Raw genomic sequence first — 57,671 nt, forward strand, 5'->3', positions numbered from 1 at the left:
GCACCCCACCGAGTGGTGGCTGCGCACGTCCGCGCCCGGCGCCGCCGCGGCAGCCGTGCGGGCCCTGCCCGATGTCGATCCCGCGCAGGTGATGGTGCGCGACGAGCTGGCGGCGCAGCTCAGGGACGACCCGTTCGGAGCGGCCCCCGAGGCCGCGCTGATCGCGGCGGCCGGGGTGACGGTGCTCTTTGCCTCGCTCGGCTTCGCGGTGAGCGCGGCAGGGGCGATACGGGCACGGGACAGCGAGTTCGCCGCGCTGCGCGCCCTGGGCGCACCGCGCCGCCGGCTGGCCCGGCTGATCGCCGTCGAGCACGGCGTGCTGCTGGCCCTGGCGCTGCAGGTCGGCACTGCCCTGGGCGCTGTGCTGACCCACGCGCTGGTCCCCCTCGTCGTCCTGACCGGGCAGGCCACCCGCCCGCTCCCGCCGGTGCTGGTCGAACTCCCGCTTCCCCGTCTGGCCGCCCTGCTGGCGGCCCTCGCCGCGGGCCCCTTCCTGGTGACCGCGGCCCTGGCACTGCGGCGGGCGAAGCCGGTCGTGACGCTCAGGGACGAGGTGGACGAGTGACTGCGCAGCCGGTGTCCGCGGTGCCGCCGCACGGACGGGCCGAGTCGTTCCCGGCCGGGTTGCGGACCCGGCTGCGGGCCTTTCCCGGTACGGCCGTCGCCCTCGCGCTGTTGGTGGCCGTGACGGCCCCTCTGGCCGCCGCATTCCCGCGTGCCGTCGACCGGTACGGGGACGCGGGACTGCGCCGGGCGGTCGAGCAGGCCGCTCCCGACCGGACGACCGTGCAGTTGCAGGCCCCGCCGCCCTGGACCGACACGGTGAGGGAGGCGGAGGCTGCCCTGCGCACCGGTCCGCTGGCCGCGGCGCAGGCCAAGGTTCTCGCCACTGCGAAGGCGCCGCTGGTTCCCGACCCCGCGCAGTCGTCGTACGGCGTGCGGACGGCCGTCGGCCTGGAGGCGGCCGACACCTGGCTTCCCCGGCCCAGCGGGATGCCCGCCCAACTGGTGCTCGCCGCCCAGCAGGACCTGGCCTCCCACGCCCGGCTCACCGCGGGCCGGCTGCCGCGCACCACGGGCGAGCCGGTTACCGCGGCGACCGCGGAGGTCGAGGCCGCCGTCACCACGGACACCGCCCGCACGCTGCGCATCCGAGTGGGCTCGGTGATCCACGTGCCCGGCTCGGCCCGCGCCCCGCTCAGCATCCGGGTCACCGGGATCGTCACCCCGCGCTCCCCCTCGGGCGCCTACTGGTCGACGCTGCCGGTGCTGCGCACCCCCGCGCTGAGCCGCCTGCCCGGCAGCGCGCCGACGGACGTCTACTGGCTCGGGGGCCTGCTCCTCGCCCCCGATGCCGGCCCCGTCCTCCTGGGCACCCCCGGCCGCCCCTACCGGTACTGGCAGGTGGCTCCCGACGTCGCCGCCCTGCGCGGGCACGGTCTCGACCGTCTGGCGTCCGCCGTCGCCGCCCTGGAGTCGGGCCCGGGACTGCAGCACCTGCGCACGGTCGTCGATCCGCGCCTGGAGTCCCAGACGGATCTCGACGACGTGCTCAGAGGACATGCCGGGCTACGGTCGGGGATCGAGCCGCTGCTGCTCATCGCCGCCGTCGGGACCGGCACCCTCGCCGTGATCGTCCTGGCCATGGCCGGCGGCCTGGCAGCCGACCGCCGACGCGCGGAGCTGACCCTGCTGCGTGCCCGGGGCGCCTCACTGCCCGGCCTCGCCGCCAGGCTGCTGGCGGAAACGGCGGTGGTGGCCGTGCCGGCCGGCGCCCTCGGGCTGACCGCCGCGCTGCTCGCCCTGCCCGGTGCCCGCGCCGCGCCCGCCGTCGTCGCCGCCCTCGCCGTCACCCTGCTCGCCTGCGTCGCGCTCCCGCTGCGCGCCCTGGTGGCGCACCGCACGGTACGGATGCACGACGGCCGGGAGGATCTCACCTCCGCCCGGCCTTCACGGCGCCGTACGGTGGCGGAACTCACCGTGCTGGTGATCGCGCTGGTGGCGGTCGCCGCACTGCGCCGGCAGGGCTCCCACAGCACCGGGCTGGTGGCCGCCGCTCCGGTTCTGACGGGCGTGGTCGCGGCTCTGCTGCTGGTGCGCCTCCACCCCCTGCCGCTGCGTGCGCTGGGCCATACGGTCGCCCGGATGCGCGGCGTGGTGATTCCGCTGTCGCTGGCCCGTGCGGCCCGCGCCTCCGGCTTCGCCGTGCTGCCGCTGCTCGCCCTGCTGAGCGCCCTGACCACGGCCGCGTTCGGCGGCTCGGTCCTGGCGGGCGTCACGGCGGCCCGCGACCAGGCCGCGCTCCTCGCCGTCGGCGCCGACGGCCGCATCGAGACCGCCACCGGCGCGCTCCCCCAGGACCTGCCCGACCGCATCCGCCGACTGCCCGGCGTACGCGACACGACGGAGGCGAGCGTCACACGCGAGGCGAAGCCGCAACAGGGCAGTCAGTCGGTACCGCTGGCCGGTGTGGACCCCGGCGCCTATGCGCATCTGTCGCACCGCACGGGATTGGGTCCGTTCGACGCGGCGCTCCTTCGGCACGGGGACGCGGGCGGCCCCGCTGAGCCGCTGCCCGCGCTGGCCTCACCGCGCGTCGCCGAGGAGTACGGCACCGGCCCCTATTCCGTCCTGCTCGCGGACGGCACCGCCGTCACCGTCCGGATCGTCCTGGTCAGGGAGCGCACCCCGGCCGTGATCGGCGACGACTTCCTGGTCGTGGACCGTTCCGCACTCCCCCGCAGCGCGGCTCGTACGACGACCCTGCTGCTGACCGGTGACGCCCTGAACGGCCGGGCGCTGCGCACGGCGTCGGAAGGGACAGCGGCAACCGTCCGACTGCGCACCGAGGAACGCGCGCGGTACGTCGACTCACCGCTGCAGTCCGGTGCGGAACGCCTGTACGGTGCCGCGGTCGCCGCGGGCGCCGGATACGCCGTACTCGCCCTCCTGCTGACCGTGCTGCGCGCCGCGCCCGAACGCAGCGCCCTGCTCGCCCGGCTGCGCACGATGGGCATGAGCCGGGCGCAGGGTCGCCGGCTGCTGATCCTCGAAGCCCTTCCGCAAGCGTTCCTGGCCGCGGCGGGCGGCATGCTGACCGGCTGGGCCGCCATCCATCTGCTGTCGCCCGGCATCGACCTCACGACCATTGCCCTGGCCTCCCCGTCCGCCCTCGAAGGGGCCGAGCTGCGCAGCGACCCGCTCTCCCTGGCGATCCCGGCGCTCACCGTGCTGATGCTGGCCATCGGTGTGCCCGCCGGTCAGGCGTGGTGGACCAGTAGGCGTGGCTCGGTCCGCGAACTGAGGCTGGGTGACCACTAGCCGATGAGCAGCACCGCGAGACGCGTCCCCCTCCGGCACCGGCCCGTGTCCCTCCTTCCGCCCAGGAGCAGCCGATGACCAGCAATCCGACCTTCCACGAACTCGCCGACCGTGCCCTCGCCGCGCGCAACGCCGCCGCATACGGTCACGATGCCCTGATCACCTGCGACCGGCTGGTGCGGATCTTCTCCGCCGACGGCGTGGAGGTCCAGGCACTCCAAGGCCTCGATCTCCTGGTCCACGAGGGAGAACTCATGGCCCTGGTCGGCGCCTCCGGCAGCGGCAAATCCACCCTCATGAACATCCTGGCCGGACTCGACAAACCCACCGCCGGCGCGGCCCGCGTCGCCGGCCACGACCTGCTCACCATGTCCGCCAGGGAACGCCTCGCCTACCGTCGCGAAACCGTCGGCTTCGTCTGGCAGCAGACCTCCCGCAACCTCCTGCCCTACCTCACCGCCGCGCAGAACGTCGCCCTCCCCATGCAGCTCGCTCGCGGCCGAGGCCGGCGCCGCGCCCAGGCCGACCGCACCCTGGAACTCCTCGACCTGCTGAGCGTCGCAGAATGCCGCGACCGCCGTCCGCACCAGATGTCCGGCGGCCAGCAGCAGCGCGTCGCCCTCGCGGTCGCCCTCGCCAACAATCCCGCGGTCCTGCTCGCCGACGAGCCCACCGGCGAACTCGACTCCCACACCGCCGAACAGGTCTTCGCGGCCTTCCGCACCGCCAACGAAGCTCTGGGAACCACCATCGTGATCGTCACCCACGATCAGTCCGTCGCCGGTGAGGTCCGCCGCACGGTCGCCATCCGGGACGGCCGCACGTCCACGGAAGTCCTGCGCCACAGCGAAGTCGACTCCGCCACCGGCCGGGAAACCCTGGTCGCCCGCGAATACGCCATGCTCGACCGGGCCGGCCGCCTCCAACTCCCCGCCGAGTACACCCGAGCCCTGGACATGCGCGACCGCGTCGCCCTGGAACTGGAACCCGACCACATCGCCGTCCGCCCGGACAACACACAGACCGACCGTCACCGTCAGGACCTTGAAACGGACCAGTAGCTCTAGGGCTGGGTGATCTCGCCGTCCTTCAACTCCAGTACCCGATCAGCGAGGTCCAGAAGTGTCGGGTCGTGGGTGGCCACGAGAGCCGTGATCTGTTCGCTGCGGACGACCGCGCGCAGCAGTTCCATCACGGAGTGCCCGGTCTCCGCGTCCAACTGGCCGGTCGGCTCGTCGGCGATGAGTATCGAGGGGCTGTTGGCCAACGCGCGGGCAATGGCGACGCGCTGGCGCTGGCCGCCCGACAACTCGCCCGGGCGCTGCGCGGCATGGTCGGCGAGCCCCACCAGAGACAGCAGCAGTTCGACGCGCTCCCGCCGCTCGCGCGGGTCGGCCCTGCGCAACCGCAGCGGCACGCCCACGTTTTCGGCGGCCGTGAGGATGGGGATGAGCCCGAAGGACTGGAAGACGAAGCCGATACGCTCCCGGCGCAGCGCGAGGAGGGCGTCCTCGCCCTGATCCCGCAGGTCCAGTCCGTCGACGGTGACGCGTCCGCTGTCCGGCTCGTCCAGGCCGCCGACAATGTTGAGCAGGGTGGTCTTGCCCGAGCCCGAGCGTCCCTTCAGGGCGACGAGTTCGCCCCGAGGGACTTCAAAAGAAACGCCCCGCAGAGCGTGAACGGCGCCGGCGCCCCGGCCGTACGACTTGTGCACGTCCGCCACTTGCAGCATGGCTGCGGTCACCGCCTGGCCCATGGCACCCCTCGTATGCTCCCGTGATTCCCCGGCGGGCCAGTATCTCCCCCGGCTGCGCAGAAGGGATACCGCCGCCGCAAAGGAGGGGTGTGCGCGGGGACCGCCGCACCCCCGTTGCCGGGGGGCGGGACGACGGCGGTCCCCGCGAGGGACGCGGGCCGGGTCAGGCCGGGCTTGCGCGTCCGTGGCGTCCATGGAGGTCCGGGAGCCGCTCCGGAGGTCCTTGGCGCCGTACGGGCCGGCCCGGGCGGGGAGCCGCTCCCGCCCTGCCGACACCCACTAATGTGCCGGACCCGTGTTAAGCGGGTGCTGCGCGGACGTGACGCGCTCGTACCACTTCCGAGAAGACCAACAAACGCGCACGTCACCGCAAGTTCCCCGCCGGCATGGGCCGTTCACCGCCGGTTCGCTGCCCGCGTGGGCAGTTCACCGCCGGTTCGTCTACTTCGCGTTCTTGGCCAGGAAGGCCAGCAGGTCCTGCCGGCTGACCACACCGGTCGGCTTGCCCTCCACGAGAACGATCGCCGCGTCCGCCGTACCGAGCACGGACATCAGGTCGCCGACCGGCTCGCCGGAGCCGACCTGCGGCAGCGGCGCCGACATGTGCTTCTCCAACGGGTCGTCGAGCGAGGCGCTCTTGGTGAACAGCGCGTCCAGCAGCTCCCGTTCGACGACCGAGCCCACGACCTCGGCGGCCATCACGTCCGGGTGCCCGGCGCCCGGTTTGACGATCGGCATCTGCGAGACGCCGTACTCGCGCAGCACCTCGATGGCCTGGCCGACCGTCTCGTCCGGGTGCATGTGGACCAGGGACGGCATGGCGCCGCCCTCCTTGTCGTTGAGCACATCACTGACGCGCGCGCTCGGACCGGCGTCCTCCAGGAAGCCGTAGTCGGCCATCCACTCGTCGTTGAAGATCTTGCTCAGGTATCCGCGCCCGCTGTCCGGCAGCAGTACGACCACGACGTCGTCCTCGCCGAGCCGCTCGGCGACCCGCAGCGCGGCGACCACGGCCATGCCGCAGGAGCCGCCCACCAGCAGGCCCTCCTCCTTGGCGAGGCGCCGGGTCATCTGGAAGGAGTCCTTGTCGGACACGGCGACGATCTCGTCGGCGACGGTACGGTCGTACGCCGTCGGCCAGAAGTCCTCACCGACGCCCTCGACGAGGTACGGCCGCCCGGACCCGCCCGAGTACACGGAACCCTCGGGGTCGGCGCCGATGACCTTGACCCGGCCGTCGCTGACCTCCTTCAGGTACCGCCCGGTCCCGGAGATGGTGCCGCCGGTGCCGACGCCGGCGACGAAGTGGGTGATCTGCCCCTCCGTCTGCTCCCACAGCTCGGGGCCGGTCGAGTGGTAGTGGGAGAGCGGGTTGTTGGGGTTGGAGTACTGGTCCGGCTTCCAGGCGCCCGGCGTCTCGCGGACCAGCCGGTCGGAGACGTTGTAGTACGAGTCCGGGTGCTCCGGCGCGACGGCGGTCGGGCACACGACCACCTCGGCCCCGTAGGCCCGCAGCACATTGATCTTGTCCGTGGACACCTTGTCCGGGCACACGAAGATGCACTTGTACCCCTTCTGCTGCGCCACGATCGCCAGCCCCACCCCGGTGTTGCCGCTGGTCGGCTCCACGATCGTGCCGCCGGGCTTGAGCGCGCCGCTCTCCTCCGCCGCCTCGATCATCCGCAGCGCGATGCGGTCCTTCACGGAACCGCCGGGGTTGAAGTACTCGACCTTGGCCAGGACGGTCGCCCGGATGCCCTTGGTCACGTTGTTGAGCCTCACCAGCGGGGTGTTGCCGACGAGACTGATCATCGAGTCGTGGAACTGCACCGTTGTCTCCGGATGCTGCAGAAGAGGTGGTCGTTGGTAGTAGCGCCAGCCTATGGCCTGTCACCGGCGTTCACTCGCCGTTGAGATTGGCGGGGGCTCGGTTCGGGGCAAGGAGTGGATGTACGGGTGCGAGGAGGTGTCGGCGACGCATGACCAGGATGTCGAGGGCGAGGGTGGCCCGGCGCATCGCAGCCGGTGCGGCGTACGGCGGTGGTGGCATCGGCCTGGCCGGTGCGGCGGTCGTCGGCCTGGTGCTGGCCGAGGTGCAGCTGGCCCGCCGCCAGGTGGGCAACGGCGCGACACCGTACGTGCCGAACGCGAGCGGGCGGTACGGACGGACGTACGACACCCCGGGCGTCCCGCCGCTCCTGTTCACCATGCTCGGCGACTCCACCGCCGCCGGCCAGGGCGTCCACCGGGCCGGCCAGACCCCGGGCGCGCTGCTCGCCTCGGGCCTCGCGGCGGTCGCGGAACGCCCCGTCGACCTGCGCAACGTCGCCCTCCCCGGCGCCATGTCCGACGACCTGGACCGCCAGGTGTCACTGGTCCTCGGCGACCCGGACCGCACCCCCGACATCTGCGTGATCATGATCGGCGCGAACGACGTCACCAACCGCATCCCACCGACCCGCTCGGTACGCCACCTGTCGGCGGCGGTACGACGACTGCGCACCGCAGGCGCCGAGGTGGTCGTCGGCACCTGTCCCGACCTGGGCACGATCGAGCCGGTGCAGCAGCCGTTGCGCTGGCTGGCCAGACGCGCCTCCCGCCAGCTGGCGGCCGCCCAGACGATCGGAGTCGTCGAGCAGGGCGGCCGCACGGTGTCGCTGGGCGACATGCTGGGCCCCGAGTTCGCCGCGAACCCGCGCGAGCTGTTCGGCCCGGACAACTACCACCCCTCCGCCGAGGGCTACGCCACCGCCGCGATGGCCGTCCTGCCCACGGTCTGCGCCGCCCTGGGCCTGTGGCCGGCGGAGGAGGAACGCCCCGACGTCACCCGCCGCGAGGGCTTCCTGCCGGTCGCCCGGGCCGCGGCCGAGGCGGCCTCGGAGGCCGGTACGGAGGTCACGGCCGCCATGCCGACGGGGCCGCGCGGGCCGTGGGCCCTGCTGAAGCGCAGGCGCAGGCGGCGGGTGACGGAGGCGGAGCCGTCGCCGCAGCCGTCGTAGCGCAAGCGGCACGGCAGAAAAAGCAAGCGCTTAGAAAATTGCGGCCTGAGTCACACCACGACACCCGTGACCTCGCCCATACGTACGGGTAACTTCCCAACAAGCCCTGCCTCATCCCCGTACGCCAATGGAGCCGTGATGCCCGAAGCCGTGATCGTCTCTGCCGCCCGCTCCCCCATCGGCCGCGCCTTCAAGGGCTCCCTCAAGGACCTGCGCCCCGACGACCTCACCGCCACGATCATCCAGGCCGCCCTCGCCAAGGTCCCCGAGCTGGACCCGAAGGACATCGACGACCTGATGCTCGGCTGCGGTCTGCCCGGCGGCGAGCAGGGCCACAACCTCGGCCGGATCGTCGCCGTACAGATGGGCATGGACCACCTGCCGGGCTGCACGATCACCCGCTACTGCTCCTCGTCCCTGCAGACCTCCCGGATGGCCCTGCACGCCATCAAGGCCGGTGAGGGCGACGTCTTCATCTCCGCGGGCGTGGAGATGGTCTCCCGCTCGCAGTACGGCACCTCCGACCAGCCCGACACCCACAACCCGCTCTTCGCCGACGCCGAGGCCCGTACGGCCGCCGTCGCCGCGTCCGAGGGCGCCTCCTGGCACGACCCGCGCGAGGACGGCCTGCTGCCCGACCCGTACATCGCCATGGGCCAGACCGCCGAGAACCTCGCCCGGCAATGGGGCGTGACCCGCCAGGAGATGGACGAGTTCGGCGTCCGCTCGCAAAACCTCGCCGAGGAGGCCATCAAGAAGGGCTTCTGGGAGCGCGAGATCACCCCGGTGACCCTCCCCGACGGCACGGTCATCAGCAAGGACGACGGCCCCCGCGCCGGCGTCACCATGGAGGGCGTCGCGGGCCTGAAGCCGGTCTTCCGCCCCGACGGCCTGGTCACCGCCGGCAACTGCTGCCCCCTCAACGACGGCGCCGCGGCCCTGATCATCATGTCGGACACCAAGGCCCGCGAGCTGGGCCTCACCCCGCTGGCCCGGATCGTCTCCACCGGCGTCTCCGGCCTGTCCCCCGAGATCATGGGCTACGGCCCCGTCGAGGCCTCGAAGCAGGCCCTGGCCCGCGCCGGCCTGGCCATCGACGACATCGACCTGGTCGAGATCAACGAGGCGTTCGCCGCCCAGGTGATCCCCTCCTACCGCGACCTGAACATCCCGCTGGAGAAGCTGAACGTCAACGGCGGCGCCATCGCCGTCGGCCACCCCTTCGGCATGACCGGCGCCCGGATCACCGGCACGCTCATCAACTCCCTGCAGTGGCACGACAAGCAGTTCGGCCTGGAGACGATGTGCGTCGGCGGCGGCCAGGGCATGGCGATGGTCATCGAGCGCCTCAGCTGAACCTCTGGGTGTCCGGACCGGCACCCACCGTCACCCATCGGCCCAGAAACCCGTAACCACCGGGGTTCTGGGCCGGTTTGTGACCCAATCTCCCCCAGGATGTGACCTATCTCCCTCGGAACAGGGATCACCGCAGGTCAGCGCAACCCCACCTGAAACATCAGACGCAATTTCCTGTCCGTTTCGTGACGTTACGCACTGACAGCTGGTTAGTTCACCCATCAAGCTGATGTAGGAAGTCGGGGGTCGACTTTGAACCGGGAGTACGTCAGTGAGCGCCATGCCGATCGCCTTGCTGGTCACCACGGCCGCCACGGGCGCCGTGGGCGTAGCCGTCCTGCGCACCCTCCTGCAGCTGCGCCGCCAGGTCGCGGCCCTGCACAGTGAGCTGGCCGAGGGCCGCGCCACCGCCCGCGCCCTGCTGCCCGCCGCGCGCACCGCGGCCGACGCGGAGGAAATACGCGCGGCCGTGGCGGAGGCGCTGGCCGAGGAGCGGGAGCGTGAGCTGGCCGAGGCGCGGGCCTTCTGGGCCGCCCAGGAGGCGCGTGACGTCTCCGACGCCCCCTCGCTGCTGGGGGGCCTGGCCGACAACGACCTCTTTCTCCCCCGGCAGGCCGATTTCGCGGGGCTGGAGCCGCTGGAGCCGGTGACCGAGCCCGGCGCCGAGCCGGAGGAGTTCGCCGGAGACTCGCCCGAACTGGCCGCGGCCCGCCGCCGCCACCCCTCCCACCCCGACTTCACGCCGACCTCGTCACCGGTCGCCAACGACCACGAACGCACGGTGTCCATCCTGGAGGAGCTGGCCGCGTCCGGCGTCGAGCTCACCGACGTCCGCCCCGGCCCCCTGGGCACTCTCGACGTCTATGTCTTCGCCGACGGTACGACCCTCTGCATGACCCCGGGCCACCGCGAAACCGCCGAACGCCTCGCCGCGGCCCTCCGCTCCGGCGAGACCCCGGTCCTCCTGGGCGGCTCGGGCATCTCGGGCGCGTACACGCTGACGTTCACGTGCGGCGAGGAGACGGTGTACATCCTGGCGGACAGGGTCATAGCGTCGCTCTGAGCCGACGTCGGCCTATAAGCGCCGGGCAGGGGCACGTCCCCAGGGGCGCGGGGCTGTATCGATGTGCGGCTCCGCCGCGTGGGCGCGAGCAACCCCCACAACCCGCACCCGCAACGAAACCGTCACACCCCCGCCCGCTTCTGCGCCTCCCCCACCACCCGCACGGCCTCCTCCACCTCAGCCTCACTCGTCAACACAACGGCCAGATCCCGCCCCGCAACACTGATCTGATCCGCCGCCGCGAACATCCCCGCATCCGGCATCTCCCGAGGCTCACTCCCCGGCTCCTCCACCGCCTGCGCCCACCGAGCCAGCTCCCTGGCCAGCGCCAATGCCTCAGCGGCAGCGCCCCGCTGCAACCGGCTCTGCGGCGCCGCCCTCAACCGATCCGCAAATTGATCAACCGCACTGATCAGACGCGTCGTATCAACCACGCCGGCAGGCTACCCGCACTGTTGCCAACAGACGAACGCTCAGGCACCGTGACCTGAAGGACCGGCTTACACCCGATTGCACCCGGAGGCGCCGATGTCCCAAGTCTTCTCCGAGGAGACCCATCGCAATCTGCTCGCCCGAATCCCCCACTGCACCGGTCGTGAAGTCTCCGACTGGCTGCGCACCGTCGAAGAAGGCCCCGCTCTCCGCTTCGAGGAGAAGGTCAGCTGGCTGCGTCACGAGTACGACCTCGCGTACGGCCACGCCAAGGCGATCATCCACGAGTACGACCTGAGGAGGGCCGCGCGCAAACTGCTCTGAGCGCCCACCACCGCAAAGGGGCCCCGGGCGAACCCGGGGCCCCTTGAGGCATCCTCACGCGTCGGCGTTCAGCCGCGCAGCGCCTTAATCGTCACCGCTAGCGCCTTAGTCGTCACCGCTGAAGATGGCGACCAGCCGCAGCATCTCGATGTAGATCCACACCAGCGTCATGGTCAGACCGAACGCGGCCAGCCAGGACTCCGAGCGCGGCGCACCGTAGGCGATGCCGTCCTCGATCTGCTTGAAGTCGAGGGTCAGGAAGAACGCGCCGAGCACGATCGCGATGATGCCGACGATCGCACCGAGCGGGCCCATGCTGCGCAGTCCGCCGTCCTCGGCGACGCCGAAGGCGACCAGCAGCAGGTTGACGGCCATGACCAGGAGGAAGGCGATGGCGATCGCCATACCGATCCGGGCGTAGCGCGCGGTGACGCGGATCCAGCCGGCCTTGTAGATCAGCAGCGTGGCGCCCGAGACCGCCATGGTGCCGAGCACCGCCTGGAATGGCGCGCCGGACCAGCGGCTGTTGAACATCTCGCTGAACACGCCGAGGAAGACACCCTCGAACGCGGCGTAGGACAGGATCAGCGCGGGCGAGGCCTTGCGCTTGAACGACTGGACCATCGCCAGGACGAAGGCGATGAGCGCGGCGCCGATCGCCAGGCCGAAGCTGCTGGACGACACCGGCAGCACGGCCCAGGCGAGGACGGCACCGACGACGACCGTGCCGAGCGTCATCGCCGAGCGCATGACGACGTCGTCCATCGTCATCCGGCCAGTGCCGGCCGGGGCCTGCGGCGGGGCGCCGTACTGCAGGTCCTGCTGTGCGTACGGGTTCTGGGCGTAGGGGTTGCCGGCGCCGGGCTGGGCGTAGGGGTTGCCCTGGGTGCCTACAGCGGCGCCCCCGGCCTGCGGCGCGGTGTTGAAGCCCGCGTAGCCGTTGTCGCGGCTGAACCCCCGTCGCGAGAAGACCGGGTTGCTGCTCCTCATTTCACTCCTCCATGGCCACCCTGCGTGGCTCTGGCCCAAGAGTAATGGACAGGCAAAGGAATCACCCTAGTGCTTGGGGAGGATCTTTCCCCCCTGCTGCTCCGCAACACGCTAGCCGGGTGCGTGATTCCCGCCAGCGGAGGGCGTCATTCCTGACGAACTCGGTACATGGCCGGAACCGGCCGGTGATCAAGCCGCACGGCCGGGGCGGCGGTCGGTGCAGCGATCAGTGCGGCGCTCAGTGCAGTGGGAAGCCGGTGTACGCCTCGGCGAGGTCGGTCTCCACGGCGCGCGAGGTCGCGATCCGTTCCAGCCGGGCGAGCTGGAGCCGGTCCTCGAAGGGAGTGGCGTCCGGGGCCCGGTGCAGCAGTGTCGTCATGTCGTACGAGAACCGCTCGGCCTGCCAGACGCGGCGCAGGCAGGTCTCCGAATAGATGTCGAGCAGTTCGGCCGATCCGGTCTGCTTGTGGTGTGTCAGTGCCCGCGCGAAGGTGACGACGTCGCCGACGGCCAGGTTGAGGCCCTTGGCGCCGGTCGGCGGCACGATGTGCGCGGCGTCGCCGGCGAGGAAGAGCCGCCCGTGCCGCATCGGCTCGTGCACGAAGGACCGCATGGGTGTGACCGACTTCTGGGTGATCGGCCCACGCCGCAGCCGCCATCCGTCGGCGGTCTCGAACCGCCGCTCCAGCTCCGCCCAGATCCTGTCGTCGGCCCACTCCTCGGCGTCCGTGCCGTCCGGCACCTGGAGGTAGAGACGGGACACGGACGTCGACCGCATGGACAGCAGGGCGAAGCCGCGGTCGTGGCGGGCGTAGACCAGCTCGTCGTGGGAGGGCGGTACGTCGGCGAGGATGCCGAGCCACCCGAACGGGTACGTCCGTTCGTACACCCGGGACAGCGCGGCGGGCACCGCCTTGCGGGCGACGCCCCAGAAACCGTCGCATCCGACGACGTAATCGCACTCCAGTACGTCCTCGCTCCCCGCGTGCCGGAAACGCACGCGCGGCCGCTCGCTCTGCGCGTCCTCGACGGCGAGCGCCTCCGCCTCGAACAACAGCGGGCCGCCGTCCTTCAGTTGCAGGGCGATGAGGTCCTTGCACACCTCCGTCTGGGCGTACACCATCACGGAGCGGCCGCCGGTCAGGGCGGGGAAGTCGACGCGGTGGCGGCGTCGGTCGAAGCGCAGTTCGATGCCGTCGTGCCGCAGTCCGTCCCGGTCCATCCGCTCCCCGGCCCCGGCCGCGCGCAACACGTCCACCGTCCCCTGCTCCAGGATCCCCGCCCGCTGCCGCCGTTCGACGTAGGCCCGGTCGTGGCTCTCCAGTACGACCGAGTCGATCCCGGCGTTGTGCAACAGCCGAGCGAGCAGCAGCCCGGCCGGACCGGCTCCGATGATGCCGACGGTGGTACGCATCGGGCGTTCCCTTCGCCTGTTCACGAGGTGGGTTCGCATAGTGAAATTAACTTCACCTGCTTCCGGGATGCGAGTCTCCGCTCCCATCCACCGAGTGTCAACGGGTCTGCGGGGGTGAAGTCCGCGATGGCCGATGCAGACAAACGGCGGAGACCGTGGCCGCTGCCGCCAGTGGGAGTCCGCCTCTCCTCCGGCCTGGGAGCACGGGCGGGTGGTCGAGTTGCCGTGGACCCGACCAACCCGCGGCCTGAGCATCCCCGTACTCAGGGAGCCCCGGTCGGTGCGCTCATGTCTCTGGACCGGCGTCGTCTGCGACTTCAGCGGAGATGTCGGTGATGGCGCCGTTGCCCGCGACACTGACCACGATCTCGACGGGCCGGACCGGGTTGGGAGGGAGGACCGGGCCGGGCGGCCAGAACTTGAGGAAGACCGGGGTGATCTCCAGCGGTGTGATCGGGTCCGGCGGATAGGCGCGGGTCGCGACATCGGCACCGGCGAAGCGGTAGGTGTCGCCGGTCTCCTCCCCGACGCCGGTGGTGCGGCGCAGGTTGCTGACGATGCGTGCGGTGCCACCGCCGCCGGGGTTGGTCTGGGTGATGACCGTGACGCGGATGCTGCCGGTAATGTTGATCGGCTCCGCGTCCGGCTCGTCGAAGGTGCCGCTCAGCGGCAGCACGACGGTGCGGGTCTGGATGGTCTGTGCGGGCTGGGCTGCGGCGGTGACGGTGGGAGTGACCAGACCCAGCAGAGCCAGAGCGAGACTGATCTTGGTGGCGGCGCGTATGCGGTTACCGCGCATGGGATCTCCAATCGGTAAGCGGGACATGCCGACCCCCCATCCGGCACGGGAAGTCCAGCCTTTCCGGGTGACGGACGGCTGTCGCGTCAGGCTGTCCGGACGGGTGACGAAGACTCGGGCGCTCCAGCAGCCATGTCGACTCCGCCGCTTGGAGGAGGACCACGGCGCCGACGGCGAGGGAGGCGACGGCATGATGGGCGGTGAGGTTCTCCGCGGCACCGACACCCGAGGGGGCCCAGGTCGGTGTCGGCAGTCACTGTGTCCTCCGTCTCGCGCAGCGGACAGAGTGCCACAAACGGGACAGGTCGCCTCGCACATGACCGGAGCAGTTCGATGACTCGGACTGCGGTGCAGCGGTTGGTGCCCGGAACCGGACTCGAACCGGTACGCCCGCGAGGGGCAGCGAGGTTTAAGCTCGCCGTGTCTGCATTCCACCATCCGGGCAGGCCATGGGCTCCGCGTCGAGGTTCCGAGCCTATCGGGATACATCCCCCGAACAGCGGAAGGGCGGACCGATGTTGTCTTATTTTATTGACGTCTGAGGGTGCATCAGCACTCGGTACGAGCCATCCGCACTTGCCAATAGCCTTACCGGCGAGAGTCCGCCGCGCATGCGGAATGACGGAATTTCACCGTCCGAACACCGCCCGAATGAGGGGGCTCCACCTGTTCTCGACAGGTGCCCCCGTCCAGGGATCCCGTAGGGCCCGCTCGTCATCCGCAGGTATGACACGGGCGCGCGCAGTCCGACCGCAGTCTGCCCCCAGAACCGGAACAGCGACTGACTACACGGCGCCGTACGGCCGAGACGATGGAGCACGTCCCAAGCAGCACCGTCGTCCCGACAGGAGAGCCTCCCCGTGACCACCACACCCGTCGCCGGCCGGACCACCACCGTGGCCGCGCGCGCCACGGATCTGTCGAAGATCTACGGACAGGGCGAGACCCAGGTGGTCGCCCTGGACCGGGTCTCCGTCGAGTTCCGGCAGGCCGAGTTCACCGCGATCATGGGTCCATCCGGTTCCGGCAAGTCCACCCTGATGCACTGCGTCGCAGGCCTCGACACCTTCTCCTCCGGCTCGGTGCGCATCGGCGACACCGAGCTTGGCTCCCTGAAGGACAAGCAGCTCACCAAGTTGCGCCGCGACAAGATCGGCTTCATCTTCCAGGCGTTCAACCTGCTGCCGACGCTGACCGCCCTGGAGAACATCACCCTTCCGATGGACATCGCCGGCCGCAAGCCGGACAAGCAGTGGCTGGACACCGTGATCCAGATGGTGGGTCTGAGGGACCGGCTCAGCCACCGCCCGTCCCAGCTCTCCGGCGGCCAGCAGCAGCGCGTCGCCGTCGCCCGTGCCCTGGCCTCCCGCCCCGACATCATCTTCGGCGACGAGCCGACCGGAAACCTCGACTCCCGCTCCGGTGCCGAGGTGCTGGGCTTCCTGCGCAACTCCGTGCGCGAGCTGGGCCAGACGGTGGTCATGGTCACCCACGACCCGGTGGCGGCGGCCTACGCCGACCGGGTGGTGTTCCTCGCCGACGGCCGGATCGTGGACGAGGTGTACGGGCCGACCGCGGACTCGGTCCTCGACCGCATGAAGCGCTTCGACGCCAAGGGCCGCACGAGCTGACGCTGGGCCGCACGAGCTGACGCTCCCTCACCCACAGATCCAGGACTGAGACTTCCATGTTCCGCACCGCCCTGCGCAACGTACTCGCGCACAAGGCCCGGCTCCTGATGACCGTGCTCGCCGTGATGCTCGGCGTGGCGTTCGTGTCGGGGACGCTGGTCTTCGCCGACACCCTCTCCAACGCCTTCCGCAACCAGTCGGCGAAGAGCTACGACAACGTCGCCGTCGCCATCACCTCGTACGCCAACCCGGACGACCCCAAGGAGGAGCCCGGCCTCTCCCGGAAGACCCTCGATGAGATCTCCGCGGTGGACGGCGTCGCCGCCGCGCACGGCCGCGTGGACGGCTTCGCCGGGGTCGCCGACCCCGACGGGAAGCTGATCGGCGTCGGCTGGTCCAACAAGGGCTCCAACTTCGCCCCCGGCAAGGACGGCAAGGACCCCGCCTACACGTTCACCGACGGCTCCGGCCCGGTGAAGGACGATCAGATCGCCCTGGACAAGGAGTCCGCGGCCAAGGGCGAGTACCAGGTCGGCGACCGGGTCCGGGTCGCGACCAACGGGCCGGTGAAGGAGTACACCCTCAGCGGCGTGTTCACCACCGAGGACGGCGCCGTGAACGCCGGCGGCAGCCTCGTCCTCTTCGACACCGCGGTCGCTCAGAAGCAGTACCTCAAGCCCGGCTACTTCGCGAGCGTCACCGTCACCGCCGCCCCCGGCGCGGACGACGCGAAGATCCTTGACGCGGTCGAGCCGCTGCTGCCCACATCCGCCGAGGCCCAGACCGGCCAGGCGCTCGCGGACGAGCAGGCCCGGCAGATCGAGCAGGGTCTTGGCTCGCTGAAGCAGGTCCTGCTCGGCTTCGCGGGTATCGCGCTCTTCGTCGGGATCTTCCTGATCTCCAACACCTTCACGATGCTGGTCGCCCAGCGCACCAAGGAGATCGCGCTGATGCGCGCCGTCGGTGCGTCGCGCAAGCAGATCACCCGGTCGGTGCTCGCCGAGGCCGCGGTGGTGGGCCTGGTCGCCTCGGTGATCGGGTTCGTCCTCGGCATCGGGCTGGCGGTCGGACTGCGGTCCGGCATGGCCGCGTTCGAGATGAAGATTCCGGACGGCCCGCTGGTCCTGTCCGCCACGCCGGTGATCGCCGCGATCGGCGTCGGTGTGCTGATCACGATGTTCGCCGCCTGGCTGCCCGGCCGCCGGGCGGCGAAGATCCCGCCGGTGGCGGCCATGAGCAGCGTCCACGCGGTGGCCACCACCAAGTCGCTGGTGGTGCGCAACTCCATCGGCGCGGCCATCACCGCCCTCGGCGCGGTCGGGATCGTGGCGGGTGCCTCGGGCGGCGGCGACAACGGACGAATCCTCATCGCGGCGGGCGCGTTCTTCGCGCTGGTCGGCGTGATCATCTTGATCCCGCTGCTGTCCCGGCCCGTGATCGCGCTCGTCCGTCCGCTGCTCGTCGGCCCCTTCGGGGTCTCCGGAAAGCTGGCCGGCCAGAACGCGGTCCGCAATCCCCGCCGTACCGGCGCCACCGCCTCGGCGCTGGCGATCGGACTGACGCTGGTGACCGGCCTGTCGGTGCTCGGTGCCACGGTCGGCACGGCCATCGACAAGATGACCACGGACAACATCAAGGCCGACTACATGGTCTCGATGGCGAACGGCGGGGACCTCGACCAGTCCGCACTGACGGCGCTTCAGAAGGCCGGGGGCGTCTCGGCGGTCTCGCCGCAGCAGAGCGTCTACTTCGAGCTCGGGAACGACGACTTCGTGTCCGGGTCGGCGGTCACACCGGGCGACATCGAACAGGTCCTGAATGTCGACGTCATCAGCGGCAACCTCGGCTCGCTCGCCGAGGGGCAGATCGCGGTCGCCGAGAAGACGGCCAAGAGCAAGGGCTGGAAGACCGGCGACAGCGTCCCCGTCACCTTCAACGACAAGAAGAAGGGCACGCTGACGGTCGGCGCGGTCTTCAAGGACAGCGAATTCCTGTCCCCCGTCCTCGTGGACACGAAGGTCGTGAACCCGCACGAGGTCAAGCCGTTCATCCCGCAGATCTTCGTGAAGATGGACGGCGGCCAGACCTCGGCGAACGAGAAGGTCCTCATCGACGCGCTGGGCGACAACCCCGCGATCACGATCATGGACCAGCAGGACATCCGCAACGAGTTCGGCGGCGCCATCAACACCCTGCTGAACATCATGTACGGCCTGCTGGCGATGGCCCTGATCATCGCGGTGCTGGGCGTCGTCAACACCCTCGCGATGTCGGTCTTCGAACGGCAGCAGGAGATCGGCATGCTGCGGGCGATCGGTCTCGACCGGCGCCGGGTGAAGCGGATGGTCCGGCTGGAGGCCGTGGTCATCTCGGTGTTCGGCGCGGTGATCGGCATCGGTCTCGGCTCGTTCCTCGGCTGGGCGATCGGCGAGACCATCGCGGACCAGATCCCGGGCTACGCGCTGGTCCTGCCCTGGGACCGGATCGGGATCTTCCTGGTGCTGGCCGGGCTGGTGGGCGTCCTGGCCGCGCTGTGGCCGGCCCGCAACGCGGCGCGGCTGAACATGCTGAACGCGATCAAGGCCGAGTGACCTCGCCTGGACACACCGAAGGGCCGGGCTTCCCCGCGACGGGGGAGCCCGGCCCTTCCGCTTACGTCCTCTTGCGACCTCTTGCGTCCGGCTCAACGGCGCTCGGGCTCACCCCACTCACGGGCCCGCAACGGCATCCCGGAGTCACCGGATTCGGGTGTCCTCACCGCCAGGACCTGATTGACGCCGATGCGGTTGTGCTCGAAGGACAGCGCCGAGGCGGCCATGTACAGCCGCCAGACGCGGGCGCGGCCGGGGCTGGTCAGCCTGACCGCGCGGGCCCAGTCGGCCTCCAGGTTGGCGACCCAGCGGCGCAGGGTGAGGGCGTAGTGCTCGCGGATCGACTCCACGTCGCGCACCTCGAACCCGGCGCGTTCCAGCTGGGTGACGGTCATGCCGATGGGCTGCAGCTCGCCGTCGGGAAAGACGTAGGAGTCGATGAACTCGTCGACGTTGTAGGCCGACTCATCCCTCTGCGGCCGCCGCGCGATCTGGTGATTGAGCAGCCGCCCGCCCGGCGCGAGCAGGGCGTACAGATCCTGCGCGTACCGCAGATACCGCTCGGCGCCGACGTGTTCGGCCATACCGATGGAGGAGATGGCGTCGTAGGGCCCGTCGCGGACGTCTCGGTAGTCCTGCACCCGGATCTCGACCCGGTCGGTCAGGCCCTCGTCGGCGACGCGCTTGCGGGCGTACGCCGCCTGCTCGTGGGACAGCGTGATGCCGACGACGCTCACGCCGTGCTCGCGGGCGGCGTGGATGGCCATGGAACCCCAGCCGCAGCCGACGTCGAGGAGCCGCTGACCGGGGGTCAGGGCGAGCTTGTTGCAGACGAGTTCGAGCTTGTCGCGCTGGGCGGTCTCCAGAGTGCTGTCCGGGGTGGGCCAGTAGGCACAGGAGTACACCATGGACGGCCCGAGGACGATCTCGTAGAAGTCGTTGCCCACGTCGTAGTGGTGGCTGATGGCGCGTTTGTCGCTGCGCTTGGTGTGCAGGTGACGGCGGGGCCTGCGCACCTCCTCGCGAGGCGGGGCGGGCGGCAGCGCGGGTCCGGCGAGGCGTACCAGGCCCCGGACGGCGGCGCGTACCTCGGGGTCGCGCAGGGCCTCGCGAAGGCCGCGGGCGTCCTCATCGCGCTCCCAGATCAGGCCGGCCAGCAGATCGAGGGCGGTGTACAGATCGCCCTCGACATCGAGCTCCCCGGCGACCCAGGCGCGGGCCAGGCCCAGTTCACCGGGCTTCCACAGCAGTCGGCGCAGCGCGCGCCGGTTGTGTACGACGAGGACAGGCGCGTCCGGCGGACCCGCCTGCGAACCGTCCCAGGCGCGGATACGCACCGGGAGCGGAGTTCCCAGCACCTGCTCGAGTAGCCCCTTCAGCCGCGACGCGGCGTCAGCCATGGCGCACACCTCCGTGACAGCGATCCCGGAATGTCGGTCACCACGTAAACACCAGAATGCCCGCGACGCCGTCCCGCCACGGCATCACGTTCGGGCAAATTGTCAGAGCACCCGTGCGCTGTCCAGGACGGTCGTGGCATCGCGGTCCGTGTCAGGTCGAGGGCATGGTGCGGGACGCGCCGACATGGGTCAAGTCCCGAGTTTCCCTGTCACGGAAGGCCGTGGCATGACGGGCTTCGGGCGGCGGGCCGTAATGGACATATCCGCTTTCCCTACTTCATTCGGATGTGAACGGCCATGACTCGTCTTTCCCGCTTCCAGCGCCTCGCCCTGCTCACCGCTTCGACCACGGTGATCACCGGAGGGGCCCTCCTGCCGAGCACCGCGTTCGCGGCCCCGGCACCGGACATCACGAGCGTCGCCGTGGCTGAGGCGCGATGGGTGGAGACGAAGGACGCTCCGAGCGGCATCACCGCCCAGCTTCCCGAGAAGACCAAGGCCCAGAAGGTGCCTGGTGGTCGTACGTATGTAGCAACGGCCGACTCAGAGGTCGTCCAGTTCTCGGTCGTCGACGCGCCCGGTTTCGGTCAGACAGATCTCAAGGTCGCCCTCAAGGGCTACCTGATGGGCTACAACGAGACCGCGAAGTCCTCCGATGAGAAAGTCACCAGTGCCAACGTCCGCGAGGGCACCACGGCCGACGGCCATCACTCCCTCCATGCGGACGTCAGGTCCCCTGACGGCACCGTCGGCCACATCGGCTTGATCGACGTGGGCGATCACGTGATCCAGATCGCGACGATCGGCACCGACGTACAGCCGGACATCGTGAAATCGGACCACAAGAAGCTCGTCGACAGCATCCAGGTGCCCGCCGACAAGCGCGCCCAGGCCACCTGATCGCCGAAGGCCTCGGAGCGCACACACGCCGAAGGGGCCGCCCGCACCACGGATGGCAGGCGGCCCCTTCTGGGGTGCTCAGGAGTGACCGGCGGTCAGGAGGCCTTCGCCTTCTCCCCGGTCTTGCTCGCGGCGGCGACCGGGGCCGGCTTCGCCGCCTCGTAGAACTCCTCGCGCGGAGACTCCAGGGCGCCGAGCGCGACGACCTCGCGCTTGAGGAACATGCCGAGCGTCCAGTCGGCGAAGACGCGGATCTTGCGGTTCCAGGTCGGCATCGCCATGCCGTGGTAGCCACGGTGCATGTACCAGGCCAGGCGCCCGCGCAGCTTGATCTTCATCTTGCCCATGACGATCATCGCCACGCCCTTGTGCAGGCCGAGACCCGCCACCGCGCCCTTGTTGGCGTGGCTGTACTCCTTCTGCGGGAAGCCCCGCATCCCGGAGACCACGTTGTCGCCGAGCACCTTGGCCTGGCGCAGCGCGTGCTGGGCGTTCGGCGGGCACCAGGCGTTCTCCACGCCGGCCTTGCGGGCGGCGAGGTCGGGCACCTGGGCGTTGTCGCCCGCGGCCCAGATGTAGTCCGTGCCCTTGACCTGGAGCGTCGGCTCGCAGTCGATGTGACCGCGCGGGCCGAGCGGGAGGCCGTAGCGGGCCAGCGCCGGGTTCGGCTTGACGCCCGCCGTCCAGACGACGGTGTTGGCGTCGACCTCGAGGCCGTTCTTCAGCACCACGTGACCGTCGACGCAGGAGTCCATGGAGGTGGAGAGGTAGACCTCCACGCCCCGGCTCTCCAGGTGCTCCTTGCCGTACGTGCCCAGCTTGGGCCCGACCTCGGGAAGGATCTTGTCGGCGGCGTCGACGAGGATGAAGCGCATGTCCTCACGGGACACGTTGTTGTAGTACTTGGCCGCGTCCCGGGCCATGTCCTCGACCTCACCGATGGTCTCCGCACCGGCGAAGCCACCGCCGACGAAGACGAAGGTGAGCGCCTTGCGGCGGATCTCCTCGTCGTTCGTGGAGTCGGCCTTGTCGAGCTGTTCGAGGACGTGGTTGCGCAGGCCGATGGCCTCCTCGATGCCCTTCATACCGATGCCCTGCTCGGCGAGGCCGGGGATCGGGAAGGTGCGGGAGACCGCGCCGAGCGCGACGACGAGGTAGTCGAAGGGAAGCTCGTACGCCTCGCCGACCAGCGGGGCGATGGTGGCGACCTTGCGGTCCTGGTCGATGGTGGTGACCCGACCGGTGAGCACCTCCGCCTTCGGCAGCACGCGTCGCAGCGGGACGACGACGTGGCGCGGGGAGATGTTGCCGGCGGCGGTTTCGGGGAGGAAGGGCTGGTAGGTCATGTACGACCGGGGGTCGACGACCGTGACGGTCGCCTCGCCGTAGCGCATCTTCTTCAGGATGCGCCGAGCCGCGTACAGGCCTACGTACCCACCGCCTACTACGAGGATCCTGGGACGCTCCGTGGTGCTCATGCCATCGAGTATCCACCCGCCCCGGAGGGGTAGCTCGTGCGCCCCTTCACAAGCTTCCCCACGCCCTCTGCTACACTGCGCGGCCCGCGTGACCGAGATCATGGCGGCCGAGGGGAACCATCGTGTAGGGCCGACCGTCGTCAAGGCCGCGTGAGCTGCCTCTCTGGGGTTCTGAGCCCTCTGTGAGCGGGCCGAAACCCGCTCCGGCGAGGAGACCCCGGGGCACCCTTACACCAGCCATCTGAACATGTTCAAGTGCGTGTTCACCCCTCGGAAGGGTCAACCGGCACCCCTCCGTGATCCGACGGGGCCGAAATCCTTGTGAAGAACTTCACGAACTTTCTTCGGCGGGCGTCTCCGAGGGGCCGCCGAGAGGGCCGGAAGGGCCCCCTCGGACGCGCTCATACGCCGGCCGACCTGCTCAGCCGATGGCTACTGACCAGTAGAAACGGCGTCCTCCGCCGCTTTGAAGGCGATGCCGTCGAGGATGTCGTGCTCGCTCACCACGACCTCCCCGGCGCCGATCCGTTCCATGATCGAGAGCAGCACCAGCGCTCCCGCCGCGATGACGTCAACTCGCCCCGGATGCATGGAGGGTACGGCCGCACGCTCGGCGTGCGTGGAGTGCAGCAGCCAGTCGGTGATCTCGCGGACCCGGCCCAGGGTGACCCGGGAGTGATGGATGCGGGTCGAGTCGTACTCGGGTAGGTCCTGGGCGATCGCCGACACCGTGGTGACCGAACCGGCGAGCCCCACCAGCGTCTTCGCCTCCCGCAGCGGCACCGTCCGCTCGGCGAGGTCGAGGGCCGCCTCGATGTCGGCCCGCATCGCCGCGATCTGCTCCTCTGAGGGCGGGTCGGAGACCACGCCGTCGCGGACCAGGTGACGCTCGGTCATCCGCACGCAGCCGACGTCAACGGAGCGCGCCGCGCGGACGTGCTCCTCACCGACGACGAACTCGGTCGACCCGCCGCCGATGTCCACCACCAGGTAGGGCTTGGGCAGGTGATCGTGCTCCGCCAGTTCCTTCGTCGCGCCCGTGAAGGAGAACTCGGCCTCCTGGTCCCCGGTGATGACCTCGGGCTCGACCCCCAGGATGTCCATGACCCCGCGCACGAACTCGTCCCGGTTCTCGGCGTCCCGGGAGGCGGACGTGGCGACGAAGCGGAGCCGCTCGGCGCCGTGCTCCTTGATGATCGCCGCATAGTCGCGGCAGGCGGCGAAGGTGCGCTCCAGCGCCTCGGGGGCGAGCCGGCCCGTGCGGTCGACGCCCTGGCCGAGGCGCACGATGGTCATGCGGCGGTCCAGATCGACGAGTTCCCCGGTGGCCGGGTCGACATCGGCGACGAGGAGCCGGATGGAGTTCGTACCGCAGTCGATGGCGGCCACATGGGTCACTGGTCGTCCTCCTCGTTCGCCCCGGAGTTCGCCACGGAGTCCCCCGCGGAGTTCACCCCGGACACACACGGCCCCTTGCGCCACCACTCCGGCAGCATGGCCAGGGCCTCGTCGCCGAGCGGGTTCACGCCCGGCCCGGCCGCCAGGGAGTGGGCGACCAGCACGTGCAGGCACTTCACCCGGTCCGGCATGCCGCCCGCGCTCGGAAAGCCCTTCAGCTCCTCGATCTCGTCCCGGCGCCGGATGTAGTCCTCGTGCGCGGCGCGGTACGCCGCGGCGAGCTCCGGGTCGCTCTCCAGCCGGGCCGTCATCTCCTTCATCACGCCCTCGGCCTCCAGTGTGCCGATGGCGGACGAGGCCCGCGGGCACGTCAGGTAGTACAGCGTCGGGAAGGGCGTACCGTCGGGCAGCCGCGGGGCCGTCTCCACGACGTCCGGCTGCCCGCACGGGCACCGGTGCGCGATCGCGCGCAGTCCGCGCGGCGGCCGCCCGAGCTGCTGCTTGAAGGCCTCGACGTCCGCGTCGGTGGGCTCGGTGCGCGGGGTGGGCGGCGGGGGCGTTTGCATGACGTTCTTTCTCTTGTGGTCACTGGTCGGAGGCGTCCGACTTGTCGACGCCGTCCCAGACGTTCGTGTACCAGGGGCGGTCGGCCACACCCAGGTCGGTGCGCGACTGCTTGACCGCGTCCGGGTCGATCACGATGTAGCCGGTCTCGTCGGGCATGACGTAGTGCAGCCGCTCGCGGATCTGCTGCTCCGCGTACGCGTCGTCCTGCCAGCGTGCCTTGAGGTCGCGCAGTTCCTCGACCCGCTGCTGGGCCTGTTCCTTCTCCCGCCGCAGGTCGGCGATCTCGGCGCGCTGGGCGACGTACTGCCTTATCGGGTAGGCGAGGGCGACGACCAGGGAGCAGACGACGAGGGCGAGCAGGGCGGCGCGGCCGGTGAGCCGGGAGCGGCGGGCCTGGCGGCGGGTCTGCGAGCGGTAGACGCGGGCCGCCGTCTGCTCGCCGAGCAGCCGGATCCTGGTCGCGGTGGAGAAACGGTCCCGGTCCTTCACGGCCATCTGGCTTCCGCCTCCCGTCCACGCGCGTACGTCCCCGCACACGGTACGGGACCGGGTGCGGGGACGTACGTACGACGCTTCCTACTGTCTGTTGTCAGCCCTTGAAGCGGGGGAAGGCCGAGCGGCCCGCGTACACCGCGGCGTCGTCGAGGATCTCCTCGATGCGCAGCAGCTGGTTGTACTTGGCGACGCGCTCGGAGCGGGCCGGGGCGCCGGTCTTGATCTGGCCGCAGTTGGTGGCGACGGCCAGGTCGGCGATGGTGACGTCCTCGGTCTCGCCGGAGCGGTGGGACATCATGCACTTGAAGCCGTTGCGCTGGGCCAGCTCGACGGCGTCCAGGGTCTCGGTCAGCGAGCCGATCTGGTTGACCTTGACGAGCAGCGCGTTGGCCGCGCCCTCCTCGATGCCGCGGGCCAGGCGCTCCGGGTTGGTGACGAACAGGTCGTCGCCGACGAGCTGGACCTTGTCACCGAGCTTGGCGGTGATGGTCTTCCAGCCCTCCCAGTCGTCCTCGAACAGCGGGTCCTCGATGGAGACCAGCGGGTACGCCTCGACCAGCTCGGCGTAGTACTCGGTCATCTCGGTGGCCGAGCGCTCCTTGCCCTCGAAGACGTACACGCCGTCCTTGTAGAACTCGGACGCGGCCACGTCGAGCGCGAGGGCGATCTGCTCGCCGGGGGTGTAGCCGGCCTCCTTGATGGCCTCGAGGATGAGGTCGAGGGCGGCGCGGTTGGAGTCCAGGTTCGGGGCGAAGCCGCCCTCGTCGCCGAGGCCGGTGGCCAGGCCCTTGCTCTTCAGGACCTTCTTCAGCGTGTGGTAGACCTCGGCGCCCCAGCGCAGGGCCTCGGAGAAGGACTCCGCGCCGATCGGGGCGATCATGAACTCCTGGATGTCCACGTTGGAGTCGGCGTGCGAGCCGCCGTTCAGGATGTTCATCATCGGCACCGGCAGCAGGTGCGCGTTGGGGCCGCCCAGGTAGCGGAAGAGGGGGAGGTCGCTGGCCTCGGAGGCGGCGTGCGCGACGGCGAGCGAGACGCCGAGGATGGCGTTGGCGCCGAGGGAGCCCTTGTTGTCGGTGGCGTCCAGGTCGAACATCGCCTGGTCGATCAGGCGCTGCTCGGTGGCGTCGTAGCCGACCAGCTCAGGGCCGATCTGCTCGATGACGGCCAGGACGGCCTTCTCGACGCCCTTGCCGAGGTAACGGTTGGGGTCGCCGTCGCGGAGCTCGATGGCCTCGAAGGCGCCCGTGGAGGCGCCGGACGGGACGGCGGCACGACCCGTGCTGCCGTCGTCGAGGCCGACCTCGACCTCGACCGTGGGGTTGCCTCGGGAGTCCAGGATTTCCCGGGCTACGACGACGTCGATGGACGGCACGAGCATCTCCTTCGTGGATGTGACGCGGTTTAGCAGGACCGCAGCGGCTCTGCGAGACGAGCCTAACCGGCTCCGTGCGATCGGCCAGCCGGTCGCCCACCCCGTGGACGGAACCGAGAGTAAATTGTTTCCGAACGGAACAAAGACGCCGGTGGGCAACGGTGACACAAAAAGCCCCGCCCCGGTGCGTACGGGGGAACACGCACCGGGGCGGGGAGCCCGTGGGGAACGGGGGGAACCCTCACGGGAGTCCGTCCCTCGGACCGTAGCTGGACCCGTATTACTTCAGGTGCAGCTGCTGGCCCGGGTAGATGAGGTCGGCGTCCTCGACGATGTCCTTGTTCAGCTCGAACAGCTTCTCCCAGCCGCCCTTGACATCGTGCTCGGCGGCGATGGTGCTGAGGGTGTCGCCCTCGACAACCTTGTACTCGCCGTCACCCTTCTTGACCTTGCCGCCGGTCGGGGTGGTGACCGTCTCCTTCGCGGCCGGACGCTCCTGCGAACGGGAGGCCGACTGCTGCTCGGTCGCACGCGTGCTGGTCTCGGTGCTCTGCTCGGTGCTCTGCGACGAGCCGCTGTCGGTGGAGCCGCCGCCGGTGTAGGTGGCGTTCGACAGGCCCTTGCCGCAGTGCGGCCAGGCGCCCTTGCCCTGACCCGCGAGCACCTTCTCGGCGATCTGTATCTGCTGCGCCTTGCTGGCCTGGTCGGCCGTGGCGGCGTACTGCGTACCGCCGTACGCAGCCCAGGTCGAGGCGGAGAACTGCAGACCGCCGTAGTAGCCGTTGCCGGTGTTGATGGACCAGTTGCCGCCGGACTCGCACTGGGCGACCGCGTCCCACTCGGAGGCGGTGGCGGCGGAGGCGTTGCCGGCCGCCATCAGCGGGGCGGCGACGGCGGCGGCACCGGTGACACCGACGGCGGCGATGGCGCGAGCGGTCTTGGACGGACGACGGTGCTTGCCCTTGCCGGAAAACAGCATGGTTGGATCCCCTCACCGACGCCTGCGAGGTGAGCTGTCGGGTTCGGGCCGGTTGAGTTGCCCGGCCACACCTCCGTGGGAGGCGTGGCTTCACCCCAAGCCGGTTCCGGCGCTGAGTCGCCTCAACTGCCGGGCCCGGCACTTACCTTGGGTCCCCCGCTCCTGCCTACGGCGCTTGACGCGACGACTGTTCCCGGGCGGCCGCTGGCAGGATTCGGCGTTGCGGCAACCGGGGCTCGTGTTGGCGAGCGGTCATGACCGTAGACACGCGATCGGCGGAATTTCAAAGACGATCAGGGCTTCTGAGACTCATCCCACACTTTCGCCAAACCGGACATTCGGCTCGAAGTGTGACGTGAACTCCCGCTGTTCGTGGGCTGTTTCCGGCGCCTGCTAGCTACCCGACTCGACCCCGACATCCAGCGTCTGACCGGGGAGGATGAGGTTCGGGTCGGTGCCGAGGGAGTCCTTGTTCTCGGCGTAGAGGGTGGACCATCCGCCTTGCACACCAAGGGAGTCGGCGATCCCCGCGAGGCTGTCGCCCTCCCGGACGGTGTACGAACCGTCGGCAGCGGCGCGGGTGGTGGCACCACTGCGCGAGGCGTGCCGCCCGGAGGATTCGACGGTACGACCGTCCGCCGCTTCCTCGTTCGCGCTGTCCCCGCGGTGCTTGCCGAGGCCGAGGAGGGCGCCCGTGTCGGTGAGGTTCGAGGTGCTCGGCGTACTCGATGACACGTCAGGAGACGGGGAGTTCAGTACGGATTCGCCCGATTCGGGGGATTGACTGGACTCGGACCCCGAGGAGGGGGTGGAGGTGCCGGAAGGGGTGGAGGGCGTCGAGGAGGTGGAGCCGGAGGACGGGGTGGATTCGGAGGATTCAGTGGATTCGGTGGGATTGGCCGAATTCGTAGGCGTGTCGGATCCGCTGGGCTCATTGGAGCTGTCGACCCCATTGGAACTGTTGGAACCATTCGACCCGTTGGCCGCACTTGAGCCGTCGGAGCTGGCGGTACCGCCGGAGTAGGAGCCGCTGGACGAGTTGGACAATCCAAGCGAGTTGGACAGACTGCCCGAATCACCGGATCTCGTATCCAACGGCGTACTAGACGCGTCACCGGCCACACCCGTGTCGACCCGCGCCGACGCGGAGTCCGTGTCGAGCCCCACGAGCGGACCGCAGGTCGCCCACGCGCCGACACCCTGGTCCGCGAGGACCTTCTCGGCGACGGCGATCTGCTGCGAACGGCTGGCCCGGTCCGCGCTCGCGGCGTAGGTGAGACCGCCGTACTTCTCCCAGTCGTCCTGGGAGAGTTGCAGCCCGCCGTAGTACCCGTTGCCCGTGTCGGCACTCCAGGAGCCACCGGTCTCGCACTCCGCGACGCGGTCCCAGGTCGTCCCGCTGGCCGCGCTCGCGCCGGTGGCGCCGAGGAGGGGAATGGCGATGGCTGAGCCGGTCACACCGGCGGCGACGACGAGAGCGGGTGCCTGGCGGGGGCGACGGTGACGACCGTTCCCGGAGAGCATGCGGGGGCCTTTCGCGAGACAGCAAGGACCTGCGTGGCGCTGATGGTGGGGTGCCACGCTGATGGGTGAACGTATCGGCAGTCGATCACTTGTCACAAGTTAATGCCGCGCAGATCACGTGAAGATCACAGAGCTGAACGCATGTCACGTTTGCGCTGGTATCGCGGGCTTGGGCCACGCCTTCGCGTCGCGCGTTCGTGCCGGTCGCTACGGAACGGCCGTGAACTCCACCGGCAACGTCCGCAGTCCCCGCATGATGAGCCCGCCGCGCCACCGCAGTTCGCCCGGATCCATCGCGAGTCGCAGGTCCGGTAGGCGGGTGAGGAGGGTGGCGAGCGCGGTCTGGCCCTCCAGGCGGGCGAGGGGCGCGCCGAGGCAGTAGTGGATGCCGTGGCCGTAGCCGAGGTGCTGGTTGTCACGGCGGGCGAGGTCGAGGGTGTCCGGGTCCGCGAACCGCTCCGGATCCCGGTCGGCGGCGGCGAGTACGACGAGTACGGGGTCGCCGGGTGCGATGTCCTGGCCGCCGATGGTGAGCGGCTGCGTGGCGAAACGCCAGGTGGCGAGCTCGACGGGGCCGTCGTAGCGGAGGAGTTCCTCGACGCCGGTTTCGAGCAGGGCGCGTTCGCCCCGGGCGAGGGACTGCTCAAGGCGGGTGCGTTGCTCGGGGTGGGTGAGGAGGGCGTAGGTGCCGTTGCCGATGAGATTCACGGTGGTCTCGAAACCGGCGAACAGCAGGATGAAGGCCATGGCCGCGGCCTCGTTCTCGGTGAGGTGCTCGCCGTGGTCGGAGGCGCGGATGAGGCCGGAGATGAGGTCCTCGCCGGGGGTGGGTTCGGCGGGGAGCGCCTCGCGCTTGCGATGGATCAGCTCGGAGAGATAGCCGCGCATCATCTTCACCGACCGCGCGACTCCGCCCCGAGGGCCCCCGCCGTGCCGGATCATCATGCCCGCCCAGTCCCGGAAGTCGTCCTGGTCCTCGCGGGGAACGCCGAGCATGTCGCAGATGGCGTAGATCGGGAGCGGGAAGGCGAACTCGTGGATGAGGTCGGCGGAGCCGTTGCGCGCGAACCGGCCGATGAGGTCGTCGGTGAGCTCCTGCACGCGCGGCGCGAACTCGGCGACACGGCGCGGTGTGAACGCCTTCGACACGAGCCGCCGCAGCCGGGTGTGGTCCGGCGGATCGATGTTGAGCAGATGCGTCATCAACTCGGCCTTGCGCTCACCTGGGATACCCGTCTTCCCCTTGGCGTGCGCGGGCTCGTCGTGATGCGCGGGATTCTTCGACAGCCGCTGGTCGGCGAGGGCCTGCTTGGCATCGGCGTAACGGGTGACCAGCCAGGCCTCCACCCCGCTGGGCAGCTTCGTCCTGTGCACGGGGGCGTGCTCGCGCAGCCAGGCGTAGGCGGGGTAGGGGTCGGTCGCGAACTCCCAGGTGAAGAGTTCGGGTGCGGGAGCGCCGTGGGCGCCGGGGTGGGGGTGGTCGGTCACTCCTCGACGGTATCCACAGTCGGGTGCGCCTCGGCGTCCTGGTGGTCCGCACGGACCTCCCGTATCGCCTCCGGGCCCACGCCTTCGGCCTCCCTGATCCCGTCCCGATACGCCCGGGCCGCCGCCCGCAGTGCCGCCTCCGGGTCCACGCCCTCCGCCTCGGCGCGTATCGCCAGCGTCAGCAGCTCGTACCCGATGCCCTCGCCCTTCGGCAGCGGCACGTCCAGTCCCGCCGAGCGCACGCGGGACGCCAGCTTCGCCGCGAGGGCCAGGCCGGGCTGGTGCAGCGGGATGCCCTCGGTCACCGAGGTCCGCTGCTTCTCCTGGGCCTTCGTGCGCAGCCAATGTTCCTTGACCTCCTCGGGGGTGGAGGCGGTCTCCTCGCCGAAGACATGCGGGTGACGGTGGATGAGCTTGGCGACGATGGTGGCCGCGACGTCGTCGATGGAGAAGGGGGTGTCCGGGTCCTCCTCGGCTATCCGGGCGTGGAAGACGACTTGGAGGAGGACGTCGCCCAGTTCCTCACGGAGTTCGTCGCGGTCGCCGTCCTCGATCGCCTCGACGAGTTCGTAGGCCTCCTCGATGCCGTACTTCGCCAGGCCCTGGTGGGTCTGCCGGGACGACCAGGGGCACTCGGCGCGGATGCGGTCCATGACCTGGACGAGGTCGAGCAGGCGGGCGCCGGGCAGGTCGTAGGAGGCGGGGAGCAGCTCCAGCTCCGGCATATGGAACCGCCCGCTGCCGGCGAGCCGCGCCAGGCCGTCCGTCAGGACCGGCTCGCCCTCGCCGGTGGCGACGACGACCACGGTCTGCCCGCCCGGGCACACGTCGACCAGTTCCTCGGCGGTCGGCGAGGCCTCCTCGACCGATATCCCCGCCTCCCGCAGATACGGCAGCTGCGGATGCGCCCCGTCCCCGCACAGCACCCGGTCCGCGGCGTGCAGGGCCTGCCACGCGGGCCAGGAGAGCAGGCCGGGGGCGACGCGGTGGCTGGTGGTGAGCAGGACGATACGGCCGGGGGCGTCCTGACCGGCGTCAGGAGTGCTGTCGAAGCTGGTTGCGTTCACGATCCGAACGTAACCCACGCCGCCGACAAGGCCGTGAGTTATCCACAGGCGGGGGTGCGATCATCGGATGAACGGCATGAGATCAGCACCTGCGCGTACCGCTACACGACCTCCGGCCGCACCGCTAGGCCGTCTGCTCGCCCTGCCCCGCCGTGACTTCCCGCACCCACGGCGTCTTCGCGTCCACGCGGCTGCTCCTCTGGACGTCCCAGCTGCCGTACCGCGGGTTGAGGTCGACGTTCAGCTTCTGGGAGGCGTCGGAGAGGGCCTTCCAGAAGGCCGGCTGGCTGGTGTCGGTGCCGAGCTTCGCGGCGAGCTTCTGGGCCTCCAGCTGGAGGCGGAGGTTCTCCTCCAGGCGCTGCGGAGCCACGCCGTACTGCTGCAACCACGTCGTCTCCAGCGCCTTCGCGCCGCCGACCTGCTCCTGAAGTCCGTCCCGCATCTCCTGGACCTCCTTGCGGGTGACGGAGATGCCGGCGTCCTGGGCGGCGCGGTGCAGCACCCGGTCGAGGACCATGCCGTGCAGGGTGTCGCGGGTCAGGCTGCCGGTCTTGGCGATCACCTGCGCGTACTGCGCCTCGTCGCCCACCGCCGCCCGCTGCGCCGCGCGCACCTCGTTGACCCGGGTCTCCAGCTGCGCCACGGTGATCCGCTGACCGCCGACGACGGCCGCCGCGCCCGGATGCGCGTCGTTTCCGCAGGCGGTCAGGACGGGGGCCGCCGCGATCGCGGCGGACAGGAGGAGCGCGGTGCGGCGACGGCGGTGCAAGGGAGCCTCCCGAGGAGATTGCAATAACAGGTGCGGCGCGTAGCGCCTCCACCAGGGGTGGTGGTCGGGTGACGGGCGGGCGCACAAGGTCTTGCGGTGATCGATGGTAGGCAGCAGCCCAGCTTTGGCCAACCCATTCGACCAACGATTCACCAGGACTTCGGGCACCGCCGCGCCACCCGACCCCAGGGGGACTACCCGCGCACCTGTCCCAACCACTGCAACGTCCGCCGCACCTCCACCGCCAGCGGATGCCCCGGCCCGTTCAGCCGTTCGACGTCGTGCAGCAGTCGCACCAGCGTGTCGTGCGCGGCGGAGCGGTCGCCGAGGGCGAGCAGGAGGTGCCCCATGCGGCGGCGGACGTCGTGGGCGAGCTCGGGGTCGCCGGAGACGTACAGGTTCTCGTAGTACGGCAGCAGCGCCCGGTACGCCGCCAGCGCCGACGCCGGTTCGCCGAGCTGTTCGAGGCACTGGGCGGCCTCGTAGCGGAACCGCAGGGCCTGCGGGTCTGCCTGGCCGGCCTCGGCGGCGCGTTCGTCGGCGAGGCGGCGCAGTTCGGGCAGCGCGCGCCGGTACTGGCCGTCGTCCATGAGCGTGGCGGCGTACTGCTTGCGCAGTGTGCGCACCACCGGGGAGTGCTCGCCGTGCTGCTCGGCCGCGGTCGGCAGGATCGCGCCGAGGATGTCGACGGCCTGGGTGATACGGCCCTCCCTGAGGAGGCGTTTGACCTCGTCGACGGCGCTCGCGACGTCCGGCTTCCCGACGACCGGCGCCACGGGGGCGGGCTGGGGCGCGGGCGTGCGCGCGCGGTCCGGCCAGGGGGCGTGCGGGCGCAGGAAGGGGCGCGTGGGGTTGAGGGGTGCACCGCTGGGGGTCCCACGCTCGGGCAGCAGCAGCGCCAGGTCCTCGTACACCTCCTGCGCGGATCCCGGCCGGTGCTGCGGGTCCTTGGCGAGCAACCGCAGGACCAGGGCTTCGAGCGCCTCGGGAACCTCGGGGCGGATCCGGCGCACGGGCAGCGGGGGCTCGTACAGGTGCCGGTGCAGCACCCCGAGCGCCGTGGAGCCCGCGAAGGGGACCTCGCCACTGAGGAGTTCGTGCAGCAGTACGCCGAGCGCGTACAGGTCCGTGTACGGGCCGACGGCGCCGCCCATGGCCTGCTCGGGCGCCATGTACGCGGGCGAGCCGATCGGCGAGCCGGTGTGCGTCAGGCGGGTGGTGTCGGTGTCCATGACCGAGGCCACGCCGAGGTCGAGAACCGTGACCGTGCCGTCCTGCTTCACCATCACGTTGCGCGGCTTGAGGTCGCGGTGCACGATCGGCACGGCGTGCACGGCGCTCAGTACGGCGCACAGTTGCGCCGCTACCGCGACCGCCCACTGCCACGGGTACGGGTCGTGCTCGGCGAGATGGTCGGAGAGGTCGGCGCCGTCGACGTACTGCATGACGAGGAACAGCTCCTCGCCCTCGCTGCCCGCGTCGTGCACGGTCACCAGCCCCGGGTGGTCGACCTGCGCGGTCACCCGGCATTCGCGCTCGAAGCGCCGCCGCAGTTCGTCGGCCTCCTGTCCGGCCACCTTGTCGGGGCGCAGCAACTTCACCGCCACGCGCCGGTCCAGCCGCTGGTCGTACGCCGTCCAGACCTGGCCCATGCCGCCCTGCCCGATGAGCGTGGCCAGTTCGTAGCGGCCGGCGACGACACGTCCTGTCGTCACGGTCACCTTCCGCCCTCGTGTTCGCCGTCGCGCTGACCGCCCTGTTTACGCAGGTAGTCGCTGAGCTCGTCCAGTTCGGCCCGCACCTGGTCGATACGCGCGGGCGCGGGGCGCTGCGGGGGCGGGGTGGGTATCGGGGGGCGCGCGGTGGTGGGCTGGGGTGTGTGCGAGGTGGGCGGGTTGTGGGGCGTCCGCGGCGCGGTGGTCCCGGTGGTGTACGGCGTCGGCGGCTGCGGGTAGCCGTACGCCGGGGTCGGCCCCGGCGCGTACCCGCTGCCGTAGCGGAGCTGGTGGAAGTGGCGTATCTCCGCGGCGAGGTAGTACGCGATCACCGCCACCAGCGTGCCCAGCAGCAGCGTGACGCCGGTCCAGCCGCCGGCGGTGTGGATCTCCTCGCCAGGTTCCGTGCCGAGCAGCACGATGGCGAGGATGTCGATGGCCAGCACGGCCACGAACAGGCCCCAGTCCAGCGACTTGCGCGTGACGATGGCCAGGCGCAGCAGCATCGTCCAGGTCAGGAACCCAAGGCTGAGGATGGAGATCACCACGAACAGCACACGCATGAGCACCAGCCACGCCGTCGCGGGCGGCTGCTTCACCGGCTGCGGGTAGCCGTGGCCATGCATGACTGCTCCTGGTGCCTGAAGTGCGCGTACCGAGTCGACCGGCGTCGGGCAACGCCAGTCGTGTGATGGTCGCTTCGAGCGTATAGGCCGACACCGACAACCGGTCCCGGGTTGTACCGAACCGTTGTCACTCTGATCACTCTGATCACTTCGTACGACTCGTGCGGCGTGGCGGGGCGAGCGGGGCGATCATTCGGGCGCGACGGCGCCGTCCGTCAGGCCGTCGTACATCCCGCGTACGAGTTGCTCCCCGAGCCGGCTCGCATGCCTGAGCGCCCGCTCGAACTCGTCCAGGGCGCGGAACCGGGCGCCGTAGCGCCGCTGTTCGTCGAGCGCGAGCCGAGGCAGTTGCAGACGGCGCACGTCGAGGCGGGTGGCCGTGGAGGCGTAACTGCTGGCCTGGCGGTTGTTGGCGGTGCCGCGCAGGAACCCGGCGAGGAACCACGGATCGAGCGCCGTGGGATCGGGGCGCAGCAGGACGAGGTTGCGCCCCAGGGCGGCGCCCCCCGTCGCCTCGTCGATGACGCGCGCCACCGCGCCCCCACCGAGCACCGGCACGACGACGTCCCCGGCCTCCGTCAGCACGGCCTCCTCGTCGCTCTCGGGCAGCGTCCCGGAGGGTGCGGTTCCGGCGAGGACGTCGTGGTCGGTGAGCACGGACACACGCGCGTGGCCGCCGTTTCCACCGGTACGCATCACCAGCGCGCCCCCGCGCGCGAGTTCGCCGACGGTGGTGAGCGGCCAGCGCGCGGGCGGTGCGGTGTGCGGGGGCGGCGGGGTGAGGTCCGATGTCAGCCGGAGGGTTTCGCCGAGGCGCTCGCGCACCGCTGTGAGCTGCTCGGCACCGTCGGCCGCGGTGGGCGGCGGCAGGTGCCGGGCCGGGGCGAAGTCGACGTCGTCGTCCAGCAGTTCGATGACCGGCACGGAACGCGCCAGCCCCGGCCGCTCCGCGAACGTGCCCGCCCGGTCGAAGTCCCGCCAGGCGCCGAGCACGGCGTCGCGCACGGCCCGCCAGTCGGGACCGCCGCGCCCCTCGGTCGCGAACTGCCCCGCGTCGGCCAGCAACACCTCCGGCTGCGCGGGCGCCTTCTCGGGCCTGCGCAGCACCCACAGGTGGAGGGGGATGTTGTACGGCGGTGCCGCCCCGACCGGCAACGCGATGACAGCGCGCAGGGCGCCGCGCCGCAGCAGATCGGCGCGGATACGGCGGCCGGAGCGGCGGGATGCGGCGGCGGGCGGCATCAGCAGCACGGCGGTGCCGCCGTCCCTCAGCCGGGCGAGCGCATGCTGCACCCAGGCCAGCTCGGACTCGGTACGCGCGGGGAAGCCGTACTCCCACCGGGGGTCGTACGCCAGTTCGTCATGCCCCCAGTTGCGCTCGTTGAACGGCGGATGGCACAGGACGACGTCGGCGCGCAGCTCGGGGTAGGCGTCGGCCCGCAGGGTGTCGCCCACGGCACCGCGGACTGTGGCCCGACCGTGCAACGCGAGCCGGAGCGCGGTGAGCGCGGCGAGCTCGGGGGCGTTGTCCTGGGCGTACAGCTCCTGGTCGGGGGCGGTGGCGACGGCGCGGAGCAGGGCGCCGGTGCCGCAGGCGGGGTCGAGGACGGTGCGGGCGGGGCCGGCGAGGTCGGCCATGAGGCGGGCGAGGTCGGTGGGGGTGAGCGTGTACTGGCGGGGGTTGGCGTCGAGGTGCCGGCCGAGCAGGAACTCGAAGGTCTGACGGGCGCCCAGCTCGGCGGCGAGTTCGGCGGTGCCGCGGAGGAGGGGGGCGGAGGGGAGGAGGGCGGGGCCGTTGGGGGTGTGAACGGCGGGGCTGGTGTTCACGGGGAGCGGGGCGTTCACACCGGCCGACCTTGCCGCGCCACCGTGAACCTGTCGCCCACCGAACCGAGGCACGATCACCTGCTCCAACGCCCCCGGCAACATCGCCGCCAGCCGCTCATCGGAACCGGCGCTCACCTCCAGCCACACCGTGGGCCGGTCATGGATGAGCAGCAGTACACAGCCGGCGTGCGTGAGCGCGACGACCGGACCCTCGGGGTGACCTGCGATGTGCTGCCAGACCCGTTCCCGTAGCGGGACTTCGGCGAGTTTGCCCTGGTGGCGCAGCCAGGCCTCGACTTCGGCGAGGGCGAAGGAGGGGCTGGTCTCGGTACCGCCGACCGGTTTGGGGAAGTCGGCGTGGCGGCGCCGCCAGTTGCTCACGGCGGCCCGGCCGACGCCGGCGAGCCGGGCGATTCCGGCGGCGGTCACCTCTGTCGCGTTGTCCTGCACCCGCCCGACTCCCCTCGTCCGGTGCCCATCCGGTGCTCATCCGGTGTGTGACGCCGAGCATAGCGGCGCTGCGGAAGATCCATGCGTTCACGGCGTGTACTTCACTTGCTCTGTGAATCGTGTTGACTCGGTTCACAACCTCTGCTCTTATTGACCTCGCGAACGGACCGACCGCCAAACCGGCGGGAGTCGGCAGCGGCGTCGCGCGCGCCCCGCATCCCCATGCACCGCCACCTCTCCGCAACACCCGCCACCAGCGCGTCTCACCACGCGTCCGCTCATCACCACCAAGGAACTCTCATGCGCCGAACTACTCTTGCCGCCCTCTGCCTCGCCGCCACCACCGCTGTCGGCCTCACCGGCTGTCTGCCCGGCCAGGACAAGGCGGACAGCAAGCCGGAACCGTTCGCCGGGCTGACCGGCGGTGAGATCGCCGACCGGGCCGTCGAGGCCACGACCGCAGCCTCGTCGCTGCGCGTGACCGGTGACGTCCCCGACGACGAGACCGGCGGCACGATCCACCTGGACATGGCCCTGAACAAGCGGAACGAGTGCGCCAGCACCATGCGCATGGGTGAGGGCAAGGCCGATCTGATCAAGACGGGCGACACCATCTACATGCGGTACGACGAGGCGTTCCTGCGCGCCCAGAGCGAGGGCGAGGCAGAGGCGGACGTCGACGCGGTGGTGGACATGCTGGCCGGGAAGTGGACGAAGACGTCCGCCACGGGTGAGGACGCCAAGGACATCGCGAGCTTCTGCGACCTGGACACGATGCTCGGCGGCGCCGAGGACGTGAACTCGGACGCGGCCCGCGGAAAGACCACCACCGTCGACGGCACACCGGCGATCATCCTGCGGGAGAAGGATGGCAAGGACCGTTACACGGTGTACGTCGCCACCAAGGGCAAGCCGTATCTGCTGCGCGTCGACAGCACGTCGGCCGGCGACCGGGGCACCCTCACGTTCAGCGACTACGACGAGCCGGTCCCGGCACAGAAGCCCTCCGGCGAGATCCTGGACATCGACAAGCTGGGCTAAGCCTCAAAGGGCGTGCCGCATCCACACGTTGGGCTCGACATACACCGCGTACCGGTGCTCCGGTTCGCACCGCACCGGTACCAGTGCCCCGGGTACCTCGATGTCGCCCGCCGTGTCGAAGGGCAGCCCGGTCCAGCGGCGCCAGTCCTCCAGCGGGGCGGCCACCGTCATCGACGCCGGTGCCACGGAGTGGAGCGTGGCACCGGCTCGGGCGTGCACGCGCAGCCAGGGGTCGTGCGGGAGCCCGTCGGGGCGCAATCGGCGGGCGTACTCCTCCATCGGCGTACGGGGTTCGAGGTGCTTGGCGCTGGGGCGGACTGGAGCGACGACCTCGCGGAAGCCGAGGGCGCTGGCGTTGTCGCGCATCGCCGCGAGCATCCGGCCCGACAGGCCGAGGCCCTGGGCGTGCGGGGCGACGACGATCGAGATGGCGCTGACCGTGTCGGGGCGGACTCCGTGGCGCAGGTCGGAGAACGCCCACACCAGCACCTCGTCCCAGCCCCGGCCGGGCAGTTCGCCGCGACCGTCGACGGCGAGCGCGAAGGGAACGCTGTGCGCGTGCGCGACGACCTCACCGTGCTCGTCCTGGGCGAACTGCACGTACTGCGGCAGTTCGGCGGCGATCCGCGGGTAATGGGCGTTGCCCACGGGGTTGTTGACGACGAACTCCGGCCAACTGTCGGCCATATCGAGCACTTGGTCGACCATGTCAGGCCGCTCGGCGAGGCTCGATATCTTCAGCTCCATACGTCAACGCTAAGCGGCGGTCCTGCTCCGGCGGAACGGATTTTCTCCCGGGCGCGCCCCCCTGCCCCGCCCCGCCTCAGTCCGCGTGGAAGCGGGGCGGCGCCTGCGTGGGGTTGCCGCCAGTGGGCAGCCGTTGGCCGGGGCAGTCGGAGAGGACCCTCGTCATCGCGGACTTCTCGGCGGACGTCACCCACAGCCCGTACTTCTTCTTCACGGCGACCTGCGCGGCGACGTACACGCAGCGGTACGACCGGTTGGGCGGCAGCCAGGTCGCGGTGTCACCGTCGCCCTTGGCGCGGTTGGTGCTCGCGTCGACGGCGATGAGGTTGAGGGGGTCGTTGGCGAAGGCTATGCGCTTGCTGGGGTCCCACTGCTGGGCGCCCTTCTGCCAGGCGTCGGAGAGGGCGACCACGTGGTCGATGTCCACTTGGCTGCGGCCACGCACGAAGGTGACGTCCTTGCCGGTGTAGGGGTCGGGGTCCAATGTGCCGGAGGCCACCTTGCAGCTGCCGTCGCTGAACTCCGCGTCGTCGAGGTCCCGTTTGAGTATGTCGTCGCGGGTGTCACAGCTGTTTGAGTCGGTGTCCGCCCAGGGTGAGCCGAATCGGTCCCGGTCGTACCCCGTCTTGGGCGCACGTCCCTTCACGGGCAGTGACTCCGCGGCAGCGAGGGCCGCGCTCCCGCCGGTCGTCCCCTCCGGTCCACCGGTGCCGGTGGTCTGCTCCGTGCAGCCGGCCACGGCGAACAGCGCTGCAGCCGCAGCGGCGGCCGCGGCCCCCGTCCTCAGACGCATCACCGTGCGCCCCTCCCCTTGCCTTGCTTGTTCCGCCGTGCGTTCCGCCCGGGCACGGGCGGGTTGTGCCTGACGCTCACGGTAGCGGCCGAGAGGTCCAGACCATAGAGGTCCAAACACGGCATACTTCGCTTCTGCGGCGTATCGTCGGTTCTGAGTCACCTCCGGAAGGAGCTCTGGATGGGCATCTTCGACAGGTTCAAGAACAAGGCGGCGCAGGACAAAGCCCGGAAAATGTCCGATGCCGCGGAGAAGAAGGCCAACGAGAGGACGGGCAACAAGTACGAGGGCCAGGTCGACGCCGCCCAGCAGAACATCGAGGGCAGGCTCGGCATGGACCGCGACAAGCCCGAGCAGCAGTAGGCCGGAGACTCACGGAGGACACTTGGCCGACCGCGTGGGGCATGACGGATGCCCCTGCGGCGGCTCGCTGAGCCATCTGGGAACAGAGGCCGTCCGCGGCGCCCACCATCCGCGGGCGGCCTTCCTTCTTTTGCCTGAGACCCTTGTTTTACCTCAGACCTTCCCAATACCCAGCGTCGTCTCCGACGGCAGCAGGCCCGAACCGATGACCGTGACCCAGTAGTCGCCGAGCAGTTCGGCAAGGCGGGCGGTGGAGTCGGGGCCGAGGGAGTTCCAAGGGCCGGCTGCCAGTTGGTCGGTGTGGTGCTCGACCTGGTGGCGCAGGGCTCGGCCCGCCTCCGTGGCCGTACCGTCCTCGCAAATCAGCCCTCGCGCGGCCAGGCGTTCGCGTGCGGCCGCCCACTCGTCGGCGCTCCAGCCGCGGCTCGCGAAGCGTTCGACGGAGGCGGCGCCTATCGCGGCGAAGGACACGAGGGCCTCTGCCGGATCGAGGCCGGCGATGAGCAGAGCGGCCAGGTGGCCGTCGCCGCGGTGTTCGCGCAGGATCGTCGCCGCGTGCCACAACTGAAGGTGCGGGGCGTCCGGCCAGGCCAGCGCGGCGTTGGCCGCGGCGAGCGGGCGGCCCGCCGTGTTCGCCGCCTCGGCCGCACGCCGGGCGAGGGCGGCGGCCTCCGCCAGGCCGGGGCTGTCCACACGGTCGCCGAACAGCGTCCGGTACGCCCGGTCGACCGCCCGCTGCCGCGCCGCCAGCACGGACTCGGGGCTCGCGACCGTCCACGCACGGTCGATGTGCTCGGCGACCATGCCGGGGGCGAAGCTGTAGAAGGCGGAGGCCACGGCGCGGCTGCCGACCGGGCCCAACGGCGCGGCGCGGAAGGGGAAGTAGCTCGGCCAGCGTTCCTCGGTGGCGTATCCGAGCGCGGCGGCCTCCTCGAACGCCTCCGGCGCGTAGTACAGCACCGCGTGCAGCGGCTCCAGCAGATGCCAGAGCTGGCGTACCCGCGCGGGCTCGACACCCCCGCTCGACTCCGTCGCGGCCACCTCATCGGCGTACTTCGACATGACACGACCCCCGTCCCACTCACACCCACAACTTGACACTGACAAGATTGCCCGACCGCCCATCAACTTGTCAATGCCTAGATCGTGCGTACGCTGCTGACCATGACCGAAAAGACCGACGGGGCCACGAAGACCCCTCGCCCCTACCACCACGGCGACCTACGCCGCGCCATCCTCACCGCCGCGCTCGACGTCATCGCCGCCGACGGGCCCTTCGCGCTGAGCCTGCGTGACCTCGCCCGTCGCGCCGGGGTCTCGCACGCAGCCCCGGCCCACCACTTCAAGGACCGCACCGGCCTGCTCACGGCCATCGCCGCGGAGGGTTTCGGGCTGCTCGCGCAGACAATCAGGGACGCGGCCGACCTCAAGGACGCAGGCGTGCGCTACGTCCGCTTCGCCCGCGAGCATCCCGCGCATTTCCAGGTGATGTTCGCCCCCGACCTGCTGCGCGCCGACGACCTCGAACTCACCACCGCCCGCGCCCTCGCCGGTGACGCCCTGCGCGAGGCCGTCACCGCCGTGAACCCCGAGAACCGCGGCACCGACGCCCGCCTCGCCGGTATCGCCGCCTGGTCCCTGGCCCACGGCTTCGCCACGCTGCTCCTCGGTCGCAATCTCGACGACCCGGTGGGCGACCGGGACCCCGAGGAGGTGTTCCGGACGCTGGCGACGATGCTCTTCCGCTCCGCCTGACCGCAGGGGCCTCGCCACTGAGGCACCCGGCCCGGCCGCCGCTCGGCGAGCCCCACGCCCACCGAGCCCCGCGACCGCCGAGCCCTGCGACCACCAACCCCTACGACCCCCTACGACCCCAGAATCGACGCCAGGAACTCCCCGACCCAGCCCAGCAACTCCCGCCCGACCAGCGGCTTCCCGCCCACCTTCGCCGTCTTCGGACGCGGCACCAGCACCTGGTGCACCGCCGGCTTGATGACCGTCCCCGGGTACAGCCGCTTGACCCGCAGTTCCTGCGACTCCCGCAACTCCACCGGCGCGAAGCGGATGTTGTTCCCCTGGAGCACGATCTCGCCCACGCCGCACGCGCGCGCGAGCATGCGCAGGCCCGCCACCAGGAGCAGGTTCTCCACCGGCTCGGGCAGCTTGCCGTACCGGTCGACGAGTTCCTCCCGTACGGCCTTGATGTCCTCCTCGGAATTGGCGGAGGCGATCGAACGGTAGGCCTGGAGGCGCAGCCGCTCGCCCGGCGCGTAGTCGTGCGGGACGTGTGCGTCGACCGGCAGTTCGATCTTGACCTCGAGCGGCGGCTCCTCCTCGATCTCGCCGGTCTCCAGCTGCCGCCGGTAGTCCGCGACCGCCTCGCCGACCATCCGGACATACAGGTCGAAGCCGACGCCCGCGATGTGGCCGGACTGTTCGCCGCCGAGGAGGTTTCCGGCGCCGCGGATCTCCAGGTCCTTCATGGCCACGTACATGCCCGCGCCCATCTCCGTGTGCTGGGCGATGGTGGCGAGCCGCTCGTGGGCGGTCTCGGTCAGCGGCTTCTCCGGCGGGTACAGGAAGTACGCGTACCCGCGCTCGCGCCCACGCCCGACGCGCCCGCGCAGCTGATGCAGCTGCGACAGACCGAAGGTGTCCCCTCGTTCAACGATCAGTGTGTTCGCGTTGGAGATGTCGATGCCGGACTCGACGATCGTCGTCGACACCAGTACGTCGAACTTCTTCTCCCAGAAGTCGACGACGACCTGCTCCAGCGCCGACTCCGACATCTGCCCGTGCGCCGTGGCGATGCGCGCCTCGGGGACGATCTCACGCAGCCGGGCGGCGGCGCGGTCGATGGACTCCACCCGGTTGTGGATGTAGAAGACCTGGCCCTCGCGCAGCAGCTCGCGGCGGATGGCCGCGCCGATCTGCTTCTCCTCGTAAGGGCCGACGAAGGTCAGCACCGGGTGCCGTTCCTCCGGCGGGGTGGTGATCGTGGACATTTCGCGGATGCCGGTGACCGCCATCTCCAGCGTGCGCGGGATCGGGGTGGCGGACATCGTCAGTACGTCGACGTTGGCGCGCAGCTTCTTCAGCTGCTCCTTGTGCTCGACGCCGAACCGCTGCTCCTCGTCGACGATGACCAGCCCCAGGTCCTTGAACTTCGTCTCCGAGGAGAACAGGCGGTGCGTGCCGATGACGATGTCCACCGAGCCCTCGCGCAGGCCCTCCAGGGTCGCCTTGGCCTCGGTGTCGGTCTGGAACCGGGACAGCGCCTTCACACTCACCGGGAACTGCGCGTACCGGTCGCTGAACGTCCCGAAGTGCTGCTGCACCAGAAGCGTCGTCGGTACCAGGACCGCCACCTGCTTGCCGTCCTGTACGGCCTTGAAGGCGGCCCGGACCGCGATCTCCGTCTTGCCGTAGCCGACGTCGCCGCAGATCAGACGGTCCATCGGGACCGACTTCTCCATGTCCTCCTTGACCTCGGCGATGGTCGTCAGCTGGTCGGGCGTCTCCGCGTACGGGAAGGCGTCCTCCAGCTCGCGCTGCCACGGAGTGTCCGGCGCGAAGGTGTGCCCGGGTGCCGCCATGCGCGCGCTGTACAGCTTGATGAGGTCCGCCGCGATCTCTTTGACGGCCTTCTTCGCGCGTGCCTTGGTCTTGGTCCAGTCGGCGCCGCCGAGCCGGTGCAGCGTCGGGGCCTCGCCGCCGACGTACTTGGTGATCTGCTCCAGTTGGTCGGTGGGGATGTACAGGCGGTCGCCGGGCTGGCCGCGCTTGGCGGGGGCGTACTCCACCACCAGGTACTCGCGGGTCGCGCCCTGCACGGTGCGCTGCACCATCTCGATGTAGCGGCCCACGCCGTGCTGCTCGTGGACGATGTAGTCGCCCGCCTCCAGGGTGAGCGGGTCGATGGTCTTGCGGCGGCGGGCGGGCATGCGGGCGCCGTCGCGGCCGGCTGCCTTCTGGCCGGACAGGTCGGTCTCGGTGAGCACGGCGAGCCTGAGGGTCGGGTCGACGAAGCCGTGGTCGATCGAGCCGCACGCCACGTGCACCACGGACGGGGAGATCTCCCCCAGGTCGGCCTCCAGCCGGGCCGCGATGCCCTCACCGCCGAGCACCTCGACCGTACGGGCGGCCGGGCCGTGGCCCTCGGTGACGAAGACCGTGCGCCAGCCGTCGGCGAGCCACCCCTTGGTGTCGGCGAGCGCCTTGGCGGTGTCGCCGCGGTAGGTCTCGGGGGCGTGCATGCCGAGCTTGAGGGTGGCCGCGTCGAGCTCCTCGTCGGCGGCGAACGGCGACACCGACCACCACATCATGTCCAGCTCACGCGCCCGGTCGCGGACGTCCGCGATGGACCACAGGGAGGCCGCGTCGACGTCGATCGGCGCCTCGCCACCACCGGCGGTGGCCGCCCAGGAGGCCTGCAGGAACTCCTGCGAGGTCGCCACGAGATCCGCGGCACGCGTGCGGACCCGCTCCGGATCGCATACGACGGCCATGGCGCCCTTGGGCAGTACGTCGAGCAGCAGCTCCATGTCGTCGACGAGGACCGGCGCGAGCGACTCCATGCCCTCCACGGCGATGCCCTCGGCGATCTTGCCGAGCAGCTCGCCGAGCTCGGGGTGCTCTTCGGCGAGGGCACGCGCGCGTGCCCGTACGTCGTCGGTGAGCAGCAGCTCACGGCAGGGCGGGGCCCACAGGCCGTGCTCGGCGACTTCGAGGGAGCGCTGGTCGGCGACCTTGAAGTAGCGGATCTCCTCGACGTCGTCGCCCCAGAACTCGATGCGCAGGGGGTGTTCCTCGGTGGGCGGGAACACATCGAGGATCCCGCCGCGTACGGCGAACTCGCCCCGCTTCTCGACCAGCTCCACGCGCGCGTACGCGGCGGCGGCGAGGGCGTCGACGACCTGGTTCAGGTCGGCGGTCTGCCCCGTCCTCAGCGCCACCGGCTCCAGGTCGCCCAGGCCCTTGACCTGCGGCTGCAGCACGGACCGGATGGGTGCCACGACGACCGAGACCGGGCCGGTCTCGGGGTCGTCGGGGCTGGGGTGGGCCAGCCTGCGCAGCACGGCGAGGCGGCGGCCCACGGTGTCGCTGCGCGGGCTCAGCCGCTCGTGCGGGAGCGTCTCCCATGCCGGGTACTCCACGACGCCGTCCGGCGGCAGCAGCGACCGCAGGGCCGCCGCCAAGTCCTCCGCCTCGCGTCCGGTCGCCGTCACCGCCAGCACCGGGCGGCCGCTCTCACGGGCCAGCGCGGCGACCGCGAAGGGGCGGGCCGCCTGGGGGCCGACCAGGTCGACGTGCATCCGGTTGCCGTCCGTGACCGCCTTGATCGCTTCCGCGAGTGCGGCGTCCTTGACGACGGCGTCGAGCAGACCGTGCAGGCTCATGGGGGGCTTTCCGTCCGGGATGGCAGGGGTCTGATGTCAGGGGCTGGCTCGGGGCAGGGGTGGGCAACGCGAACCACCCGACACGCGGGGCGGGCCGGGGGTCTCCAGAGTACGTCGCCGTCGCGGATGTCACTCTCCTGGCCGACCCACACCTCGGATCAGGAGGGCGACGCCCCGCTGCCGCGCGCATGCAGCGGGCCCGGCGCCGTGAGTCCCCCAAGACTCCTCGACGCCGGGCCCTCCCCCGCAACCCCCGTATGCGGTGGCTACTCGGTGGCGATGGCGTTGAGGACGTTCATGCGGCCCGCCCGGAAGGCCGGTATAAGGGCAGCGAACAGGCCCACGAAAGCAGAGCCGACGAACACCGCGCCGATGGTCGGCCACGGGATCTCCAGCACGTTCAGCCCCTCCAGGGCGAGCAGCTGCTGCGCCGTTGCGCCCCAGCCCATGCCCAGCCCCAGGCCCAGCAGGGCACCGAAGAGGGCGATCACGACCGACTCGAGGCGGATCATCCGGCGCAGCTGCCGGCGTGAGAGCCCGATCGCCCGCATCAGGCCGATCTCCCGGGTCCGCTCGACCACCGACAGGGCGAGCGTGTTCACGACGCCGAGGATCGCGACGATGATCGCGAGGGCCAGCAGGCCGTAGATCATGTTGAGCAGCTGCCCGATCTGGTCCTTCAGGGCCTCCTTGTAGTCGGTCTGGTCCCGGACGCTGTACTGCGGGTAGTCGTCCAGCGCCGCCTTCAGCGCCGTGTACGCCGCCGTCTCCTGGCCGTCCTTCGCCGAGGCGAAGAGCAGCGTGTCGAGTGGCATCTTGTCCGCCGGGACGTAGTTGGCGAGGGTGTCGATCGACGTGTACATCGCGCCCTGGTCGATCACCGCGTCGCTGCTGGTGATCGCGCGGACCGTCAGCTGGGCGGTGGAGCCGCCCTCGAAGGCAACGGCGATCTTGGAGCCGAGGCTGATGCCGTGGTCCTTGGCGTACTCCTCGTGCACGGACATCGAGTCGGGCCGGTAGGCGTCGGCGAGGTTGCCCGCGACGGTCTCGACCCGCAGGTCCTGCGCGTACGTCGGGTCGGCGGCCGTGATGGCGGTGTCCTTGGACGTCTTGCCGTCAGGGGTGGTGAAGTCGGCCTTCGTCCACTTGTACTCGGTGACGCGGTCCACGCCGTCGGCCGCCTTCACGGCCTCGACCGCCTGCGGCGTGATCAGCTGGCCGCTGTCGGACTGCACGATGAAGTCCGTACCGACGCTCTTGTCGAGCTCCTCCGTCGCCGAGGCGACCATCGACGAGCCGACCACCGACAGGCACGCCACCAGCGCCAGCCCGATCATCAGCGCGGCGCCCGTGGCGCCCGTACGGCGCGGGTTGCGCAGCGCGTTGCGCTCGGCCATCCGGCCGACGGGGCCGAACATCCGCAGCACGATCGCGCCGAGCACCCGGACCACCGCGCCCGCCAGCAGCGGACCGATGACGACAAAGCCGATCAGCGACAGCACCACGCCCGCGCCCAGCCACAGGGCACCCTCGCTCGCCTTGTCGGCGGCGGCCGCCAGGTACAGCCCGAATCCGCCCGCGCCCGTCAGCAGCACGCCGAGCACGGCGCGGACGACGCCCGCCTTGGCGTCGGCCGGGGCGCCCGCGTCGCGCAGCGCGGCCATCGGGGAGACCTTGCCGGCGCGGCGGGCCGGGAGGTACGCGGCCAGGACGGTGACCACGACACCCAGGACGAGGCCGATCACCGGGGTGGTCCACACGACCGTCAGGTCGTCCGTCGAGAGATTCATGCCCATAGCGCCCATGAGCTTCATCAGCCCCACCGCGAGCCCCACGCCCGCGCCGACGCCCAGCACGGAGCCGACGAGGCCGAGCAGCAGCGCCTCGATCAGCACCGAGCGGTTGACCTGCTTGCGGCTCGATCCGATCGCCCGCATCAGGCCGATCTCCCGGGTGCGCTGGGCGACCAGCATGGAGAAGGTGTTGATGATCAGGAAGACGCCGACGAGGAAGGCGATCCCGGCGAAGCCGAGCATCGCGTACTTGATGACGCCCATGAACTCCTGGACGTCCGCGGCGTTGGCGTCCGCGACCTCCTTGGCCGTCTGCACCTTGTAGCCGCCGTCGAGCGCGGTGGCGACGTTCTTCTTCAGCTGGGCGTCGCTGACGCCGGCCGCGGCGGTGACGTTGACGTTGGTGTACACCCCGGTCTCACCGACCAGGGTCTGCTGGGCGGTCTTCGTGTCGAGGTAGAAGAGCGCGGCGCCGGGGTTGGTGACGTTGAAGTCGGCGATGCCGGAGACCTTCGCCCGGTGCGTGCCGACCGCGGTGATGATGCCGATCTCGTCGCCCAGCTTCAGGCCGTGCTTGTCGGCGGTGTCCGCGTCGACCATCACCTGGTCGGCGCCCTTGGGCGCGGAACCGGAGGTGATCTCCATGGTCCGGGCGTCGTTGCCGTTCCAGTTGCCGACGATGGTCGGCCCGCCGTTGGTCGGGGAGAGGCTGTCCTTGTCGGCGTCGACGACGGTCACCGACGTCGAGAAGACCGTCCCCTCCGCCGACTTCACGCCGTCCGCCTTGACGACCTCGTCGACGACGGAGGCCGGCATGACCGGCGGCTTGCCGTTGTCCGCGGTGGTCTCGCCGGTGTCCGACGAGTCCTTGGCGCTGACCGTGACGTCCGAGGCGGTGGCCGCGAACAGCTTGTCGAAGGTCGTGTTCATCGTGTCGGTGAACACCAGCGTGCCGCACACGAACGCCACGGACAGCAGCACGGCGACGGCCGACAGGGCCATGCGGCCCTTGTGCGCGAGGAAGTTGCGCATGGAGGTCTTCAGCACGGTCATGACGTGCGCCCCCGGGCGTCGAAGTCCTTCATGCGGTCCAGGACGGCGTCGGCCGTCGGACGGTACATCTCGTCGACGATCCGGCCGTCGGCGAGATACAGCACGCGGTCCGCGTACGACGCGGCCACCGGGTCGTGCGTGACCATCACGATGGTCTGCCCCAGCTCGTCCACGGACCGGCGCAGGAAGCCCAGCACTTCGGCGCCCGCGCGCGAGTCGAGGTTTCCGGTCGGCTCGTCACCGAAGATGATCTCCGGCCGTGCGGCCAGCGCCCGCGCCACGGCGACGCGCTGCTGCTGACCGCCGGAGAGCTGTGTCGGCCGGTGCTTGAGCCGCCCGGCGAGCCCGACGGTGTCCACGACCCGGTCCAGCCACGCCTTGTCGGGCTTACGGCCGGCGATGTCCATGGGCAGCGTGATGTTCTCTATCGCGTTCAGCGTCGGCAGCAGGTTGAACGCCTGGAAAATGAACCCGATCCGGTCCCGGCGAAGCTGCGTCAGCTTCTTGTCCTTCAGGCCGGTGATCTCGGTCTCGTCGAGGTAGATCTGCCCGCTCGTGACGGTGTCGAGCCCGGCCAGGCAGTGCATCAGCGTGGACTTGCCGGATCCGGACGGGCCCATGATGGCGGTGAACTGCCCGCGGGCGATGTCCACGTCGACATGGTCGAGGGCGACGACGCGGGTCTCCCCGGCCCCGTATGCCTTGACGACCTGCCGCGCCCGCGCGGCAACGGCCGTACGCTCTCCAGTGCCCCCGTGCCTGGGAATGGTTACAGCCGATGTCACCGTATGTCTCCTATGTCGGTCATGAGTTGGCTCGTAAGGACCCGTACTGGCCGTACTGGCTCATGGCTCGTACTGAGTCGTGCGAACTGGTACGTCGATGAGTCTCGCGGCAGGAGGCGGTACCCCACGATGGTGTACAGCCCCCTGTTTCACTGAGGAAAACCCCACCCCCGAAGGTGCGGAACACCGCCTCGCGGCGCCCACGGCATTGCCCCCCGGCGGCGCCCTCAGCGGTGTAAAGCCAGGTTAAGGACGGCCTGGGCGCCGCTCGTCCTCCGCCCGGACGAACCCTCCCCGACCCCTAGTACGGAGAACCCCCTAGGGGCAGTCCCCCCTCGGGCGGAGACCGTCTCAGGGTCGGTCCTTCCTACGGCCCACTCAGGCTGCACCCTCCCGCCGCGTGAAGGTCAAGTGGGAAGCTGTCGGACGGCAGATAGGTGCAAGGGGAAGGAATCTGCGTGGGCAGCACCAGACCCGCCGTGCGCGACACCGCACGGCGCGCCGCAACCGACAAGCGGGGAGCGGTCGTAGCGGCGCTCATGCTCTCCATGGCGCTGGCGGCACTCGACTCCACCGTCGTCTCCACGGCCGTACCGCAGATCGTCGGCGACCTGGGCGGCTTCTCCGTCTTCTCCTGGCTCTTCTCCGGCTATCTGCTCGCCGTCACCGTCACCCTCCCCCTCTACGGCAAGCTCTCCGACACCTTCGGCCGCAAACCGGTCCTCATAGCGGGCGCGTCCGTCTTTCTCCTCGGCTCCCTGCTGTGCGCGCTCGCCTGGAACATGTGGGCGCTGATCGTCTTCCGCATCGTCCAGGGCCTGGGCGGCGGCGCCCTCCAGGGCACGGTCCAGACCCTCGCCGCCGATCTGTACCCGCTGGAGGAACGCCCGAAGATCCAGGCCAAGCTCTCCACGGTGTGGGCGGTGTCGGCGGTCGCCGGGCCGGCCGTCGGCGGGGTCCTCGCCGCGTACGCCGACTGGCGCTGGATCTTCCTGGTCAACCTGCCGATCGGCGGCCTCGCCCTGTGGCTGATCGTCCGTCACCTGCACGAGCCGCAGCGCGAGACAGCCGCACGCGCGCGTGTGGACTGGTCGGGCGCGCTCACCGTGTTCCTCTGCGGTGGCGTCCTGCTGACCGCGCTGGTGCAGGGCGGAGTGGCGTGGCGGTGGCTGTCGGCGCCGTCGCTCGCTCTGCTGGGCACGGGACTCGCGCTCGTCGCGCTCCTTGTGGTGATCGAACGCCAGGCGGCCGAGCCGATCATTCCCGGCTGGGTCTGGCGCCGCCGTACGATCGCCGCTGTCAACCTCGCGCTGGGTGCGCTGGGGCTGCTCATGGTCGCCCCGGCCGTGTTCCTGCCGACGTACGCCCAGTCCGTGCTCGGTCTCGGCCCGGTCGCCGCCGGATTCGTGCTCTCCGTGTGGACGTTGAGCTGGCCGGTCTCGGCGGCGCTCAGCCAGCACGTCTACCGCCGGATCGGCTTCCGCGACACCGCCGTGCTCGGCATCGGTACGGCCACTCTGATCCTGCTGGCCTTCCCCCTGCTGCCGTACCCGGGCGAGGCCTGGCAGCCCGCGCTCCTGATGCTCCTCCTGGGGGCCGCGCTCGGCCTGTTCCAGCTCCCCCTCATCGTCGGCGTCCAGTCCACCGTCGGCTGGTCGCAACGCGGCACGGCCACGGCCTCGATCCTCTTCTGCCGCCAGACCGGACAGACCGTCGGGGCGTCCGTCTTCGGCGCCGTCGCCAACGGCGTGCTCGCGGGCCGTCTCGGCAGCGCGGATCTCGACGCCGTCGCCCACGGCCTCGGCACCGGCACCGCGTCCGAGGCGACCCGACGGGCCGTCGCGGACGCCGTCCACGCCGTGTACCTGGGCGCGGCGTGCGCGGCCGCCCTCGCCTTCCTGGTGCTGCTGGTGCTGGCGCCGCGCCGCTTCCCGGTCATCGAGGAGCACTGACGCACCCAGCCTGAGACTTGTTCACCTCCCGCAGGCCCAACTGCTGGGCCAAAAGTCGGAGTTAACGCGGGTAACAGCGCAGGTCACGCATGGGTCGCGGAAGTAAGCGCATACCGACCACTCAGTTTGCCCAAAACGCCACGCACCCAGGGACCGCCGAGTAGCGTGCGTGGCCCGCCCCCCACCTCCCTGCGGTCCGCCGCCACGGACCCGAGCCGCGCAAGGAGCACGGGATGTCCCACGACCCGTTGTCGCCACACCCGCGATATCCGTCAAATCCGCCGCCCGACCACTCCTTCTCGCCGCTGCCCCACAACGTCCCGACCGCCTCACCGACGTACCCCACCTACCCCTGGCAACCGGAGCCACAGCCCGAGCCCGCCACGCGGCGTGCGCCGGTGCACGCACCGCTCGGGCACCACAGCGATCTGCGCATCCTGCGCAGCGCCTACCGCTGGCAGCGGCGGGTGGCGACACTCACCGCGCTCGGCTACTTCACGCTGTTCCTGGTGCTGTCGGCGTTCGCGCCGGGGTTCATGACGGCCGAGGTCGCCGGTGGGCTGCCGGCCGGACTGCTGCTCGCGCTGGCCCAACTGCCGGTCACCTGGCTGGCGATCGCACTGTACGAGCACACCGCGCGCGTGCGGGTCGATCCGCTCGCGGACCGGATCCGCCGGCAGGCCGCGCTGGACGCCAGGCGGGGGGCGGCACGGTGACCGGCTTCAGTGAGTCGGCGGAGACGATGTCACTGGTGGCGTTCACCGTCGTCGCCACGATCACGCTGCTGCTGTGTGTGATGACCGGCCCCGACCGGGACGACCTCGACGAGTTCTACACCGGCTACAGCTCCCTGTCCCCGATGCGCAACGGCCTGGCGATCGCCGGCGACTACATCTCCGCGGCGACCGTGCTCGGCACGGGCGGGGTGATCGCGCTGTACGGCCACGACGGGATCGTGCTGGCGCTCAGCACGGCCCTGTCGCTGATGCTGCTGATGTTCCTGCTGGCGGAACCTCTGCGGAACGCGGGCCGTTTCACGATGGGAGACGCCTTCGCACGCCGTATGCCGGGGCGGTGTGTGCGGGTGACCGCATGTGTGGTGACGCTGGCCGCGCTGTTGCCGATGATGCTGGTCCAGCTCGCGGGCACGGGACAGTTGGTGGCCTTTCTGCTGGGAATTTCCGGCACAGGGGTGGAGACGGGCTGCATCGTCGGGTTGGGCGCCCTGATGATCAGCTATGCCGCGATCGGGGGGATGAAAGGGACCGCACTCATCCAGATCCTGAAGATGGTGATGCTGCTCGGGTCGGGGGCGGTGGTCGCCTTACTCGTGCTGAACAAGTTCGACTGGGATCCCGTCGCGCTGTTCGACACGGCGGCGGAGCGCAGCGGCGTGGACGACGCGTTCCTCGCCTCCGGACTGCAGTTCGAAGGCGGGCCGTTCCCTCGCCTCGACATGATCACCGCCGAGTTGTGCGTGGTGCTGGGCGGCGCCTGCCTTCCGCACGTCACCATGCGCATGTACACCGCGTCCAGCGCCCGCCAGGTACGCCGCTCGATGTCCTGGGCGGTGTCCAGTGTCGCGGTCTTCGTGCTGATCATCACGGTCGTCGGTATTGGCGCGACCGCGCTGATCGGCCGCGAGACCATCGCCCGCGCCGACCCGCAGGGCAACTCCGCCTATCTGCTGGGCTCCCAGGCGGCACTCGGACCGGAGGTGACCACTACCGAGACGTTCCTGTTCACGGCGGTCACCACCGCCGTCTTCCTGACGGTGCTCGCCTCGGTCGCGGGCATGATCCTCGCCTGCGCCAACTCCCTCGCCCACGACGTCTTCGCCGACCGCGTCCAGGACCTGACCGCCCGACGCGAGATGACGCTGGCCCGCGTCTCTGCCGCCGCGATCGGCATCCCGACGATCCTGCTGGCCACGCTGGTCCAGCACCGCAGCCTGCAACCCCTGGTGACGCTGTCCTTCTCCCTGGGCGCCTCCGCCATCGCGCCCGCCCTGGTCTACGCCCTCTTCTGGCGCCGCTACACCCGAACCGGCCTGCTGAGCACCCTCATCGGCGGCTCCCTCGCGGTCGTGATCCTGATGCCCGGCACCAACCTGGTCTCCGGATCGCCCGTCTCCGCCTTCCCCGAGGCCGACTTCACATACTTCCCCTTCACCACGACGGGCCTTGTCTCCGTCCCCCTGGGCTTCGCCTTCGGCTGGCTGGGGACGATGGTGTCCGGCCGGCGGAAGGCGGAGGAGCAGCGGCGGCAGTACGAGGCGGTGGAGGGGTGGATTCTGGCGGGGGCGGTACGCAGGAAGGACTGAAGGACCTGAAGGACTGACCGTGCACCGGGACGCCCGGCGCTGCTCACTCCGTCGGCGCGCGCCCGCCCGTCAGCGCCGCGAGGCTGTTGCGTACGCAGTCGATGTGCGCCTGCACGTCGTCCCAGCGCTCCCCGTGCTCCCGCAACACCCGTTCCGTCTCGCGGGCGATCTCGTCCTCCCGCGCCCGCGCCTGCGCGAGCACCTCGGCGGCCAGCGCCCGCGCCTCCTCCTGCCGACGGTCGACGGCCTGCTCGGCGTCGGCGAACTCCTGCTGCGCCTCCGCCAACGCGGCCTCCGCGCGCGCGAACCGCTCGGCGTACTGCGCGTCCACGGCGGCGGCGCCCTCCTCGGCCTCGCGTTCCACCGCGGCCCAGCGCTCGGCGCGCTCCTTCTCCTGCTCGGCCAGCATCGCGTCGGTACGCTGCCGGACCTCGCGCAACGCGGAAAGCGCCTCCGCGCGCCCCTCCTTCACCTCACGCCGGGCGGAAATACGGATCTCGTCCGCCTCGGCCTGCGCCGCGAGCAGCCGGTGCCGGGCACGTTCCTCGACCTCCGCCAGCAGCGCGTCCGCCTCCTTCTGCGCCGCCCGGCGCATACCGTCGACGTACGCCTCGGCCTGCGCAAGCTGCTCGCGCGCCGCGCGCCGGGCGCGCTCCGGTACCGCCGCGGCCTCCTCCTGCGCCATCTGGAAAAGGCGCCGCGCGCCCTCCCCGAGCGCCTCGTACGTCTGCTGCGGAAGCTCGGCCACCGTCTCGCGCAGCTCCTCGGCCTCCTCCTCCATCTCCCTGGCCAGAACAGTGAGGCGGGCGGCTCGTTCCCAGGCGGCGTCACGATCCTCGGACAACGCGTCGGCGTACGCATCGACCTGCTCGGGGCGGTAGCCGCGCCCCCGGACTGTCACAAAGCCATGCGGCGACACGGATGCGCTGCTCATGCGGAACCCCTCGAGGGACGTCGATTTAGCGCATATTTTGATGTATCGGACAGAAGTGGTCATAATCCGACACTCCGTCGCCGACAGTCCGTAGCCGTTGCGCGGCAGCTGGCACGGCGCGCATACATCCCGAACAACAGAACGGCCGGGCCCGGTCACACGACCAGGCCCGGCCCTCCCCGCAGGGGATGTCAGCTCTGTATCCGCCTCACAGCAACCCGTCCCACATCTGCTCCAGCAGCACCGACCACCAGCTCTCCGGCGAACCCAGCGCCGCCGGATCGAGGGCTGCCAACTGGGCCTGGAAGTCGACGGTCCAGCGGCCCGCCTGCTCCTGGTTCAGGCCGAACCGCAGGCGCCACATCCGGCCGAGCAGCGCCAGACAGCGCACGAACTCCGGCAGCCCGGTGTTCACGAACTGCGGCGGCACCGGCGCACCACCGGGCCCGGCCTCCACCGGTACGGCCACGATGTTCGCCGTGCCGTACTGCACACAGATCGCCTTGCCGAAGTCGCTGCCCATGACGAGGTACGAGCCCGCGTCCGACGCCGGCTGCACCCCACGCTCCTGTGCCAGCTCGGCGAGCGTCGGCACCGGCCGCCCCGGCTGGGCCTGCGCCCAGAAGAACGGCCCCATGTCCAGCGGCAGTCCGGCCACGACCAGCGTGTGCGCCACGACCGGCGGGACGCCCTGCCGGGACACCGCCGCCTGCTCGAACCGGAACACGCCCGGCCCGAACGCCCCCGCCAGCTCCTGCGCCACACCCTCCGGCGGAATCGGCGGCGCCGGTGGCACCGGCGGCAACGGCGCACGCACCGGCGCGGGGCGCGCGGGACCGTCGGCCACCTGATGCAACTCACCCTGGTGGGCGATCAGTTGCTGCATACCCTGCTGGCGGCTCGCGTGGTCCGTGCCGTACGGCGCGATGCTCGTGATCCGCGCCTGCGGCCACTGCTCGCGGATCATCCGCGCGCAGTACGCGCCCGGCAGCTCGCACGACTCCAACTCGGTGTGCAGCTCCAGCACCTGGTCCGGCGGCACGTTCATCGCCCGCAGCTCATGGAAGATCTGCCACTCCGGGTGCGGCGTACCCGGCGCCGAACGCCGGATCAGCTGCTGCTCCGAGCCGTCCTGCGCGCGGTAGCGCAGTACGGCCTGATAGCCCGGGCCGACGGTCGGCTGACCCTGCTGCGGATAGCCGTACGCCGGTGGCTGCCCGGGAACCGACTGCCCCGGCATCGGCTGCTGGCCGGGCGCCGGGGGAGCGGGGGGCGGCGGCATCGCGCCCGCCGCCGGGGGCATCGGCTGCGGGGCGCCCGGAGGCATGCCGGGAGCGCCAGGGGCGCCTGGCGCCCCTGGCGGCGGGGGCGGGGGCGTACCGGGGGCCTGCGGGGGCGGAGGCGCGCCGGGGGCGCCAACGGGGGGCGCGGCCAGCACGGTCTCCGCGTGGTGTACGGCACCATGCGCGCCCCCTGCGGAGCCCTGTGCGCCGACTGCGCCCGGCGCACCCGGCGCACCCGGGGCGCTCGGCGGCTGAGGCGCGCCCGGCATACCAGGGGCACGCGGAGGCTGAGGCACGCCCGGAGGCTGCGGCGCGCCCCCACCCGGGCCCGACTGACCCGGGTCGGCCAGCATCGTGGCGGCGTGGTGGACACCACCGGGAGGCGTACCGCCCGGCGTGCCCGGCGCCCCCGGAGTTCCCGGAGTTCCCGGCGGGTTCGCAGGCCCGGGCGGAGTCGGAGCACCCGGCGCCTGCGGCGCGCCCGGACCGGCGGCAGGGCCCTCAGGACCGTCGGGCCCGAGGGCCGACACAAGCTGCGTGGGTACGTATCCACCCGCCGGTGCACCTGGCGCACCGGGCGGCGGAGGCGTACTCCCCGGGCGCGCACCCGGCGTACCCGGAGCACCCGGCGGCGGAGGCGGCGTCGCACCTCCACCCCGCGCCCGACGCGGCGGAGGCGCCGCCTTGCTCGTGGCGGCGTCGGCGATGTCCCCGGCATTCGGAGCGAGCGGCCGCCCCGCACCGGCCGACGGCTGGGGCGCACCCGGCGCCTGCGGATAGCCGTACCCCGGAGCACCCGGAGCACCCGGAGCACCCGGAGCACCCGGAGCACCCGGAGGTGGCGTACCCGGCACCGGCGGAGGCGGCGGCGTACCCAGCACAGCCCCACCACCGGAGCCACCCGAGCCACCGGGGACAGCGGGGCCACCAGCGCCACCCACCCCCTGCGGATACCCATACGTCTGCGCAGCCGGCGCCTGCGGAGGCGTACCGCCCGCCGACGCGCCCCCCGGCACGGCGCCCGCGCCCGGCGCACCGGCCTCATCGACCGCCGGCGCAACCGCCGTAGGCGGAAGCTGACTACCCCCCGCCATCAACGCCGTCTGCGCCTCCGGAGGCGCCACCCGTGGCTCCCCCTCATCGGCCCCACTCAACGGCGGCGCGAACACGGTCTCCGGCAACGGCACGGAACGGTCCTCACCGGCATCGGCGTTGGTGTCCGTCCCGGCCCACGGAGTCGCCCCCACAGGCGCGTTGGGCGCGCTAGAGGCGCCCGATGCACCAAGCGGCGCCCCTACACGCGCCCCCGAGCCCGCCTCAGTATCCGACGCCCCCTCAGCACCACCCCCGGCAGCAGGCCAAGCCGCCCCACTACCAGCAGCCCCCGCCCCGCTATCGCCACCCCCAGCAGGGGCAGCAGCCGAACCTCCAACCCCCGAACCCGAACCGGCCCCCGAACCCGAACCAGCCCCCCGCCGATCCGGAATCCCCAATTTGTCCGCCGCCTCCTGCAACCACTCCGGCGGACTCAACAAGAACGACGTCTGATTCAGATCCACCCGCTCCGCAGGCGCAGCCACCGGCTGGGCAGCCCCCTCAGGACGCCCGTACTCCTCCTCGTACCGCCGAATGACCTCCCCCACCGGCAGCGAAGGCCACAACGTGGCCTCCCCGCTGTCCCGCGCGATCACCAGCCGCTGCCCGCCCCCGTCCGAACGCGGACCGTCCGAACGATCCTCGGCCCACACCACGAACCCGAGCTCGAACTCCCGCACCCGCACCTCACGATGCTGGTACGACGGCACATCCCCGTTGATCCACTCTTCCGCGCGCTCCTGCGCCTGCGCGAACGTCACCATCGTCAGCTCACTCCCCCACCGACACCGAGGACGAGACGTCGACCGCCCGCGCGAAACCGCCGTCCACCATCAGATTGGCCACCGTCTCCAACTCCGGCGGCGACCCCGCCAACCGCGACAGAAAGACGTCGAAGTCCTCCCCGCACGGCAGCAGCAACCGCTCCACCCGCTCCGCGGGCGACCACGAAGGGTCGACGTCCCGAGCGTCGTCGTACGCGCAGAACCACACCGAACCGATCCGCTCGCCCTTCACCTTCACAGCGAGCAGACCACCCTGCACAAACCCAACACCCAAGTAATCCTTGGTCAGATGGTCCCGCAGGCACTTGTTCACATACACCAGGTCATTGACCGCCGCCTCGTCCCGCACCGTGAAGAACGGCTGGTCGATCAGCAGCCCCAACTCCGCGTCCAGCGCCGTCCCGACGGGCGCACATCCACCCGCCGCCTTCAGAAACGAACGGTACGCACCCGGCAACCGGTACCCGAGGTCCTCCTCGACCCCCAGCACCTGCGCCTCCGTCACCGCAAGACCCGACTTCGGCAACCCGAAATGCGCCGGCCGCGTCTCCTGAAGCGGGCGCGTCCCCCGCTTCGCCTGGTCCACCGCGG

The 57,671-nt window shown here is 70.9% G+C and carries 45 protein-coding genes, 1 tRNA gene and 1 riboswitch (2 of these 47 cut by a window edge); of the genes, 16 read left to right on the forward strand and 30 right to left on the reverse strand.

Annotated elements, in window-relative coordinates; all coding sequences use genetic code 11:
* The 3 genes from SSP24_RS22125 to SSP24_RS22135 form a co-directional block, all read left to right on the forward strand.
* A protein-coding gene (locus SSP24_RS22125; protein WP_141311421.1) for an FtsX-like permease family protein crosses the window boundary here: on the forward strand, window positions 1–565 show its 3' end. It extends 2,672 nt beyond the left edge of the window; 565 of the gene's 3,237 nt are visible here — the last part of the coding sequence; the start codon falls outside the window, past its left edge; its stop codon occupies window positions 563–565.
* On the forward strand, window positions 562–3,321 hold the full coding sequence (locus SSP24_RS22130) for an ABC transporter permease (RefSeq protein WP_141311422.1): 2,760 nt from the start codon (window positions 562–564) through the stop codon (window positions 3,319–3,321). The genes SSP24_RS22125 and SSP24_RS22130 overlap by 4 nt, the downstream gene beginning before the upstream one ends.
* A gap of 74 nt (window positions 3,322–3,395) precedes the next feature.
* Window positions 3,396–4,382, forward strand: a complete 987-nt coding sequence (locus tag SSP24_RS22135) for an ABC transporter ATP-binding protein (RefSeq protein ID WP_141311423.1) — start codon at window positions 3,396–3,398, stop codon at window positions 4,380–4,382.
* Between the two features lie 2 nt (window positions 4,383–4,384).
* On the opposite strand, the gene SSP24_RS22140 is transcribed toward SSP24_RS22135, so the two are convergent.
* On the reverse strand, window positions 4,385–5,077 hold the full coding sequence (locus SSP24_RS22140; RefSeq protein ID WP_141311424.1) for an ABC transporter ATP-binding protein: 693 nt from the start codon (window positions 5,075–5,077) through the stop codon (window positions 4,385–4,387).
* Between the two features lie 441 nt (window positions 5,078–5,518).
* Window positions 5,519–6,907, reverse strand: a complete 1,389-nt coding sequence (locus tag SSP24_RS22145; RefSeq protein WP_141311425.1) for a cystathionine beta-synthase — start codon at window positions 6,905–6,907, stop codon at window positions 5,519–5,521.
* Window positions 6,908–7,056: 149 nt separating this feature from the next.
* Between SSP24_RS22145 and SSP24_RS22150 the strand changes: the two genes are divergently transcribed.
* From SSP24_RS22150 to SSP24_RS22160, 3 genes are all read left to right on the forward strand, one after another.
* Complete coding sequence (locus SSP24_RS22150; protein ID WP_141311426.1) at window positions 7,057–8,076, forward strand: SGNH/GDSL hydrolase family protein; 1,020 nt, start codon at window positions 7,057–7,059, stop codon at window positions 8,074–8,076.
* Window positions 8,077–8,214: 138 nt separating this feature from the next.
* Window positions 8,215–9,432, forward strand: coding sequence for an acetyl-CoA C-acetyltransferase (locus SSP24_RS22155; protein ID WP_141311427.1), 1,218 nt, complete (start codon window positions 8,215–8,217; stop codon window positions 9,430–9,432).
* A 280-nt stretch (window positions 9,433–9,712) separates the two neighbouring features.
* The gene (locus SSP24_RS22160) at window positions 9,713–10,495 is read left to right on the forward strand and encodes a hypothetical protein (RefSeq protein WP_174864690.1); all 783 of its coding nucleotides are present in this window, start codon (window positions 9,713–9,715) and stop codon (window positions 10,493–10,495) included.
* A 122-nt stretch (window positions 10,496–10,617) separates the two neighbouring features.
* Here the strand turns inward: SSP24_RS22160 and SSP24_RS22165 are convergent, their stop codons facing one another.
* The gene (locus SSP24_RS22165) at window positions 10,618–10,929 is read right to left on the reverse strand and encodes a hypothetical protein (protein ID WP_167529655.1); all 312 of its coding nucleotides are present in this window, start codon (window positions 10,927–10,929) and stop codon (window positions 10,618–10,620) included.
* Between the two features lie 94 nt (window positions 10,930–11,023).
* On the opposite strand from SSP24_RS22165, the gene SSP24_RS22170 reads away from it, so the two are divergent.
* Complete coding sequence (locus tag SSP24_RS22170; protein ID WP_141311429.1) at window positions 11,024–11,251, forward strand: DUF4287 domain-containing protein; 228 nt, start codon at window positions 11,024–11,026, stop codon at window positions 11,249–11,251.
* Window positions 11,252–11,356: 105 nt separating this feature from the next.
* Here SSP24_RS22170 and SSP24_RS22175 read toward each other — a convergent pair whose 3' ends face one another.
* The 4 genes from SSP24_RS22175 to SSP24_RS22190 all read right to left on the reverse strand — a co-directional run bounded on the left by SSP24_RS22175 (window position 11,357) and on the right by SSP24_RS22190 (window position 14,898).
* Window positions 11,357–12,241, reverse strand: coding sequence for a Bax inhibitor-1/YccA family protein (locus SSP24_RS22175; protein WP_141311430.1), 885 nt, complete (start codon window positions 12,239–12,241; stop codon window positions 11,357–11,359).
* 238 nt (window positions 12,242–12,479) lie between these two features.
* On the reverse strand, window positions 12,480–13,655 hold the full coding sequence (locus SSP24_RS22180; protein ID WP_141311431.1) for a 4-hydroxybenzoate 3-monooxygenase: 1,176 nt from the start codon (window positions 13,653–13,655) through the stop codon (window positions 12,480–12,482).
* 286 nt (window positions 13,656–13,941) lie between these two features.
* Complete coding sequence (locus SSP24_RS22185; protein ID WP_141311432.1) at window positions 13,942–14,454, reverse strand: hypothetical protein; 513 nt, start codon at window positions 14,452–14,454, stop codon at window positions 13,942–13,944.
* Window positions 14,455–14,812: 358 nt separating this feature from the next.
* Window positions 14,813–14,898 (reverse strand) — tRNA-Leu (locus SSP24_RS22190).
* 416 nt (window positions 14,899–15,314) lie between these two features.
* On the opposite strand from SSP24_RS22190, the gene SSP24_RS22195 reads away from it, so the two are divergent.
* Complete coding sequence (locus tag SSP24_RS22195; protein ID WP_141311433.1) at window positions 15,315–16,085, forward strand: ABC transporter ATP-binding protein; 771 nt, start codon at window positions 15,315–15,317, stop codon at window positions 16,083–16,085.
* Window positions 16,086–16,141: 56 nt separating this feature from the next.
* Window positions 16,142–18,676: an ABC transporter permease gene (locus tag SSP24_RS22200; protein WP_141311434.1), complete on the forward strand. Its 2,535-nt coding sequence runs from the start codon at window positions 16,142–16,144 to the stop codon at window positions 18,674–18,676.
* Between the two features lie 92 nt (window positions 18,677–18,768).
* On the opposite strand, the gene SSP24_RS22205 is transcribed toward SSP24_RS22200, so the two are convergent.
* Window positions 18,769–20,076: a class I SAM-dependent methyltransferase gene (locus tag SSP24_RS22205; RefSeq protein ID WP_141311435.1), complete on the reverse strand. Its 1,308-nt coding sequence runs from the start codon at window positions 20,074–20,076 to the stop codon at window positions 18,769–18,771.
* A gap of 297 nt (window positions 20,077–20,373) precedes the next feature.
* Here SSP24_RS22205 and SSP24_RS22210 point away from each other — a divergent pair, with 297 nt between their 5' ends.
* On the forward strand, window positions 20,374–20,976 hold the full coding sequence (locus tag SSP24_RS22210) for a hypothetical protein (protein WP_141311436.1): 603 nt from the start codon (window positions 20,374–20,376) through the stop codon (window positions 20,974–20,976).
* Window positions 20,977–21,071: 95 nt separating this feature from the next.
* Here SSP24_RS22210 and SSP24_RS22215 read toward each other — a convergent pair whose 3' ends face one another.
* The 13 genes from SSP24_RS22215 to SSP24_RS22275 all read right to left on the reverse strand — a co-directional run bounded on the left by SSP24_RS22215 (window position 21,072) and on the right by SSP24_RS22275 (window position 36,734).
* On the reverse strand, window positions 21,072–22,454 hold the full coding sequence (locus SSP24_RS22215; protein WP_141311437.1) for an NAD(P)/FAD-dependent oxidoreductase: 1,383 nt from the start codon (window positions 22,452–22,454) through the stop codon (window positions 21,072–21,074).
* A gap of 432 nt (window positions 22,455–22,886) precedes the next feature.
* Window positions 22,887–23,852, reverse strand: a complete 966-nt coding sequence (locus tag SSP24_RS22220) for a Ppx/GppA phosphatase family protein (protein ID WP_141311438.1) — start codon at window positions 23,850–23,852, stop codon at window positions 22,887–22,889.
* Window positions 23,849–24,418: a DUF501 domain-containing protein gene (locus tag SSP24_RS22225; RefSeq protein ID WP_141311439.1), complete on the reverse strand. Its 570-nt coding sequence runs from the start codon at window positions 24,416–24,418 to the stop codon at window positions 23,849–23,851. Before SSP24_RS22225 ends, SSP24_RS22220 begins: the two co-directional genes overlap by 4 nt.
* Window positions 24,419–24,437: 19 nt before the next feature.
* Complete coding sequence (locus SSP24_RS22230) at window positions 24,438–24,914, reverse strand: FtsB family cell division protein (RefSeq protein ID WP_141311440.1); 477 nt, start codon at window positions 24,912–24,914, stop codon at window positions 24,438–24,440.
* 94 nt (window positions 24,915–25,008) lie between these two features.
* On the reverse strand, window positions 25,009–26,289 hold the full coding sequence (gene eno / locus SSP24_RS22235; RefSeq protein WP_141311441.1) for a phosphopyruvate hydratase: 1,281 nt from the start codon (window positions 26,287–26,289) through the stop codon (window positions 25,009–25,011).
* A gap of 280 nt (window positions 26,290–26,569) precedes the next feature.
* Window positions 26,570–27,268: a LysM peptidoglycan-binding domain-containing protein gene (locus SSP24_RS22240; RefSeq protein ID WP_141311442.1), complete on the reverse strand. Its 699-nt coding sequence runs from the start codon at window positions 27,266–27,268 to the stop codon at window positions 26,570–26,572.
* 4 nt (window positions 27,269–27,272) lie between these two features.
* A riboswitch (cyclic di-AMP (ydaO/yuaA leader) is annotated at window positions 27,273–27,452 on the reverse strand.
* 209 nt (window positions 27,453–27,661) lie between these two features.
* Entirely contained in the window at window positions 27,662–28,792 is a 1,131-nt protein-coding gene (locus SSP24_RS22245) for a LysM peptidoglycan-binding domain-containing protein (protein ID WP_141311443.1), read from the reverse strand.
* Between the two features lie 207 nt (window positions 28,793–28,999).
* On the reverse strand, window positions 29,000–30,280 hold the full coding sequence (locus tag SSP24_RS22250) for a cytochrome P450 family protein (RefSeq protein ID WP_141311444.1): 1,281 nt from the start codon (window positions 30,278–30,280) through the stop codon (window positions 29,000–29,002).
* Window positions 30,277–31,347 (reverse strand): nucleoside triphosphate pyrophosphohydrolase, encoded by a 1,071-nt coding sequence (locus SSP24_RS22255; RefSeq protein ID WP_229865752.1) that lies wholly within the window; start codon window positions 31,345–31,347, stop codon window positions 30,277–30,279. Before SSP24_RS22255 ends, SSP24_RS22250 begins: the two co-directional genes overlap by 4 nt.
* A 124-nt stretch (window positions 31,348–31,471) precedes the next feature.
* Window positions 31,472–32,116: a SurA N-terminal domain-containing protein gene (locus SSP24_RS22260; RefSeq protein WP_141311445.1), complete on the reverse strand. Its 645-nt coding sequence runs from the start codon at window positions 32,114–32,116 to the stop codon at window positions 31,472–31,474.
* Between the two features lie 194 nt (window positions 32,117–32,310).
* Window positions 32,311–33,795, reverse strand: a complete 1,485-nt coding sequence (locus SSP24_RS22265) for a serine/threonine-protein kinase (protein ID WP_268255097.1) — start codon at window positions 33,793–33,795, stop codon at window positions 32,311–32,313.
* Between the two features lie 38 nt (window positions 33,796–33,833).
* Window positions 33,834–34,457 carry a hypothetical protein gene (locus tag SSP24_RS22270; protein WP_141311447.1) on the reverse strand — a complete coding sequence of 208 codons (624 nt, stop codon included), beginning with the start codon at window positions 34,455–34,457 and terminating at the stop codon, window positions 33,834–33,836.
* Between the two features lie 189 nt (window positions 34,458–34,646).
* A complete protein-coding gene (locus SSP24_RS22275; protein WP_141311448.1) occupies window positions 34,647–36,734 on the reverse strand; it encodes an N-6 DNA methylase in 2,088 nt (695 codons plus the stop codon).
* A 300-nt stretch (window positions 36,735–37,034) separates the two neighbouring features.
* Between SSP24_RS22275 and SSP24_RS22280 the strand changes: the two genes are divergently transcribed.
* The gene (locus tag SSP24_RS22280; protein WP_141311449.1) at window positions 37,035–37,775 is read left to right on the forward strand and encodes a hypothetical protein; all 741 of its coding nucleotides are present in this window, start codon (window positions 37,035–37,037) and stop codon (window positions 37,773–37,775) included.
* 3 nt (window positions 37,776–37,778) lie between these two features.
* On the opposite strand, the gene SSP24_RS22285 is transcribed toward SSP24_RS22280, so the two are convergent.
* Window positions 37,779–38,522: an N-acetyltransferase gene (locus SSP24_RS22285; protein ID WP_141311450.1), complete on the reverse strand. Its 744-nt coding sequence runs from the start codon at window positions 38,520–38,522 to the stop codon at window positions 37,779–37,781.
* A 76-nt stretch (window positions 38,523–38,598) separates the two neighbouring features.
* Entirely contained in the window at window positions 38,599–39,315 is a 717-nt protein-coding gene (locus SSP24_RS22290) for an HNH endonuclease family protein (RefSeq protein WP_141311451.1), read from the reverse strand.
* 180 nt (window positions 39,316–39,495) lie between these two features.
* Here SSP24_RS22290 and SSP24_RS22295 point away from each other — a divergent pair, with 180 nt between their 5' ends.
* Window positions 39,496–39,678 (forward strand): Rv0909 family putative TA system antitoxin, encoded by a 183-nt coding sequence (locus SSP24_RS22295; protein ID WP_141311452.1) that lies wholly within the window; start codon window positions 39,496–39,498, stop codon window positions 39,676–39,678.
* 153 nt (window positions 39,679–39,831) lie between these two features.
* Here the strand turns inward: SSP24_RS22295 and SSP24_RS22300 are convergent, their stop codons facing one another.
* A complete protein-coding gene (locus tag SSP24_RS22300; RefSeq protein ID WP_141311453.1) occupies window positions 39,832–40,740 on the reverse strand; it encodes an SCO6745 family protein in 909 nt (302 codons plus the stop codon).
* Window positions 40,741–40,842: 102 nt separating this feature from the next.
* Between SSP24_RS22300 and SSP24_RS22305 the strand changes: the two genes are divergently transcribed.
* Window positions 40,843–41,433, forward strand: a complete 591-nt coding sequence (locus SSP24_RS22305; protein WP_141311454.1) for a TetR/AcrR family transcriptional regulator — start codon at window positions 40,843–40,845, stop codon at window positions 41,431–41,433.
* Between the two features lie 110 nt (window positions 41,434–41,543).
* Here SSP24_RS22305 and mfd read toward each other — a convergent pair whose 3' ends face one another.
* The 3 genes from mfd to SSP24_RS22320 all read right to left on the reverse strand — a co-directional run bounded on the left by mfd (window position 41,544) and on the right by SSP24_RS22320 (window position 48,708).
* Window positions 41,544–45,077: a transcription-repair coupling factor gene (gene mfd, locus SSP24_RS22310; RefSeq protein WP_141311455.1), complete on the reverse strand. Its 3,534-nt coding sequence runs from the start codon at window positions 45,075–45,077 to the stop codon at window positions 41,544–41,546.
* A 266-nt stretch (window positions 45,078–45,343) separates the two neighbouring features.
* The gene (locus SSP24_RS22315) at window positions 45,344–47,923 is read right to left on the reverse strand and encodes an ABC transporter permease (protein WP_141311456.1); all 2,580 of its coding nucleotides are present in this window, start codon (window positions 47,921–47,923) and stop codon (window positions 45,344–45,346) included.
* On the reverse strand, window positions 47,920–48,708 hold the full coding sequence (locus SSP24_RS22320; RefSeq protein WP_141311457.1) for an ABC transporter ATP-binding protein: 789 nt from the start codon (window positions 48,706–48,708) through the stop codon (window positions 47,920–47,922). Before SSP24_RS22320 ends, SSP24_RS22315 begins: the two co-directional genes overlap by 4 nt.
* A 458-nt stretch (window positions 48,709–49,166) precedes the next feature.
* On the opposite strand from SSP24_RS22320, the gene SSP24_RS22325 reads away from it, so the two are divergent.
* The 3 genes from SSP24_RS22325 (at window position 49,167) to SSP24_RS22335 (ending at window position 52,983) form a co-directional block, all read left to right on the forward strand.
* Window positions 49,167–50,660, forward strand: coding sequence for an MFS transporter (locus SSP24_RS22325; protein ID WP_141311458.1), 1,494 nt, complete (start codon window positions 49,167–49,169; stop codon window positions 50,658–50,660).
* A 233-nt stretch (window positions 50,661–50,893) separates the two neighbouring features.
* On the forward strand, window positions 50,894–51,376 hold the full coding sequence (locus SSP24_RS22330; protein ID WP_141311459.1) for a DUF485 domain-containing protein: 483 nt from the start codon (window positions 50,894–50,896) through the stop codon (window positions 51,374–51,376).
* A complete protein-coding gene (locus tag SSP24_RS22335) occupies window positions 51,373–52,983 on the forward strand; it encodes a sodium/solute symporter (RefSeq protein ID WP_141311460.1) in 1,611 nt (536 codons plus the stop codon). Before SSP24_RS22330 ends, SSP24_RS22335 begins: the two co-directional genes overlap by 4 nt.
* A gap of 43 nt (window positions 52,984–53,026) precedes the next feature.
* Here the strand turns inward: SSP24_RS22335 and SSP24_RS22340 are convergent, their stop codons facing one another.
* The 3 genes from SSP24_RS22340 to SSP24_RS22350 form a co-directional block, all read right to left on the reverse strand.
* Complete coding sequence (locus SSP24_RS22340) at window positions 53,027–53,917, reverse strand: coiled-coil domain-containing protein (RefSeq protein ID WP_141311461.1); 891 nt, start codon at window positions 53,915–53,917, stop codon at window positions 53,027–53,029.
* A gap of 208 nt (window positions 53,918–54,125) precedes the next feature.
* Entirely contained in the window at window positions 54,126–57,059 is a 2,934-nt protein-coding gene (locus SSP24_RS22345; RefSeq protein WP_141311462.1) for an SUKH-4 family immunity protein, read from the reverse strand.
* Window positions 57,060–57,066: 7 nt separating this feature from the next.
* Window positions 57,067–57,671, reverse strand: the 3' portion of a protein-coding gene (locus SSP24_RS22350) for an SMI1/KNR4 family protein (protein WP_141311463.1). Its footprint extends 394 nt past the window's final position; the window shows 605 of its 999 coding nt (coding positions 395–999); its start codon lies beyond the right edge, outside the window; it ends in the stop codon at window positions 57,067–57,069.

The organism is Streptomyces spinoverrucosus, assembly GCF_006539505.1.
Taxonomy (GTDB): Bacteria; Actinomycetota; Actinomycetes; order Streptomycetales; family Streptomycetaceae; genus Streptomyces; species Streptomyces spinoverrucosus.

Coding starts and splice junctions, on each gene's coding strand:
- SSP24_RS22135 (WP_141311423.1), top strand. CDS start 3,396: ATGACCAGCAATCCGACCTTCCACGAACTCGCCGACCGTGCCCTCGCC.
- SSP24_RS22140 (WP_141311424.1), bottom strand. CDS start 5,077: ATGGGCCAGGCGGTGACCGCAGCCATGCTGCAAGTGGCGGACGTGCAC.
- SSP24_RS22150 (WP_141311426.1), top strand. CDS start 7,057: ATGACCAGGATGTCGAGGGCGAGGGTGGCCCGGCGCATCGCAGCCGGT.
- SSP24_RS22155 (WP_141311427.1), top strand. CDS start 8,215: ATGCCCGAAGCCGTGATCGTCTCTGCCGCCCGCTCCCCCATCGGCCGC.
- SSP24_RS22160 (WP_174864690.1), top strand. CDS start 9,713: ATGCCGATCGCCTTGCTGGTCACCACGGCCGCCACGGGCGCCGTGGGC.
- SSP24_RS22170 (WP_141311429.1), top strand. CDS start 11,024: ATGTCCCAAGTCTTCTCCGAGGAGACCCATCGCAATCTGCTCGCCCGA.
- SSP24_RS22175 (WP_141311430.1), bottom strand. CDS start 12,241: ATGAGGAGCAGCAACCCGGTCTTCTCGCGACGGGGGTTCAGCCGCGAC.
- SSP24_RS22180 (WP_141311431.1), bottom strand. CDS start 13,655: ATGCGTACCACCGTCGGCATCATCGGAGCCGGTCCGGCCGGGCTGCTG.
- SSP24_RS22185 (WP_141311432.1), bottom strand. CDS start 14,454: ATGCGCGGTAACCGCATACGCGCCGCCACCAAGATCAGTCTCGCTCTG.
- SSP24_RS22200 (WP_141311434.1), top strand. CDS start 16,142: ATGTTCCGCACCGCCCTGCGCAACGTACTCGCGCACAAGGCCCGGCTC.
- SSP24_RS22205 (WP_141311435.1), bottom strand. CDS start 20,076: ATGGCTGACGCCGCGTCGCGGCTGAAGGGGCTACTCGAGCAGGTGCTG.
- SSP24_RS22210 (WP_141311436.1), top strand. CDS start 20,374: ATGACTCGTCTTTCCCGCTTCCAGCGCCTCGCCCTGCTCACCGCTTCG.
- SSP24_RS22215 (WP_141311437.1), bottom strand. CDS start 22,454: ATGAGCACCACGGAGCGTCCCAGGATCCTCGTAGTAGGCGGTGGGTAC.
- SSP24_RS22225 (WP_141311439.1), bottom strand. CDS start 24,418: ATGCAAACGCCCCCGCCGCCCACCCCGCGCACCGAGCCCACCGACGCG.
- SSP24_RS22230 (WP_141311440.1), bottom strand. CDS start 24,914: ATGGCCGTGAAGGACCGGGACCGTTTCTCCACCGCGACCAGGATCCGG.
- SSP24_RS22240 (WP_141311442.1), bottom strand. CDS start 27,268: ATGCTGTTTTCCGGCAAGGGCAAGCACCGTCGTCCGTCCAAGACCGCT.
- SSP24_RS22245 (WP_141311443.1), bottom strand. CDS start 28,792: ATGCTCTCCGGGAACGGTCGTCACCGTCGCCCCCGCCAGGCACCCGCT.
- SSP24_RS22270 (WP_141311447.1), bottom strand. CDS start 34,457: ATGCATGGCCACGGCTACCCGCAGCCGGTGAAGCAGCCGCCCGCGACG.
- SSP24_RS22280 (WP_141311449.1), top strand. CDS start 37,035: ATGCGCCGAACTACTCTTGCCGCCCTCTGCCTCGCCGCCACCACCGCT.
- SSP24_RS22285 (WP_141311450.1), bottom strand. CDS start 38,522: ATGGAGCTGAAGATATCGAGCCTCGCCGAGCGGCCTGACATGGTCGAC.
- SSP24_RS22290 (WP_141311451.1), bottom strand. CDS start 39,315: ATGCGTCTGAGGACGGGGGCCGCGGCCGCCGCTGCGGCTGCAGCGCTG.
- SSP24_RS22295 (WP_141311452.1), top strand. CDS start 39,496: ATGGGCATCTTCGACAGGTTCAAGAACAAGGCGGCGCAGGACAAAGCC.
- SSP24_RS22300 (WP_141311453.1), bottom strand. CDS start 40,740: ATGTCGAAGTACGCCGATGAGGTGGCCGCGACGGAGTCGAGCGGGGGT.
- SSP24_RS22305 (WP_141311454.1), top strand. CDS start 40,843: ATGACCGAAAAGACCGACGGGGCCACGAAGACCCCTCGCCCCTACCAC.
- mfd (WP_141311455.1), bottom strand. CDS start 45,077: ATGAGCCTGCACGGTCTGCTCGACGCCGTCGTCAAGGACGCCGCACTC.
- SSP24_RS22315 (WP_141311456.1), bottom strand. CDS start 47,923: ATGACCGTGCTGAAGACCTCCATGCGCAACTTCCTCGCGCACAAGGGC.
- SSP24_RS22330 (WP_141311459.1), top strand. CDS start 50,894: ATGTCCCACGACCCGTTGTCGCCACACCCGCGATATCCGTCAAATCCG.
- SSP24_RS22340 (WP_141311461.1), bottom strand. CDS start 53,917: ATGAGCAGCGCATCCGTGTCGCCGCATGGCTTTGTGACAGTCCGGGGG.
- SSP24_RS22345 (WP_141311462.1), bottom strand. CDS start 57,059: ATGGTGACGTTCGCGCAGGCGCAGGAGCGCGCGGAAGAGTGGATCAAC.